Raw genomic sequence first — 56587 nt, 5'->3', positions numbered from 1 at the left:
AGTCCGGCAAGGTGGTGGGGGCCTACTACGTGGAGTGGGGGGTCTATGGTCGCAAGTTCACCGTGGACAAGATCCCGGCCCAGAACCTGACCCATATCCTCTACGGCTTCACCCCCATCTGCGGTGGCAACGGCATCAACGACAGCCTCAAAGAGATCTCCGGCAGCTTCGAGGCGTTGCAGCGCTCCTGTGCGGGCCGCGAAGACTTCAAGGTCTCCATCCATGATCCCTGGGCGGCGATCCAGATGTCCCAAGGCAACCTCAGCGCCTGGGATGAGCCCTACAAGGGCAACTTCGGCAACCTGATGGCTCTCAAACAGGCCCACCCGGACCTTAAGATCCTGCCGTCTGTCGGCGGATGGACCCTCTCCGATCCCTTCTATTTCCTGGGTGACAAGACCAAGCGCGATACCTTCGTCGCCTCGGTCAAAGAGTTCCTGCAGACCTGGAAATTCTTCGACGGCGTGGACATCGACTGGGAGTTCCCGGGCGGACAGGGGGCCAACCCCAGCCTGGGCGGCCCGAATGACGGTGCCACCTATGTGGTGCTGATGAAGGAGTTGCGAGCCATGCTCGATGAACTGGAAGCCGAGACCGGCCGCCAGTATGAGCTGACCTCGGCCATCAGCGCCGGCGGTGACAAGATTGCCAAGGTGGATTATCAGGCGGCCCAGCAGTACATGGACCACATCTTCCTGATGAGCTACGACTTCAGCGGCGCCTTCGACCTGACGAATCTGGCCCACCAGACCAACCTCTTTGCCTCCAGCTGGGATCCGGCCACCAAGTACACCACCGACAAGGGCGTCAAGGCGCTGCTGGGTCAGGGGGTGACACCGGGCAAGATTGTGGTGGGGGCGGCCATGTATGGCCGTGGCTGGACCGGAGTGAAGAACTACCAGGCCGGCAACCCCTTCACCGGCACCGCTACCGGACCGGTGAGCGGTACCTGGGAAAATGGCGTAGTGGATTACCGCGACATCGTCAACAACCGCATGGGCGCAGGCTGGGAGCAGGGCTATGACGAGTCGGCCGAGGCCCCCTATGTCTTCAAGGCCAGCAGTGGCGACCTCATTACCTTCGACAACGACCGCTCGGTCAAGGCCAAGGGGCAGTACGTGCTGGCGAACCAGCTCGGCGGTCTGTTCGCCTGGGAAATTGATGCGGACAACGGCGACATCCTCAACGCCATGCACGAGGGGCTGGGCCACGGCGAGGGTACGCTGCCGCCGGTCAACAAGCCGCCGGTTGCCAATGCCGGCAGCGATCTGAGTGCCACCGGCCCGGCCGAGGTGACCCTCAACGGCAGTGCCTCCCACGATCCGGAAAACGGGGCGCTGACCTACAGCTGGAAACAGGTCTCCGGACCCCAGGCCAGCCTGCTGGATGCCACCCAGGCCAAGGCCCGTGCGGTATTGGATGCCGTCAGCAGCGACATCAATCTGGTGTTCGAGCTGACCGTGACCGACGATCAGGGGCTCTCGGCCAAGGATCAGGTGGTGGTCACCAACAAGGCGCCGCAGCCGAACCTGCCCCCCGTGGTCAGCGTACCGGCCAGTGCGACCGTCGAGGCCGGCAAGCAGGTGAGCATCAAGGCCACCGCTTCCGACCCCAATGGTGATGCCCTGAGCTATCAGTGGACAGTGCCGGCCGGGCTCAGCGCCACCGGTCTGGACAGCGCGACCCTGGTGGTCACGGGCTCGAACGTGGCCAGTGACACGGCCTACGATCTGACCCTGGTGGTCACCGATGGGGCGCTGGATGCCACAGCCGTTACCCGCCTGACCGTCAAGCCGGCCAGTACAGGTGGTGGCTGCGAGGCCAGCGATCCGGATGCGGCCAACCACCCGGCCTGGAGTGCAGGTACCGTCTACAACACCAATGACAAGGTGAGCCACAAGCAACTGGTGTGGCAGGCCAAGTATTGGACCCAGGGCAACGAGCCGAGCCGCACCGCCGATCAGTGGAAACTGGTGAGCCAGGTGCAACTGGGTTGGGATGCCGGAGTGGTCTACAACGGCGGTGATGTCACCAGCCACAACGGCCGCAAGTGGAAGGCCCAGTACTGGACCAAGGGCGATGAGCCCGGCAAGGCCGCCGTCTGGGTCGATCAGGGCGCGGCGAGCTGCAACTGATCTGCCGTGATGAAAAATGGGGCCGAGGGCCCCATTTTTGTCTTGTTGCGTGGTCGGGTGTCTCTTCCCTGTCAGGGGAAAAGCGCACTCGCTTTGTCAAAAAGGCCCGTCAGGGCCTTTTTTCATGGTTTGTCACCGGTTTACAGCGTTTTTTGCCACAGGCTGAGCAGCAGATCCTGCTCGAGGGCGTCGGGCCCCTGGTGGGTGAAGGCGTGACGCTGCTCGCCGCTGGCACGCCAGCCGAGGCGACTGGTCTCCAGAATGTGCTCGCGCAGGCCCTGATCCAGCGCCGTACTGAACTGGGCGCGTTGCTGGGCAACATTGACAAGCCCGGTGAGGGCGGGCCAGCTCAGGGGATGTTCCATGCTCACCGGATTGAGGCTGACGCGCAATTGCCACTGATGGCGAGGGCCGGGCTGCACGTGGAGCAGATAGCCGCCCGGTGCCAGCCAGCTGACCAGGAGTTCCGTCTTGACCTTGAGGTCGTTGACCAGCAGCACCTGGGCCGTGCCAGGCAGCAGCGGGGCGCGCGCCGGGTCGGCGATGACGAACTGGCCTTCCGGTTGCGCCTTGTTGGCGGCGAAGATGGCATTCTTGGCCAGATCGAAACCGCCGACCTGCCACCCGGGCAGCCGCTCAGCCAGGGCGCGGCAGTAGTACCCCTCGCCGCAGCCGAGGTGGACAAGCTCGCGCTCGCCAAGAGGCGCGAGCAGGTTCGCCATGGCGTCCACCAGAGGCAGTTGGTGGCCTTGTTCCAGGAAGCGGCGCTTGGCGCGCAGCAGGGCCCGGCTGTCGCTGTCCTTGGGGTTCTTCTTGCCGGGGATGAGGTCCAGATAGCCTTCCGGTGCGGGATCGAAGTGGTGCTTGTTGTCGCAATAGACCCCGCGGGAGGCGGCATGAAGGTGCAGGGGGCTGCGGCAAAGGGGGCATTGAAGGTGCATAGGAGTTCTCTTGGCGAAGGCCATGACGGCGGGGCGCTCGGGATTATAGGGGAGAGGATCGGAAAAGGCTGCCATGGGCAGCCTTTTTATCCAACGGCGCTGTGCGGGCGCCGTCGGCGGAACCCGGTCAGCGGGTACCAAACACCACTATGGTCTTGCCGTGGGCGGAGATGAGCTCCTGCTCTTCCAGCATCTTGAGGATGCGGCCGACGGTTTCACGGGAGCAGCCGACGATCTGGCCGATCTCCTGGCGGGTGATCTTGATCTGCATGCCATCCGGGTGGGTCATGGCATCCGGCTGTTTGGCCAGGTTGAGCAGGGTCTGGGCAATGCGGCCGGTCACGTCCAGGAAGGCGAGGTTGCCGACCTTCTGGCTGGTGTGCTGCAGGCGCTTGGCCATTTGACCGGATAGACGCATCAGGATGTCCGGGTTGACCTGGATCAGCTGGCGGAACTTCTTGTAGGAGATCTCGGCGACTTCGCAGGCGCCTTTGGCACGTACCCAGGCGGAACGCTCCGGATTCTCGTTCTCTTCGAACATCCCCATCTCGCCCAGGAAATCCCCCTGATTCAGGTAGGAAAGGATCATCTCCTTGCCTTCGTCATCCTTGATCAGGACGGCGACGGTGCCCTTGACGATGTAGTAGAGGGTTTCCGCTTTTTCACCGGCGTGGATCAGGGTGCTCTTGGCGGGATACTTATGAATGTGGCAATGCGACAAGAACCACTCAAGGGTGGGATCGCTTTGCGGTTTGCCAATGATCATGAGACTTCCTCTGTAGTGTCATTTTTATGGACTGTGCGTCCAGGCAAGTTGCCAAGCTTGCCATTCCTTACTCTTTGGTCGCAGTAGAATAAGAGCCTTTGCCTGTGCTGACAAGGCTTTGGGGTTTTGCCGTCCACCGGTGAGCCGCCATCTGCTGCGTCGTCCGGGGCATTCTAGGCAAGAAGAGGAGGTCGGATGTTGATTTCGATCTATTTCCCTTTGGGTCGTCGTCCGTTTCGCAGGAGAGGCTGCTGTCGCCACAAACGGGGCTTTATCGTCGGGAACGGGCAAGATCCTGGCGTATGTGCCACTCGACCCCGGCTTGAGGTATGCTATGGGCGTTAGAACCGTTGTCATTGAGAGGAAAGTGAGAGATGAAAGCCAAGGTCAGCTGGGTGGAAGGCATGAAGTTTGTGGGGGAGAGCGAGTCCGGTCATCAGGTGACCCTGGATGGCGCCAACCCGGGTGAAGGTGCCAGCCCGATGGAGATGATCCTGCTGGCTGTCGGCGGTTGCAGCTCCATCGATGTGGTCTCCATCCTGGAGAAGGCCCGTCAGTCCGTGACCGCCTGCCATGTCGAACTGGAAGGGACCCGCGCCGATACCGTTCCCCGGGTATTTGAGCAGATCCACCTCAAGTTCGTGGTGACCGGCAAGGGTCTGGCGGAGAAGCAGGTCGCCCGTGCGGTGGATCTGTCCATGGAAAAATATTGTTCAGTTTCCCTGATGTTGGAAAAAGCGGTAGAAATTACCCATAGTTATCAAATTCTTGAGGGTTGACCGCTATAGTTTGTCCCGTCGATAACGCCATGACATAAGGAAAGTGCGATGAAAAAAATGATGATGTTGCTTCCCCTGTTCGGTCTGGCCGCCTGCAGCATGCCGCAGCCGACCCAGTATCAATACAGCCAGTATCAGTGCGGGGAAGAGTTGCTGGCCATCACCTATGATGCCCAGGCCGACATGGTGCAGTTCCCTTATGCCGGTGTCTATCACAAGCTGGGGCGCATCGAGTCGCCCAAAGAGACTGCCAGCTATTCCGACGGGGTGACTACCTTCTCCCGTCAGGACAAGCAGGCCACCCTGGTCAAGAGCGGTGTGACCCAGCTGACCTGCGAGTTGAAGTGACCCTGATGCCGTCACGGCGTGCATGGAAAACGGCCTGTGTGAAGCAGGCCGTTTTTGTTGAACGAGACATCAGTCTGACGGTATCGAGCCCAGCAGCTGGGCGGCCAGTTGCTGGCTAAGCTGGCCACGGGCTTCCTCTGCGACGGGTACGTCGCTGGCGAGCTGGATGGCGCTGCTCCACACCGCTTTCTGGCTATGCCCGTCGAGCAGCACGACGGCCAGGGTTCCCTTGCGGGCATTGGCGGCGGCGTTCAGGCCCGGTGTCATGCCGAGGCGGGAGAAGATCTCGCCATCGCTCATGTCCTGGCTGCCAGCTACCCCGATGGCGACCCAGACGTCGGCCTCATCCAGGGGAACGCTGCGCCAGCCTTTGCCGTCCAGTTGCCGGATGACGGCCTGCTGTACCGGTTCGAGCCAGGGCGCGGCGCTGTTGCCCGCATACTGGAATTGTTCGGCCAGCGCATAGCGTGGTGTCGCCCCGTAGGTCCAATGCTCCGCCGGGCGAACCACCATGGTGCCCGTTTCGACCGTGGGTGCGGCGGGGCCGGAGCTGCAACCGCCCAGCAGGGTTGCCAGCGTGAATGAGAGAAGTGCAGCGCGCATCGTTAAGCTCCTTGGCTCAGGTGATCTTGCCTGTTTCGATCAGTTGCTGGATCAGGGGGCGCAGGATCAGTTCCATTGCGAAGCCCATCTTGCCACCCGGCACGACGATGGTGTTCATCCTGGACATGAAGGCGCCGTCTATCATCGACAGCAGGTAGGGGAAGTCCACCTGCTTGATGCCCCGAAACCTGATCACCAGCATACTCTCGTCCAGGCTGGGTATCACCTTGGCGCTGAAAGGGTTGGAAGTATCGACGGTCGGCACCCGCTGGAAGTTGATGTGGGTGCGGGAGAACTGCGGCGTGATGAAGTTGATGTAGTCGTCCATGGAACGCACGATGGAGTCGGTCACCGCCTCGCGGGAGTGGCCGCGTTCCGAGGTGTCGCGAATGAGCTTCTGGATCCACTCCAGGTTGACGATGGGCACCACGCCGATGAGAAAGTCCACGTGCCGCGCCACGTTGTGCTCCCCCGTGACCACGCCGCCATGCAGTCCTTCGTAGAACAGCAGATCCGTCTCGCCGGGCAGATCCTGCCAGGGGGTGAAGGTGCCAGGCATCTGGTTGAAAGGCACCGCCTCGTCGAAGCTGTGCAGATAGCGCCGATACTGGCCGGTGCCGCTCTGGCCATACTCCTGGAAAAAGGACTCCAGCAGACCGAAGTCGTTGGCCTCCGGGCCGAAGTAGCTGATATGCCGCCCCTGCTCCCGGGCCTTGCGGATCGCCACGTCCATCTCGGGCCTGGTGTAGCGGTGAAAACTGTCCCCCTCGACCACGGCCGCCTTGTATCCAAGCTGGTGGAACATGGAGCGGAAGGCGTTGGTGGAGGTGGAAGTACCGGCACCGGACGAACCGGTGACCGCGATGATGGGATGCTTGGCCGACATAGAATTCTCTCTTCCTTGGGAGTTCCGTTATAAGGGGTGGCCCAAAGTGCGGTCAAGTGCGCCGTCATCCTCCCGCTGCCCCCACGCTTCCCGACAATAGCGGTGAACGAGGGCTGCCCTGTGCGCTGGGGACGCCGGAATAGGCGCTGCTGGGTGGCGAGCTGGCCATGCGGCCTGATGGTGCGAGTTGGATAGGGGGAGGGCGGGGTGAGCCGCCCGATAAGCCGTGACCGCGTTACGCTTGGGGGAAGTCGTCAGTGGGTGACTTGCTTAAATGAGTCTTTGGGACGACATTGACACTTTCGTGCAGCTCGCTATAGACAAGCACGGCGCTACCTTGTAGCAATTGTTGCCTGACTGCTTCGACCTTGTCGGTCAGGCTGACATCCTGTTCACCGTATTCGGTGCCTTCTTGCAGCACAAAGTGTTCGAGCAGGTTGGTGAGGGTGTCCGGCTCCAGTTCTTGCCAGGGGATAATCATGATTTCATCTTCACTCAGTGGGTTGCGGATATTGTCGGTGTCTGGTCGGCAAGCGCAAGGGATTTGTCTCGTTTTGGACGAGGGGTGCCATGCAATCCATTGACGCACGCCGACCCTCCAGTCAATTCGAACAGCACCTGTTCGATGCCCGCCGCCGCGCCCTGAGCGCCGGTTTGCGCTGGTACTGGGTCATCAATCTCATCGCCCTCGTATTTCTGCTGACCCGCTTTTACATCTATCGGGATGCACACCTGGTACTGGTCGGCAACCTGCCCTGGTCTTACAAATGGCAGCTGATCACCATGATAGGAGTCGGCCTGTTGCTGCCGTTCGGGTGGGGCTGGCTCTCCCGTCAACCCCATGTCATCTGGCAGGGCTCCCTGTACGTCTGCGTCCTTTCCTGGGGATTGGCCTGGGCCATGGTGGGTTACACCATCTCGATCGTCGACTTGAAGGGGGGCTTCAGCTTCATTTTCAACATGGTCAGCCTGCTGCTGACCGGTCTCGTCGCCGCGTATTGCGATGTGCGGCTGTTTTACGCCCTGGTGTCGGTCCCCCTGCTGTTCTTGCTGATGAGAGCCTCCTGGAGCCCTGATCCTTTTGTTCTGGTCAACACCATTGTGGTCGGGGTCTTGCTGGTGGTGCTGGAGACGGGGCGGCGCATGCTCAACGGCTGGTTCGAGCTTGCGGTGTCAAGGGAGCACGACAACCTGATGCTGGCAAACAAGATGAATGCCATGGCTCACCGGGATCCCCTTACCGGCATTGCCAACCGTCGCCACTTCGATCAGGCGTGCAAGCGTGCCATTGCGCAAGGCACGACCCTGGATGTGCCGCTCACCGTAATCCTGCTCGATGTGGATTTCTTCAAGCGCTACAACGATCGCTATGGTCATCAGGCGGGGGATGAGTGCCTGATCCTGGTGGCCGAGTGCCTGGAGGAGAGTGTGCGGGAACCCGGTGATCTGGTGGCGCGCTACGGGGGAGAGGAGTTCGTGGTGCTGCTGCAGGAGACGACGCTGGCCGGTGGCCAGGAGGTGGCGGAGCGCATTCGCACCACTCTGGCGGCCAGGGCTCTGCCCCATGAGGATTCCGACGTTTCCCCCCACCTCACCCTGAGCCAGGGGATAGCCCAGTGGCGAACCGGGGAGAGCCTCGTCATGCTGCTCGAGCGGGTCGATGGCGCCCTCTATCAGGCCAAGGAAGAGGGGCGCAACGGTTATCGGTTCGCGCCCTGAGTCTGTTCCCGCAACCACTGGCTGATGCGCTCATCCAGCCAGAAGCGGGGGCGCCAGGGAGAGCCGTGCAGGAAGCCCACGTGGCCGCCCTGGCTGCTCAGCTCGTAGCGCACCAGAGGGGAGAGCTGCTCTGCCGCCGGAATGACGGCATCGGTCATGAAGGGATCGTCGGCGGCGTGAATGACGAGGGTCGGGATGGGAATGCGGGCCAGCAGGCTCAGGCCGGAGCAGGTCTGGTAGTAGTGATCGGCGCTCTCGAAACCATGGAGCGGTGCCGTCACCAGCTCGTCGAACTCCCTCAGTGTGGCAATGCGGGTGATCTGGGCCGGCTGCCAGCGCGCCCGTGCCGCGCTCTGGCGCCGGATCTTGCTTTGCAGGTTGGTTCGCATGGTGCGCAGCAGGTAGTTCTGATAGACCCGTGAGAAGCCCTGATTGACCCGATCGGCGCAGCTGTCCAGTTGCAGCGGGGCCGACACTACCACCGCCGCTTTCAATTGTGCCGGGCAGGCCCGCGCCAGCAGATTGACCAGCATGTTGCCCCCCAGGGAATAGCCGATGGCGACCAGGGGCCGGCCTGGAAAACGCCGCCCCAGCTCGGCAATCACCGCCTGGGCGTCCTCAATGGCGCCTGAGTGATAGGCCTGCAGCAGCCGGTTAGGCTCGCCACTGCACCCCCGAAAGTGCATCAGCACCGCCTCGTTCCCTTGCCGCTGCAGGTGGGCAAAGAGTCCCTTGGCATAGTGGGAGTGAATGCTCCCCTCCAGTCCGTGGAACACCACCACCAGGGGGTGTTCATCCTGGCCGGGTTCGCCGCTCCAGGCCAGATCGACGAAATCGCCGTCCGGGAGTTCGAAGCGCTCCTGGATGAAGCGGGCAGGCGAGCGGCGCAGCCACTTGGGCAAAATGGTTTGCAGATGGGGGTTGCAGGCCCACCAGGGGGCGTGGAAGTGGCTTTCTGTCAACATGCAGCGACTCGGAAGAGCAAGGAGGAAAAGGGGGCGGCGAGCCCTTGGCTCGCCGCGACATCAGGCCAGCAGACGATCGTGGTGCTCGGCGCCGCGCAGCATGGCCTGGATCAGTTCGTTGGCTTCAAACTTGGTGAGCGCCTCGTGGGCGCCGACCTGATGGGCCCGCTCCACGCTGATCTCGCTGGAGAGGGAGGTGTGCAGGATGATGTAGGCTCCCGCCAGCTTGGCATCGCTCTGTACCTCGAAGGCCAGCTCGTAACCATCCAGCCCCGGCATCTCGATATCGCTCACCAGGATGTCGATCCGCGTGCCCTGGGAGACCCGGGTCTGCATCAGGGTGAGGGCGTCGCGTCCGTTGGTGCAGACCTCGTAGGGGATGTTGATGTAATCGAGCGCCGCCATGAGCTGGCGACGGGCAACGGAGGAGTCGTCCACCAGCAGGATCCGCATCGGCTTGAGCCGCTCGCGCTGCACGTCGGTCAGCACGGGGTAGAGATGGCTGGGATCGTCCGGATAGACCCGCGACAGGATGAGCTCCACATCCAGCAACTGGATCAACTGATCTCCCACCCGGGTCACGCCGGTGACGAAGACGTTCTGTCCCAAGGAGGGAGGGGGCGGCTCGATGTCACGCCAGTTGCACTCGGTGATCTTGTCGATGCCCCGCACCAGAAAGCCCACCAGGGTGCGGCGGCAATCGGTGATGATGATGAAGCAGTGGGGCATCTCCTCCCGGCTGATGGGGCGATAGCCCACGGCCATTGCCATGTCGATCACCGGGATGGTGGTGCCGCGCATGCTGGCGGCCCCGAGCACGGTGGGATGGGATTGTGGCAGGGCGGTGAGCTGGGTGTAGGGCACGATCTCCTTCACCTTGAGGGTACCGATGGCGAAGGATTGTCTGGCAGAGAGGTGGAACAGCAACATGCCCTGGGATTGGTTGGCCTTGCTCGTCATGGCGGATGTCCTGTTGATCTAGTCGGTGACGGTCAATCGGGTGTTCAGCATAAAGGATGGTGACATGAATGACTCCTTTGTTGTTAGCGGCGGTGAGCCGCAAAACTGGATTTCTTTTGCCATCCTTTTATGCCTCTCTTATCGGGTCGCGGACGGCTGAGGGGAGAGGGGCGCCCCGAGCCATTGCAGATGAGCCTCGGCCAGCGCGCTTTCATCCCGATAACCCAGCCTGCTCACCACCTGTGACGGCGTGCTGCCGCTTCGCAGCAGGCGAATCCCCTGCAACAGTTGCCACTGATCCTGCAGTGCCTGGGCGTCAGGGCCCTCGAGACCGCGAGTGCCCAGCAGGGTCTGCCAGGCAGTCACGCTATCCGGCTGCGCCCTGGCCAGGGCTTGCCAGGCATCTTGCAGTGCCTGATCCCCCAGTGACGAGATGGTGCAGCCATGCAACTCATCCCCCACCACTTGCAGCCGCTGCCCATAGGGGCCTTGCCAGTCGCGGGGGCGTGACCAGGCCGCCAGGCTGTCCAGCAGTGCGTCCATCAACGGGCTTGCCTGCAACCAGCCAGCCTGGGCGGGCTGGGGCACCCGCACGGAGCAGGCCAGCAGATCATGCTGGCAGTCAGCCAGAGGGGTGAAGGCGGCGAGGGCATCGGCACAGAGCCAGAAGTGGCTGCCAGGTGTCAGCAGCAGCTCATGGGCACCCAATTTCAGCAGCGCCGCCCCCTGGGTGACGCGCAGCAATTGGCCCATGGGGGAGCGCTTGCGGGGGCCGACCTGAAGAGTGGAAGTGGAAAAATGCTGATATTCGATGGCGTGATGCATGTAAAAACCCTGATATGATGCTGCCTGGAGGTAACAAAAATGGAAACCAGACGTAAAAAACGCTTCATTGCCGGGGCGGTTTGCCCGGCGTGCGGCAAGATGGACACCATGATGCTGTATATGGAGCATGGAGTCGAGAAGGTGACCTGTGTCGAGTGCGGGGATACCCAGGTGCAGACCCAGGTGCAGGTGGACAAGGCGACGCGTGAGGCGGAGCAGGTGATAGGGGTGTTTCGTCCCGAGTGAGTGCCATGCCTCAAGGTGATGGTACGCCGGTCAGGCTGGTCGCTGTTGATGACTTTTTCATCACACCGAAGCCGGGTCGACCATATGCTTGTCTGCCTTTTTGAGGTATTCTGAGCCCGTTTTTTTCTATCCGCAGGATCCCTGACATGAAAGTAGCTCCCCTGAGCGTGGTTACGCTGGAATACACGGTCACCGACGAACACGGTGAAGTCATCGACACCACTGTCGGTAAAGAGCCGCTGGTGTATCTGCACGGTACCCGTTACCTGGTCTCCGGCCTCGAAGCCGAGCTAGAAGGCCGCAGCGTGGGCGAGGCGTTCGACGTCACCCTGACGCCGAACCAGGCCTATGGCGAGTACGACGAGAATCTGGTGCAGGAAGTGCCCGGCGAGCTGTTCGACGGTATGGAAGTGTCTGAAGGGGATACTTTTGTGGCCGAGACCGACGACGGCCACCGCCCGGTGACCGTCATCGAGGTGTCCGAGGAGTTCATCAAGGTGGACGGCAATCATCCCCTGGCTGGCGTGACCCTGGGCTTCAAGGTCGAGATCAAGGACGTGCGTGCCGCGACCGCCGAAGAGCTGGCCCATGGCCATGTGCACGGCGCCGGTGGCTGCGGTCATGACCATGATCACGGCCATGATCACGATCATGACCACGGTGGCTGCTGTGGTGGCCATGGTCACAACCATGCACACGATCACGGCGACGATCACGGTCACGGTGGTTGCTGCGGTGGTGGCGGTTGTGGTGGCAAAGGCCATCAGCACTGATCACGGCCTGGCCGATGATAAAAGAACCCGCGCATGGCGCGGGTTTTTTTATGGCTGGCACGCATCAGTAGTGCGGTGGCGGCGTCTCTTCGGCCATGCTGGCGATCTGGCTCGGCTGTACGCTCTGCAATTTATCCACCAGTAGATGGATCTGGTGTTTGAGCCGGTCCAGCTCGCGACCCTGGGTGGTGACCTCGTCGTTGAGCTGCTCCACCGTGTATTCGGCAAAGGCGAGGCGGCTTTCCAGGGTTTCGAGGCGTTCGTTTAGTTGCTGACTCATGGGCCTTTTGGTCCTTACTTGATAGTCCAGATTTCAGCCAGGCCACTGGAGCTGGCACTGACGAGGTGGTCATTGTCGCGCAAAGCCACGCCATAGACCACAGCGCTAGGCGGTTTCACCTTGGGATGGGGCGAGACGCGCCAGCTCTGCAACGGCTGGCCGTCACCCACCTGCCACAGAGTGAGCTGGCGGGAGGGGGCGCCGGTGATGAGCCAGTTGCCGCCGTTGGCGAAGCGGGCGCTGGTGTAGACCTCGAAGCGGTGATCATATTGCAACCGGCTGTGCTCCTTGCCGGTTTTGAGATCCCAGATGCTGGCCTGGCGACTGTCTGCGGTGAAGGCGAAGCGTCCGGACGGATCCAGTCTCGCCATCACGACTCGCCCGGCGTGGTTGAAGCGCCACACCACCTGGCCCGTGCGGGTATCCCACAGATAGGCGCTGTAATCGTTGCCGCCGGTGAGGGCATAGCGACCATTGGGGGAGAGATCCACCGTGTTGACCTGTTCGGTGTGGCCGAGGAATTGCAGCCGGCGTCCGGTCTGGGTGTCGACCACTTCCGCCTTGCCGTCTTCACGGCCGATGAGCACCTGGCGGCCATCCGCCGAGATCGCCGCATCGCGCAGGGGGGATTCTGGCAGGGAGTAGTAGCCCTGGGAGCGGCCATCCAGCAAGCGCCAGATGGCGAAGGTGTGCTGGGTGGCGGTGATGGCATGGCTGTCATCGGGGGAGAAGCGGGTCAGGGTGACGAACTCCTCCTGGTCATCGCTCTGGCGCCAGCGCCAGCGCTCTTTGCCCTGTTCCAGATCCCACACCACAGTGCCCTGACCCAGGCTGGAGACCAGCGCGAGCTTGCCGGAACTGGCGAGATCCGCGCTCAGCAGACCCTGGTTGGCGAGGCGGATCTGCTGGCTGGGAAGTGAGCGTTGTTCGCACCCCGTCAGCATCAGGCAAATACCGATGAGATAAATGGCACTTTTGATCATTTTTCCTGTCTCATGCTTTCGTTACCTGCGATCACGGCGTTAGTATAAGGCGCTTATCACGATAAACCTCTCATTTCACGAAGGAACCGAGAGCGGTATTTAGAGTTTTGGAGAAACTGATGAACAATTTTCTGAAGGTGTCCCTGTTGGCTGCGGCGGTTGCCGTCGGTCTGACTGCTTGCCAAAAAGATGAGAAACCTGCTGCGACCAACACCGCAGAGGTCAAGGCAGAAGCCAGCAAGCCGGCAGAGGCCCCCAAGGCTGAGGCCAAGAGCTTTGAAGAGCAATCCGGCTATGCGATCGGCCTCTCCATGGGTCGTTATATCGCCAATACCCTGGAGCGCCAGCAAGAGCTCGGCATCAAGCTGGACAACACCGTGATCCTGAAGGGTGTCACCGACGGTCTGGGCAAAGAGGCCAAGATGACCGACGAGGAGATCCAGAAGGTTCTGCAGGAATACGACGCCAAGATCAACGAGCTGACCAAGGCTAAGGCCGACAAGGATGCCGTGGAAAACCTGAAGAAGGGTGAAGAGTTCCTGGCTGCCAACGCCAAGAAAGAGGGCGTGAAGAGCACTGAGTCCGGCCTGCAATATCAGGTCGAGAAGATGGGTGACGGCGCCAAGCCGAAGGCCACCGACATCGTCAAGGTGCACTACACCGGTACCCTGACCGATGGCACCAAGTTTGACAGCTCCGTCGATCGCGGTGAGCCGGCTACCTTCCCGCTCAACCAGGTGATCCCGGGCTGGACCGAAGGGGTGCAACTGATGCCGGTCGGCTCCAAGTTCAAGTTCTTCCTGCCGTCCAAGCTGGCCTATGGCGAGCACGGTGCAGGTTCCATCCCGGCCAACGCCGTGCTGGTATTTGACGTAGAGCTGCTGGCCATCGAAAAACCGGCTGCCGATGGCGACAACGCCAAGAAATAAGCTCAAAGCACCATAAAAACGGCTCCCCAGGGAGCCGTTTTTGCTTGTGTATTGTCGCAATCCCCCGGATAAAGCGATGAGGCCGTCTTGAGTGTGTGGCGGCTAGCCCCCAGAATAGACAACAAAATCAAGCGCAAGGATGGATCTCGTGGCTGAAAGCAAACCCCGTGTCCTGTTGGTGGAAGATACCCGCAGTCTGGCGGTCGTCTATGAGCAGTATCTGGCCCAGGATGGCTACGAGGTGCAGCTGGCAGATTGTGGCCAGCAGGCTTTGGCACAATTGCTGGCAAGCCCGCCCCCCGTGGTGCTGCTCGACCTGGAATTGCCCGACATGTCCGGCATGGACATCTTGCAGCAGATCACGGAGCGGCAACTGCCCTGCTCCGTGGTGGTGATCACTGCTCACGGCTCGGTGGATGTGGCGGTGGAGGCGATGCGGTTCGGGGCCTTCGATTTTCTCACCAAGCCGTTCGATGGCAAGCGCCTGTGCGCCACGGCGCGCAATGCCCTGAAGCACCAGCAGCTCAGCTCGCTGGTGGCCCAGTATCGGGAAAACTTCGAGCGCAGCTCCTTTGCCGGTTTCATCGGCGCCTCCATGGCGATGCAGGCGGTCTATCGCATCATCGAGAGCGCGGCGCCGAGCAAGGCCACCGTCTTCATCACTGGCGAGAGCGGCACCGGCAAGGAGGTGTGCGCCGAGGCCATCCACCAGTGCAGCCCGCGTCGGGATCAGCCCTTCATCGCCCTCAACTGCGCCGCCATTCCCCATGACCTGATGGAGAGCGAGATCTTCGGCCACGTGAAGGGGTCGTTTACCGGTGCCCAGGGGGATCGCAAGGGGGCGGCCAGTCTGGCGGACGGCGGTACCCTCTTCCTCGACGAGATCTGCGAGATGGATCTCGACCTGCAGAGCAAGCTGCTGCGTTTCATCCAGACCGGCACCCTGCAGCGGGTCGGCAGCGGCAAGCTGGAGACGGTGGATGTGCGCTTTGTCTGCGCCACCAACCGGGATCCCCTGGTGGAGGTCAAGGCCGGACGGTTTCGTGAAGACCTTTACTACCGCCTGCACGTGATCCCGCTGGCGCTGCCCCCCCTGAGGGAGCGGGGAGAGGACATCCTGCTGCTGGCCCGGGAGTTGCTGCTGCGTTATGCCGGTGAGGAGAACAAGCGGTTCAGGGACTTTGATGCGGACGCAGTGCAGGTGCTGCTCGACTACCCCTGGCCCGGCAACGTGCGCGAGCTGCAAAACGTGGTGCGCAACATAGTGGTGCTCAACGATGGCGAGCTGGTGAGCCCGGATATCCTGCCACCTCCCCTCAACGGGGGGCGAACCCTGGCCCCGGAGCCTGCGGTCGGGATCGCGGATCCCCAGTCAGAATCCGTCGTCGTTCGCAGGCAGGTCCGTCCGCTCTGGCAGGTGGAGAAGGAGGCCATCGAGCAGGCCATCGCCAGTTGTGACGGCAACATCCCCAAGGCGGCGGCCCTGCTGGAAATAAGCCCTTCCACGATTTATCGCAAGAAGCAGAGCTGGGAAGAGGCGAGTCCGGCCTGAGCCGTCACCTCTGCTCCCGGGCAGACATGCTGATGTGCGGGGCGGCCAATTGGTCGCCCCGCACGCTTATCAGAGTTTGGCGAGCAGCTTGAGCCTGGCCAGTCGTTCTGCCTCGTTGGCGGTGAACCAGCCATCCTGTGACAGCAGAAACCAGGCGCGGGCAAAGTACTCGGTCGCCGCGGGATCATTGAGCACGAGTGCATTCTCCCCCAGCTCCTCGAACACATAGCCATCCTCGGGGGCGCCTGCGGCAGTCATGTCGTCGCGCAACTGCGCCAGTTCGGCCATGGCCTGTTCATGGCGATCCTGGGCCCGGCTCAGGCGCGCCAGACTCCAGCGGGCGATAAAGGCTTTGCCCTGGTTGTTGTGCTGCTCGTGCCAGGCCAGGCACTTTTGCTGACAGGCGATGGCCTCGTCGAGGCGACCCAGCTCGAACAGGGTCCAGCCCTGATTGTTGTAGAGGGTGGCGAGCCAGCCTCGCGCCCGCTTGTCGTGACTGCGCTCGGCCAGGGTCATCGCCAGCTGGTGCCAGTGGCTCTGCTCCTCCAGGGGGGCGGCGATGGCCACCATGTGGGCCGCATCGATGGCCAGATAGTGCTCTTCGTGCTGTTCTCCCAGTTGCCAGGCCTGTTCAAACAGGGCTCTGGCGCTGGCCTTGTCACCGGCGGAGTTGAAGGTGCGGCCACGCTCCAGCAAGGCGCGCACGCGGGCCCGTGGAGTCGCCTCGGTGAGGCGGGGTTCTATCTCGTCGAGCAGCTGGTGCGCCTGTGCAAACTGGCGTTGCAGCGAATGGGTGCGGGCTATCTGGGTGAGGAGCTCCAGCTCCCATTGCAGGTTGGCGGCACGCGCCTCGGGCAGCAGTGCTTGAAAACGCTGGGCGCTGGCAACGGGATCCTGATAATCCCACAGTGCCATGAAATCGGGCGGATTGTTCATCTGGCCTCCATGCCGGTTATCCGCCCACCAAGATGCCTGAAGGCCATTCTTTGTACAAGAAGGGGGGCTGGCGCCATCGTGACGCCAGCGCTTGCCGATCAGTAGACCATGGCAAGGCTCATCAGCATCAGACCCAGGGCAGCAAAGGCTCCCTCCTTGATAGCCAGGCGCGGTACCAGTGCCTTGGGCAGGGCAGGGAACAGGCTCAGGGCAAAGCCGAACCCCGGCATCAGCCAGTGGAAAGCAGGGCTTCTCAGGGCGGGATCCGCAGCGCCATTGATGACGATGAGCAGGATAAAGAGAGTGAAGGCGGGCAGGATAAACCAGCGGGCATGGCCGGCGGCGACCGCCCGCAGTGGCGAGATGCGATAGAGCACCAGGGTCACGAGGAAGAGGGCGAGGGGTGCCAGCAGATAGAGCGGGGCCGGGTTCATGATGAGTGTCTCCTGACAAGGGGGGCAGAGTGTAGGCAGTCCGGGTGGGGAATGACCAGTCCCCCGCGCCCGGGCTGTGAAGCGGATCGCATGGTAAAGGTTTGCCTGGGCAGGATCAGCGGAACCAGAACCAGAGCACGGCAAATACCAGCCAGCTCAGCACCAGCAGGATCCAGGGCAGCGGGTGCTGGCGGGTGAGCTCGATGACCTCGGCTTCGCTCTCCTCTTCCGGCGTCTCTTGGGAAGAGTGCCTGGCTTTGGCTTGCAGTTTCTTCTGGCGGCTGGCCTCGCGGGCCTTCGCCTTCATCTGTTTCTTGTATTCGTCTATGCCCTTTTGGATCCCCTGGGCGATGAGCTGGGATTGCTCCTTGGTCTGCCCCGGCTTCTGGTTGGCACGGGCGATCTTCATCGCCTCCTGCTGGGTTTCGGGGGAAATTTTGTCGTACTTGGCCATTCCAGGCACTCCTTGGCATTGATTGGCGGGCAGTATGCCATAACCGTTACCGGCGGGCTGCCATCATGGGGGAAATTGCTCTGCGAGTGGGGTGCCTCTGTTCCAAATAGGGGAAACAGGTTGCGTGGATGATCACATTTGGCGGAATTTGTGAGTCGCCGATGAAAAACCGTCACATGTTGTTTGTTATATTACCACCCGATCCTGGATAGGGTCGTCCAATAACAAAATAACAAGGTGATATGGAAATGAATTATAAATTTGTCAAAGGAAGTATCGCACTGGCAGTGCTTGCCGCATTGAGCGGCTGCAATACCTCAAGCAACGACAGCGTCGCCCCCTGCACCGAAAATGTCTGCAAGCTGACCATTTTGCATACCAATGATACCCACGGTCGTTTCTGGCACAACGACAAGGGCGAATATGGCATGGCGGCCCAGAAGACCCTGGTCGAGCGGCTGCGTGCCGAGGCGAAAGCGGCGGGCAGCGAAGTGCTGGTGCTCTCCGGCGGTGACGTCAACACCGGGGTGCCAGAGTCGGATCTGCAGGATGCAGAGCCGGACTTCATGGCCATGAACAGCATCCGTTACGATGCCATGGCGGTGGGCAACCACGAGTTCGACAACCCCCTGACCATCCTCGAGAAACAGCGCCAGTGGGCCCAGTTCCCGATGATCTCCGCCAACATCTATGACAAGACGAGCGGCAAGCGCTACTTCGACCCCTACAAGGTGTTCAAGCTGGAGAGCGGCCTCAAGGTCGCCGTTCTGGGTCTGACCACAGAGGACACCGCCCAGCTGGTGGATCCCAACAACGTCCAGACCCTCGAGTTCCGCGATCCGACCACGGAAGCCGCCAATCTCGGCAAGCAAATCCGCGACAACAAAGAGGCGAACCTGGTTCTTGCCATCACCCACATGGGCCATTACGAGAATGGTCAGCACGGCAGCAACGCACCGGGTGACGTGGAGATGGCCCGTGCGCTGCCGGCAGGTACTCTGGACGCCATCATCGGTGGTCACTCCCAGAACCCGGTCTGCATGGAGCCGGGCACCCCGGACAAGTACGCTGACTTCAAGCCGGGCGACGACTGCCAGCCGGATCAGCAGAACGGCACCTGGATCATGCAGGCTCACGAGTGGGGCAAGTATGTGGGTCGTGCCCAGTTTGACTATCAGAATGGCAAGCTGACCCTGACCCAGTACGATCTGATCCCGGTCAACTTGAAGAATGCGGACGGTGATTTCATCCAAGAAGAGATCGTCAAGGATCCCGAGCTCTACAACACCCTGCTCACCTATCAGGAGAAGGGACAGCAGGAGCTGGGTGTGGTCATCGGTGCCACCGATGGCGTACTGGACGGTGAGCGCGCCAACGTGCGCAACAAGCAGACCAACCTGGGTCGTCTCATCACCACCGCGACTGCCGAGAAGCTGAGCACCGACTTTGGCATCGTCAACTCCGGCGGGGTGCGTGCCTCCATCGCGGCAGGGGACATCAGCTACCGTGACGTGCTGACCGTGCATCCGTTCGGCAACACCGTCAACAAGGCGACCATGAGCGGCAACGAGCTGCTGACCTACCTGGGTCAGGTCGCGACCAAGACCGCCAATACCGGTGGCTATGCCCAGTTCGGCGGCATCAAGATGACGGTGGATTGCCAGGCCAAGAGCGTGGACATCGCCACCATCGGCGGCAAGGCCTTCGATCCGGCAGCAACCTACAGCTTCTCCATCCCGAGCTTCAGCGCGGCCGGTGGTGACGGTTATCCGAAGATCGACACCATCAATGCCGGTCTGGTGGATGCCGGTGTGCTGAAGGATTATATCGCGGCGAAGAAGACCATTCAGGTCGCCGATTATCAGCCGGCCGGCGAGGTCAGCTATATCAACTCCACCTCGGTAGAGGGTTGCAAATAATCCCTGCACCCCGAGCCAATAAAAAAGAGAGGCAGCCATGGCTGCCTCTCTTTTTATTTTCAATGTCATCAGCAGTGTCTCTCGGGAAATATATCCGGCCACGGGAAGCTGCCCCGAAATAGGGCATGACACGATCTGATGGCAATAAAAAGGCGACCCTGAGGTCGCCTTGATGAAATGGGTCGGTTGAGCCTTAGAGCTGCTCGATGCCGACGATATGCCAAGGGGCATTGTCCTTGGCGAGATCACGCTCGAGGTGCCACACCTCCTTGATGTCCTCCTCGACCTGCTCCTGACGGTCCATGTAGCGGCCGCTGAAGCGCACGCTCACCTGGGCCCAGTCGCTGCCGTAGTCGGCACGGACCAGCTGGGTGTCCACGTACATCACCTCGGTGTGCTGCTCACCGGAGAGCTCGGCGCGTTCAGCCTTGAGGTGCTCGAACAGCTCGGGGCTCACGTACTCGCGGATCTTCTCCAGGTCGTTCTTGTTCCAGGCCTCTTGCAGGGTGCGGTAGTGATCGCGGGCACCGGCCAGGAAGCCGTTCATGTCAAAGCCCGGAGGCAGACGGAAGGGCACGTCGCTGTCGGCAAAACCGGTGGCCTGCGGGGCGCTGTGGCTCTGCTCGAACTGCTGGGGCGCCGCGCTCTGGGGCGGTTGATAACCCGCATAGGCCGTCTGTGGCTGGGCCGCTGCCGCCTTGTTCCTGCGCAGGGCTCGGAACAGGAAGACACCGCCCAGTGCCAGCAGGGCGATCAGCAGGAAGTCCATCCCTTGCAGACCTTCGAAGGCACCGCTGCCCAGCAGGTAGGCAAACAGGCCGCCGGCCAGCAGACCACCCAGCAGGCCGCCCATCATGCCGCCTTTCTTGGGTGCCTGGGCGCCCACGGTCGGGTTCTTGGTGTCGACCGGCTTGGCCGCAGGTTGGGCCGGAGCCGTCTTGTAGCTCTTGCCAAAGGATTTGCCGCCACCAAGTTTCTTGGCCTCGGCGATGGGTGCCCCAAGGCCAATGGCCAGGATCAGGGCAAACAGGGTCAGCATCTTTTTCATTTTGACTCTTTCACTCTCATGTAGGTGGGGGCATGCTCTGCTTGTGCAAGCTCAGCGAGGCGCATGGCAGGCTGCCAGTCCCTTTTTGTGTTGCAGCTTGCGGGTATGATTATCACGGATGGCATGAATTATTCATGAACAGATTGAGTCGTCCGACAGGGGAGGCGCCCATGAAACACAGACGGCCGAGTCGCTCGGTGCGCAGGCTGCGCAACAAACAAAGAGCAAGAACGAAAGATCAGACCCTGGTCTGGCCCTTTCTCGTACTGTGAGGCAGGTCTGCGGCGCAGAAGTGGATGATGCTGACGAGGCCTGGGTCCCGTCTTGTCGCCGGATGCGATGACGGGACGTATTAGCACTCGCGATGGCGGGGTTTCTTTTGTAAAATTCCCGTCCCCTTCCCGCTGCGGTTTTTATGTGTATGGCAGAGCAAGTGACGGCGAAAAAAGACGCCAAGACACAACAGCTGAAAGTACCTCCCCACTCTTTTGAGGCCGAACAGTCCGTACTGGGCGGCCTGATGCTGGACAACGAGGCCTGGGATCGGGTCGCTGAACGGGTGATCGACAAGGATTTCTACAGCCGTCCGCACCGCCTGATCTTCCAGGCCATGACCCGCCTCTCCAATGCGGGCAACCCCATCGATCTTATCACTCTGCAGGAGGAGCTCGAGCGCTCCGAGCAACTGGAAGAGGCCGGTGGCTTCGCCTATCTGGTGGAGATCGCCAAGAACACCCCGAGCGCCGCCAACATCAGTGCCTACGCCGAGATCGTGCGTGAGCGGGCGGTGGTGCGGGAGATGATCTCGGTCGCCAACGAGATAGTCGAAGCGGGCTACGAGCCCCAGGGGCGTACCTCCAACGATCTGCTGGACTTGGCCGAGAGCAAGGTGTTCCAGATCGCCGAGCAGCGCACCAGCGCCAACGAGGGCCCCCAGCCCCTGAAGCTCATCCTCGAGCAGACCGTCGACAAGATTGAAGAGCTGTTCAAGACCCCCCACAACGGGGTGACCGGCGTGTCGTCCGGCTACAACGATCTGGACAAGATGACCGCCGGCCTGCAGCGTTCGGATCTGGTCATCGTCGCCGCTCGTCCCTCCATGGGCAAGACCACCTTTGCCATGAACCTGTGCGAGCACGCGGCCCTCACCGCCGACAAGCCGGTGCTGATCTTCTCCCTCGAGATGCCCTCCGAGCAGATCATCATGCGTATGCTCGCTTCGGTGGGGCGCATCGACCAGACCAAGGTGCGGACCGGCCAGCTCGACGACGAGGATTGGGCGCGGCTCTCCTCCACCATGGGGCTGCTGCTGGAGAAGGGGAAGATGTACATCGACGACTCCTCCGGCCTCACCCCGACCGAAGTGCGCTCCCGTGCCCGCCGGGTGGCGCGGGACAACGGCGGCATCAGCATGATCATGGTGGACTACCTGCAACTGATGCGGGTGCCGGCCCTGTCTGACAACCGAACTCTGGAAATCGGTGAAATCTCCCGCTCCCTCAAGGCGCTGGCGAAAGAGCTGCAGTGTCCCGTGGTGGCGCTCTCCCAGCTGAACCGAAGCCTGGAACAGCGTGCCGACAAGCGCCCGGTCAACTCGGATCTGCGGGAATCCGGCTCCATCGAGCAGGATGCGGACTTGATCATGTTCATCTACCGCGACGAGGTCTATCACGACGACAGCCCCGACAAGGGGATCGCCGAGATCATCATCGGCAAGCAGCGTAATGGCCCCATAGGACGAGTGCGGCTCACCTTCCAGGGTCAGTTCTCGCGCTTTGACAACTACGCGGGCCCGGCGTTTGATGATGACTACTAAGTAAGCCGGGAGCCTGCTCCCGGCATCCATAAACAGTTTTCCCGGTTCGACAATTCTGCCGGTCCGGCCTTAGACGATGAGATTTGAGGGCTGACACCACCCGGTGCCTGATTATCATGCCCTCGTAAGGGAAAACAGATGAAAGCGGCTATCGCCCAGATCAATACAGCGGCCCTGCGCCACAACCTCGCTGTGGTCAAACGCCACGCCCCCCAATGCAAGATCATTGCCGTGGTCAAGGCCAACGCCTACGGCCACGGCCTGCTGCCGGTCGCCCGCACCCTGGTGGATGCGGATGCCTACGCAGTGGCCCGCATCGAAGAGGCGCTGATGCTGCGCTCCTGCGCCGTGGTCAAGCCCATCGTGCTGCTGGAGGGCTTCTTCAGCGCGGCCGACCTGCCGGTGCTGGCGGCCAACAACCTGCAGACCGCGGTGCACACCTGGGAGCAGCTCGAGGCGCTGGAGCAGGCCGAGCTGCCAGCCCCCGTGGTGGCCTGGCTCAAGCTCGATACCGGCATGCACCGCCTCGGGGTACGGGCCGAGGAGATGCCCGCCTTTATCGAGCGCCTCGCCAAGTGCAAGAACGTGGTGCAGCCGTTCAACGTCATGACCCACTTCAGCCGCTCCGATGAGCTGGAACAGCCCACCACCCGCGAGCAGATCGACTTGTTCAGCCAGCTGACTGCGCCGCTGTCGGGCGAGCGGGCCATGGCCAACTCGGCAGGCATCCTGGCGTGGCCGGATTCCCACTGCGACTGGGTGCGCCCCGGCGTCATCCTCTACGGCGTGTCGCCGTTCCCCAATACGGTGGCGGCGGATTATGACCTGCAGCCAGTGATGACCCTCAAGACCCAGCTCATCGCGGTGCGCGATCACAAGGCGGGCGAGCCGGTGGGTTATGGCGCCAACTGGGTGTCGGATCGCGATACCCGGCTCGGGGTGATTGCCATTGGTTATGGCGACGGTTATCCGCGCATGGCCCCCAATGGCACGCCAGTGCTGGTCAATGGCCGCATCGTGCCCCTGGTGGGGCGCGTCTCCATGGACATGACCACGGTGGATCTCGGCCCTGGCGCCACCGACAAGGCGGGTGACGAGGCGGTGCTCTGGGGGGAAGGGCTGCCGGTGGAGCGGGTGGCCGACCAGATCGGCACCATTCCCTATGAGCTCATCACCAAGCTCACCTCCCGCGTCTTTATGGAGTACGTGTAGGCGAGTCGCCCCTCATCCCCCACCCTTCTCCCGCGAGGGGAGAACAAAAAGGCCGCCCCGACAAGGGCGCAATGCTGTTCACTTAAGAGAATTTGAGTTCCAGTCCACGTAGTATCAGGACAAAAAATCGAGGGAGGCATGATGCCTCCCTCTTTCTATTGCAAGCCCCGCTGGATAAAGGCTGGAGGAAGATCGACTGGACACAGCCTTGCCCCCTCAACTCAAATCCAATTTATGAATAATCAGTCAAAAAAGTGCTTATCTGAACAGCATTGCGACAAGGGCGGCCTTTTTCATGGGCGTGTTCCAGAGACGAAAGAACAAGCCCCGCATCTGCGGCAATGCTGTTCACTTAAGAGAATTTGAGTTCCAGTCCACGTAGTATCAGGACAAAAAATCGAGGGAGGCATGATGCCTCCCTCTTTCTATTGCAAGCCCCGCTGGATAAAGGCTGGAGGAAGATCGACTGGACACAGCCTTGCCCCCTCAACTCAAATCCAATTTATGAATAATCAGTCAAAAAAGTGCTTATCTGAACAGCATTGCGCATCTGCGGGGCTTGAGTCTCCGTCACTATGCGGCGCTTAGCCTATGGTCATCAGGCTGGCGTTGCCACCGGCGGCGGCGGTGTTGACCGAGAGGGCGTGCTCGATGAGCAGGCGCTCCAGCGGGATGTCGGTCTCGCCGCGATGCAGGCCGTGCACACCGATGATGGCGCCGTTACGGGCTGCCTGGCGCGCGGCGGCGAGCTTGCTCACCTCCCGCAACTGATCCGAGTCGCCGTGGTGCAGCAGGGCATCGAAATCCGTCTCCCCCGTGGCCCAGTCCGCCACCAGCGCAATGGGATCCCGCACCTCGGTCGGCAGGGAAGAGAGCAGGGCGCGTGTCTGGGCATCGTCCGGCAGCAGCACCTGGCTGCCGACCGCCAGACAGGCGGCCAGCTGGGCCAGCAGGTCGGCCTTCTCCTGGGCAAGACAGAGCACCCGTTCCCGGGGCAGCAGGCTGTAGCTGTTGCGCTCGCCGGTGGGGCCGGTCAGCAGCTGGGTACGGCCGCTCTGGGAGAGCGCGGCGTAGTGATCGCACAGGGCGGCGAGGGCCGGATCCTGCTTGCTCGCCCAGTCGCGCAGGGCCACGAGGGGGGCTTTCGCCTCGGCATGCAGGGCACCGGACTCCTGGTGCAGCTGGTTGGCCACCGCTTCCTGGGGACGGGCGCCGAGCAGGCGATACATGTAGAGCGGGCCACCGGCCTTGGGACCGGTGCCGGAAAGCCCTTCCCCACCGAAGGGTTGCACCCCGACCACGGCGCCCACGATGTTGCGGTTGACGTAGAGGTTGCCCACCTTGGCCACGTTCACCACCTGGGCGATGGTCTCGTCGATGCGGGTATGAACACCCAGGGTCAGGCCGTAGCCGCTGCCGTTGATCTGCTCGAGCAACTCCCCGAGCCGGGTGCGCGGGTAGCGGACCAGGTGCAGCACAGGGCCGAACACTTCGCGTCCCAGTTCGTCCAGGCTGTCGAGCTCGATCAGGGTCGGCAGCACGAAGGTGCCGCGGCTGCAGGCATCCCCCTGGGTGCGGGCGATCTGGTGCACTTTGCGCCCCTTGTCGCCCATGGCCTTGATGTGGCGCTCGATGTTGGCCTTGGCCTCGGCGTCGATGACGGGACCGATGTCGGTGGAAAGGTGCTCGGGGCTGCCGACCTTGTACTCGGCCATGGCGCCCTTGAGCATCCGGATCACCCGATCCGCCACGTCATCCTGCACGCACAGCACTCGCAGGGCGGAGCAGCGCTGACCGGCGCTGTCGAACGCCGAGGAGATGACATCCATCACCACCTGTTCGGTCAAGGCGGAAGAGTCGACGATCATGGCGTTCTGGCCGCCGGTCTCGGCGATGAGGGGAATGGTGCGACCCTGGGCGTCGAGGCGACCGGCCAGGTTGCGGGAGATGATGCCCGCCACCTCGGTGGAGCCGGTGAACATGACGCCGCGCACCCGTTCGTCCGCGATGAGCGCCGCACCCACGATCTCACCACGGCCCGGCAGCAGTTGCACCGCACCGGCGGGAACCCCCGCTTCCAGCAGGATGCGCACCGCTTGTGCCGCGATGAGGGGGGTCTGCTCGGCAGGCTTGGCCAGCACCGTATTGCCGGCGGCCAGGGCCGCACACACCTGGCCGCTGAAGATGGCCAGCGGGAAGTTCCAGGGGCTGATGCAGACCACTGGGCCGAGCGGTCTGTGGGTGTCGTTGGCGAAGTGGTTGCGCGCCTGGGCGGCGTAGTAGCGCAGGAAGTCCACCGCTTCGCGCACCTCGGCGATGGCGTTGGCAAAGGTCTTGCCGGATTCGCGAACCAGCAGGCCCATCAGGGGTTGCAGTTCGGATTCCATCAGATCGGCAGCCCTGTCCAGCACGGCGGCCCGCTCGGCTGGCGGGGTGGACTGCCAGATCTGGCCGCTCGTGAGGGAGCAGGCGAGCGCCTTGTCCACCAGCGCTACCGTGGCTTCGCTCACCTGACCGACGACATCGCGGTGATCCGCCGGGTTGAGCACGGGCTGGAACTGGGTCGGCGCCTCGGTGTCGCAACCCAGCATGGGCACGGCCTGATAGGCGGTGTTGGTGCTGGCGAGCAGGGCGGCGGAGAGTGACCCCAGGCGGTGCTCGTTCGCGAGATCCAGACCTGCGGAGTTCGGGCGGGCCTCGCCGTAGAGATCCCGTGGCAGGGGGATGCGCGGATGGGGCAGACCCAAGGCCCCTTCACGGGCGGCCATCTGCTCGATCTGCTGCACCGGATCCTGCACCAGATCCGAGAGGGAGATGTTGTTGTCCGCGATGCGGTTGACGAAGGAGGTGTTGGCCCCGTTCTCCAGCAGGCGGCGCACCAGGTAGGCGAGCAGGGTCTCGTGGCTGCCCACCGGGGCATAGATGCGGCAGGGGCGACCCAGCTTGCCGTCGGCCACCTTGCCGACCACCTGTTCGTAGAGCGGTTCACCCATGCCGTGCAGGCACTGGAACTCGTACTGACCCGGGTAGTAGTTCTGACCCGCCAGCTGATAGATGGCAGACAGGGAGTGGGCGTTGTGGGTGGCGAACTGGGGATAGATGGCCTCGGGCACCGCCAGCAGCTTGCGGGCGCAGGCGAGGTAGGAGACGTCCGTGTAGGGCTTGCGAGTATAGACCGGGTAGCCTTCCAGCCCTTCCTGCTGGGCGCGCTTGATCTCGCTGTCCCAGTAGGCGCCCTTCACCAGACGGATCATCAGGCGGTGACGGCTGCGCTTGGCGAGATCGATGACGTAGTCGATCACATAGGGGCAGCGCTTCTGGTAGGCCTGGATGACGAAGCCGATGCCGTTCCAGTCGGCGAGGGACGGATCGAAGCAGAGCTTCTCCAGCAGATCGAGGGAGATCTCCAGCCGATCGGCCTCCTCGGCGTCGATGTTGATACCGATGTCATACTGCCTGGCGAGCTGGGTCAGGCCCAGCAAGGTGGGGTAGAGCTCCTCCATGACGCGATCGTACTGGGCGCGGCTGTAGCGCGGATGCAGGGCGGAGAGCTTGATGGAGATGCCCGGCCCCTCGTAGATGCCGCGACCATGGGAGGCCTTGCCGATGGCGTGGATGGCCTGCTCGTAGGAGGCCAGATAGCGTTTGGCGTCCTCCTCGGTCAGGGCCGCTTCCCCCAGCATGTCGTAGGAGTAGCGGAACCCTTTGCTCTCCATGCCGCCTGCGTTCGCCAGCGCCTCGGCGATGGTCTCGCCGGTGACGAACTGCTCACCCATCAGGCGCATCGCCATGTCGACGCCCTTGCGGATGAGCGGCTCACCCCCCTTGCCGATGAGTCCCTTGAGGGAGCTGTTCATGCCCGCCTCGTTGTGGGTGGCCACCAGCTTGCCGGTGATGAGCAGACCCCAGGAGGCCGCGTTGACGAACAATGAGGTGCTCTGGCCCAGGTGCTGGCTCCAGTTGCCGCCGCTTATCTTGTCGCGGATGAGGGCATCCCGGGTCGCCTTGTCGGGGATGCGCAGCAGCGCCTCCGCCAGGCACATCAGGGCCACCCCTTCCTGGGAGGAGAGGGAGAACTCCTGAAGCAGCCCCTGCACCAGGCCCTGACGGCCGCTGGCGCTCTTCTGGTTGCGCAGCTTCTCGGCGATGCCCATGGCCAGCTTCTGGGTCGCGTCAGCCTTCTCCTTGGGCAGACGGGCCTGCTCCAGCAGCATGGGGACGGCTTCGGTCTCGGGGCGGCGATAAGCCCCCGTGATGGCGGCCCGCAGCACGGACTGGGGCAGAATGCTCTCGGCAAACTCGAGGAAGACCTGGATGCCCTGCTCGGTCAGGGTCTCGACGGCCTCTTCCCCGGCGGCGGCAGCCAGCCCGGAGTGCTCGGGCGGGGTCAGACCGCGATCCAGTTGCTCCAGATAGGTGAAGATGGCTTGCTTGATCAGCCAGTGGGGAGTGCGATCCAGGGTCTGCGCAGCCTGTTTGAGGCGGTCGCGGGTCGCTTCATCGAGTTTGACGCCGAGGGTGGTAGTGGCCATGGGACTTCCTGTGTCTAGAAGGTAACAATATTACCGGACGGTTAAATTTCGCCGATGATGGTGCAACCAGGTGCAACCTTCAAGCAAGAAATTTTAATGTATTGGTTACATTGTTGAATTCTTCCATGAATCCGGTCTCTATCAGGCTCCTTTCAAGCCCGCCGCTTGTCCGCTTTTCACAGTATTATTAATGGGTTGGCAATGCATCTTATGAATGCTGATGTGAGGTGCAACCTCTTGTAAATGTGGTTGCACTTTTGGGGGTTAGACCGAGGCGGGGCGGTGATCACGGCTCCCCATGCGGGGAGGGGGACCGGATCGCCACCTGACGGTGCCCCGTGCTCTTCTATGCTGATAGCTGGCCAAAGGGGCCAGCTATCGGTGACAAGGAGAAACCCATGGCGCGTGTCAGTACCTATCTCAATTTTGCCCGGGAGACGGAGGCGGCCTTCCTCTTCTATCGCGAGGTGTTCGGCGGCGACTTCGCCGGTCCCATCCACCGCTTCAAGGATTCCCCCGGCTGCCCGGACCAGCCCCCCCTGTCGGAGGAAGACGGGGAGCTGGTGATGCACGTGGCGCTGCCCATCCTCGGCGGCCACGTGCTGATGGGCACAGATGCCCCGGCCAGCATGGGCTTCACCCTGGTGCAGGGCAACAACAGCTACCTCAACCTGGAGCCGGACAGTCGGGCCGAGACCGATCGCCTGTTTGCGGCCCTGGCCGAAGGGGGTAAGGTGGAGATGCCGCTGGCGGAGATGTTCTGGGGGGCCTATTTCGGATCCTTGGTGGACAAGTTCGGCACCCACTGGATGTTCAACTGCGAGAGCAAGAGCTGAGTCCCTGCCGGTGAATGGGAAGGAGCGCCGCGGCGCCCCTTCTGCTTATTCGTGCTCCCGCGAACCGTGCTCCCGAAATCGCGCCTTATTTGCCCTTCCCCACCATGTCGGCGGGCACCACCCAGGCGTCGAACTGCTGGGCCGTGAGGTGGCCGGAGGCGATGGCCGCCTCCCGCAGACTCACGCCTTCGTGGTGCGCCCGCTTGGCGATCTCCGCCGCCTTGTCGTAGCCGATGTGGGGGTTGAGGGCCGTCACCAGCATCAGGGAGCGGGTCAGCAGCTCGTCGATGCGCGCCCGGTTCGCCGTGATGCCGAGGGCGCAGTGCTCGTGGAAGCTCTGCATGCCGTCCGCCAGCAGCCGCACGCTCTGCAGGAAGTTGTGGGCGATGAGGGGCCTGAACACGTTGAGCTCGAAGTTGCCGCTGGCGCCGCCGAGGTTGATGGCCACGTCGTTGCCCATCACCTGGGCGCACAGCATGGTAAGGGCCTCGCACTGGGTCGGGTTGACCTTGCCGGGCATGATGGAGGAGCCGGGCTCGTTTTCCGGGATGATGAGTTCCCCCAGCCCGCTGCGGGGGCCGCTCGCGAGCCAGCGCACGTCGTTGGCGATCTTCATGAGGGAGGCCGCCAGCGTCTTGAGGGCGCCGTGGGCATGGACCTGGGCATCGCTCGCCGCCAGGGCCTCGAACTTGTTGGGAGCGCTCACCAGCGGCAGACCGGTCTGCTCGGCCAGGGTCCTGGCCACCGCGTCGGCGAAACCTGGGGGGCAGTTGAGGCCGGTACCCACCGCCGTGCCCCCCAGCGCCAGCTCGCACAGATGGGGCAGGGCGGCCCGGATGTGGCGCTCCCCCTGACTGAGCTGGGCGACCCAGCCGGAGATCTCCTGCCCCAGGGTGAGGGGCGTGGCGTCCTGCAGGTGGGTGCGGCCTATCTTGACGATGTCGTCGAAGGCGGCGGCCTTGCTCGCCAGGGTCTCTTTCAGGGGGACGAGTGCCGGCAGCAGCCGGCCCGTGATGGCGGTGACGGCGGCCAGGTTCATGGCGCTCGGGAAGACGTCGTTGCTGGACTGGCTCTTGTTCACCTCGTCGTTGGGGTGCACCAGCCGCCCCTCGCCACGGGGGCCACCGAGCAGCTCGCTGGCCCGGTTCGCCAGCACCTCGTTGAGGTTCATGTTGGTCTGGGTGCCGGAGCCGGTCTGCCACACCATCAGGGGAAACTCGGCGTCGTGCTGGCTGCACAGGACCTCGTCGGCGGCCGCCATGATGGCCTGGGCCTTGCGCGCGGGCAGCAGTCCCAGGGCGTGGTTGACCCGGGCGCAGGCGGACTTGATGCGGGCCAGGGCATGGATGATCTCCCTGGGCTGGCGCTCCCCCGAGATGTTGAAGTGGTGCAGGGAGCGCTGGGTCTGGGCGCCCCAGAGTCTGTCCGCCGGGACGGCTATCTCCCCCAGGCTGTCTCTTTCCATCCTGATGTTCATCTGCGCTCTCCTGCCGATTGGGTGTTCCCTAGCATGACCATAAAGCGTGGCCGAGGCCAGTATCCGTCCGACAAAGGGCATCAACCCGATCAATGACCAAAGGTTGCGCTCCGACATGAGATTCGCGGGCATAAGTGTGATGGTGCTTTCAATTATGCAACTCAGTTGTCTATTTAGGTTGATCTCCATTAGCCATGGGTTTTAAATGGTTACCATTGAGCGTTGTGAGCAGGGCATGGATTTTGGCAGCAACGCAGGTTGGCATCTCAAGGGACTCTGGCGGAAAGGGGCATATGAATATGATGATGCGATCAGGACCTTACCCATTGCTCTCGTTATCCCGCCTCTGGGCATTGTTGTTGATGACCTTGCTGCTCCTCCCCAGCCTGAGTCTCACCGCCAAAACGTACCCGGTCGAGCAGACCCGCATCGAGCAGTTCTTTCCGGGCGCCATTATTTCCAAGGCCAGCGGTCCCTATCAGGTGCGCACCCTGACCAAAGGGGGCAAGCCGACGGGCTATGCCTTCCAGACCATCGATGTCGTCAACATCCCCGCCTATTCGGGCAAGCCGATCAACATGCAGATACTGCTCGACCCCAAGGGTGTGATCGTCGATGCCTATGTGCTCGAGCACCATGAGCCGATCCTGCTGGTGGGGATCCCGGAAGCGAAGCTGCACGACTTCAGCGCCGGATACAAAGGTGTCGGCGTCGGGCAACGGGTGGTGGTCGGCCACTCCAGCGACCCGGATGCGGTCACAATCGATGCCATCACCGGTGCGACCGTCACCGCCATGGTGGTCAACGAGATCGTCATGCACGGGGCGCACAAGGTCGCGCTGTCCCTGGGGCTGGTCAAGGAGGAGGGGGGGGCGAGACCCAAGCCCGCCCTGGTGCGTAGCGACCTCTATGAGCCCCTCGATTGGACCGGTCTCACCGGCAATGGTGCCATCCGTCGGCTGCACCTGACCCGTGGTCAGGTCGACGAGGCGTTCAAGGGGACGGAGGCAGAAGGTGTCGGCACCGCCCCGGCCGAGCGGGCCAAGGATACCTTCATCGATCTCTACGTCACTCATCTGAACCCACCGACCATAGGTCGCAACCTGCTGGGTGAAAAACAGTACCGGGCACTGATGGAGGGGCTCAAAACCGGCGAGCAGGCCATCGCCGTGCTGGGCAGCGGGGAGTACTCCTTCAAGGGATCGGGCTATGTGCGTGGCGGCATCTTCGATCGGGTGCAACTGCGCCAGTTCGGCGACACCATCAGCTTCCGCGATCTGGACTTCCAGCGCCTCGATGATGTCTACGCCGGGGGGATGCCGACGTTTGGCGAGATGGCCATCTTCACCATCCGCGCCCATACCGCCTTCGATCCTGGTTCACCCTGGAGTCTGGAGTTGCTGGTGCGGCGTCAGACCGGCCCCATCAAGAGTGTCTTCAGCAGCTTCGAGCTCCCCTACCAGTTGCCCGAGTCCTATCTGACAAGGCCCCTGCCGAGTGCCGAGGAGCTGGCCGCCGCCGAAGAGGCCGCGCGACCGATGTGGGCGAAGATCTGGTACCAGAAGAGCGTGCAGATCGGCATCATCGGGCTCGCGCTGCTGCTGCTCACCGCCATCCTGTTCTTCCAGGATCGCTTCACCCGGCGACCCCATTTCCTGCACTGGCTGCGCCGTGGCTACCTGCTGTTCACCCTGATCTACATCGGCTGGTATGCGCTGGGACAGCTCTCGGTGGTCAATGTGCTGACCTTCGTCCATGCGCTGTTCCAGGATTTTCGCTGGGAGCTGTTCCTCACCGATCCCGTCATCTTCATCCTCTGGACCTTCGCCGCCGCCACTATCCTGCTCTGGGGCCGCGGCGTCTTCTGTGGCTGGCTCTGCCCGTTTGGTGCCCTGCAGGAGCTGATCAACGAAGGGGCCCGCAAGCTGAAGGTCCGCCAGTTCGAGCTGCCCTTCGCCGTGCATGAACGGCTCTGGGCCATCAAATACATCATCCTGCTGGTGCTGTTCGGCATCTCGCTGGAGTCGATGCAGATGGCCGAGCAGGCCGCCGAAGTGGAGCCCTTCAAGACGGCCATCATCCTCGGCTTCGATCGGCAGTGGTGGTTCGTGCTGTACGCCGTGCTGCTGCTGGTGATCAACCTCTTCACCCGCAAGCTCTACTGCCGTTACATCTGCCCGCTGGGGGCCGCGCTGGCGATCCCCACCAAGCTGCGCCAGTTCGACTGGCTCAAGCGTCGCAAGGAGTGTGGCAGCCCCTGCCAGCTCTGCGCCAAGGAGTGCGAGATCCAGGCCATCCACCCGGATGGGCGGATCAATGCCAACGAATGCCACTATTGCCTCGATTGCCAGATGACCTATCACAACGAGCGCAAGTGCCTGCCACTGGTGATGAAAAACAAGCAGGCCAAGCGTGGCGCCCAAGGACAGGTGGGCACTGAACGGATACCTGTCACCTCCATTGAAACCTGAATAACCAATAACCATCGCGAGGCGAGTCCGTTCGCCCCGTCTGAAAATGATAAAGGAGTCGGTTTATGAGTGATATGTATCCTGACAACACCGAGCAGGAGCTGAGTCAAGGCGGCCTCAGCCGTCGTAGCTTCTTCAAGGGGGCGAGTGCGCTGACGGGGGCCGCCTTGGCGACCACGGCCTTCGGTGGTGCTGTGATGAGCCGGGAGAGCTGGGCGGCGGCCGTCTCCGAGGCCAAGCAGAACATTCATGTCGCGCCGGGCGATCTGGATGACTACTACGGCTTCTGGAGTGGCGGTCACCAGGGCGAAGTGCGGGTCATGGGCATTCCCTCCATGCGCGAGCTGATGCGGATCCCGGTGTTCAACATCGATTCCGCCACCGGCTGGGGCCTGACCAACGAGAGCCGCCACATCATGGGGGAGAGCGCCAGGTTCCTGAATGGCGATTGCCATCACCCCCACATCTCCATGACCGACGGCAAGTACGACGGCAAGTACCTCTTCATCAACGACAAGGCCAATAGCCGGGTCGCCCGCATCCGGCTGGACATCATGAAGTGCGACAAGATGCTGACGGTGCCCAACGTCCAGGCCATTCACGGCCTGCGCCTGCAGAAGGTGCCCCACACCAAGTACGTGTTTGCCAACGCCGAATTCGTGATCCCCCATCCCAACGATGGCACCAGCTTCGATCTGCAGAGCAAGAACAGCTACACCCTGTTCAACGTCATCGACGCCGAGAAGATGGAGATGGCCTTCCAGGTGATTGTCGATGGCAACCTGGACAACACCGATGCCGACTACACCGGCACCTATGCGGCGTCCACCTGCTACAACTCGGAGAAGGCCTACGATCTGGGCGGCATGATGCGCAACGAGCGCGACTGGGTGGTGGTCTTCAACATCCCGCGCATCGAGGCGGCCGTCAAGGCGGGCAAGTTCGTGACGCTGGGTGACAGCAAGGTGCCGGTGGTGGATGGTCGGGAAGGTTCCGAGCTGACCCGCTACATCCCGGTGCCGAAAAACCCGCACGGCTGCAACACCTCGTCCGATGGCAAGTACTTCATCGCCAACGGCAAGCTGTCACCGACCGTGAGCATGATCGAGATCGCCAAGCTCGACGATCTGTTCGCCGGCAAGTTCAAGGATCCGCGCGAGGTGATCGCGGCCGAGCCGGAGCTGGGTCTGGGCCCGTTACACACCACCTTCGACGGTCGCGGCAACGCCTATACCACCCTGTTCATCGACAGTCAGGTCGTGAAGTGGAACATGGCCGACGCCGTGCGCGCCTACAACGGCGAGAAGGTGGACTACATCCGGCAGAAGCTCGACGTGCAGTACCAGCCCGGCCACATCCATGCGTCCCTGACCGAGACCAGCGAAGCCGATGGCAAGTGGCTGGTGGCGCTGTGCAAGTTCTCGAAGGATCGCTTCCTGCCCACCGGCCCGCTCCATCCGGAAAACGATCAGCTGATCGACATCTCCGGCGAGGAGATGAAGCTGGTGCATGACGGCCCCACCTTCGCCGAGCCCCACGACTGCATCCTGGCCCGCCGGGATCAGATCAAGACCCGCAAGCTGTGGGATCGCAAGGACCCCTTCTTCGCCCCGACCGTCGAGATGGCGACCAAGGACGGCATCAAGCTGGAGACCGACAACAAGGTGATCCGCGATGGCAACAAGGTGCGGGTCTATATGACCTCGTCGGCCCCGGCCTACGGCATCACCGAGTTCAAGGTCAAGCAGGGGGATGAGGTCACTGTGGTGATCACCAACATCGATCAGATCGAGGATGTCAGCCACGGCTTCGTCATGGTCAACCACGGCGTCAGCATGGAGATCAGCCCGCAGCAGACCTCCTCCATCACCTTCACCGCCGATAAGCCAGGCCTGCATTGGTACTATTGCAGCTGGTTCTGTCATGCGCTCCACATGGAGATGGTGGGTCGCATGCTGGTCGAACCGGCCTGACCATGGGTCAGGGTGGTGCCGAGCCGGCACCACCCGCATTTTCAGGATGTTGGACATGAACCCTCTCTCGGTCTTACCGGCTTTGCCAAGACGGCTTTGGCGCACCGTTGCGCTGTGGGTGCTGGGCTGTTCCTGCATCGGGGCCGCCTGTGCGGCACCTCAATCCATTCGCTCCCTGCCCCTGCAACCCGATGGTGAGGCGCACTGGCGTCTGCCTGCCGGCGAGTATCGGGGGCAGTTTCGTATCGAAGCATCCCTGACGCTCAGTTGCGAGGCGGGGGCGGTGCTCGATGCCGAGGGGGAGGGCAATGCCCTCACCATCGCCGCGCCGGACGTGACGGTGCAGGGTTGCACCCTGACGAACTGGGGTAACAACCTCACCCAACTCAATGCCGCCGTCTTCATCCAGCGGGAAGCCACCCGCGCCAGGGTGCAGGCGAACCGGATGCGGGGACCGGCCAGCGGGATCTGGGTGGATGGCACGAGCAACGTCAGCCTGCTGGAGAATGTCATCGAGGGAGATCCGCAGATCCGCTCCCAGGATCGCGGCAACGGCATCCATCTCTATGCGGTGCACGGGGCGCGGGTCATCGGCAATCGGGTACGCCACGCCCGCGATGGCATCTACATCGACACCTCCAACGGCAACAGCCTCGAAGGCAATCGGCTGGAAGATCTGCGCTACGGCATTCATTACATGTTTTCCAACGACAACAGGGTGGTGGGCAACCTGACCCGCCGTACCCGCACCGGTTACGCGCTCATGCAGAGTCGCAAGCTGACCGTGATCGGCAATCGCTCCGAGCAGGATCAAAATTACGGGATCCTGATGAATTACATCACTTATTCCACCCTCACGGACAACCTGGTCACGGGGGTGCGTGACGGCGGCTCGGGTGAGGACATGGCGATGACCGCGAGCTCCGGCTCCGAGGGCAAGGCACTGTTTATCTACAACTCGTTGTTCAACCGCATCGAGCGCAACCGGTTCGAGCACAGCACGCTCGGCATCCATCTCACGGCCGGGTCGGAGGATAACCGCATCAGCGACAACGCCTTCATCAACAACCGGCAGCAGGTCAAATATGTCGCCTCCCGGCGCCAGGAGTGGTCGGTGGAGGGGCGCGGCAACTACTGGAGCGATTATCTGGGCTGGGATCGCAACGACGATGGCCTGGGCGAGGTGGCCTACGAACCGAACGACAACGTGGACAGGCTGCTCTGGCTCTACCCGCAGGTTCGGCTGCTGATGAACAGCCCCGGCATCGAGGTGCTGCGTTGGGCCCAGCGCGCCTTCCCCATCATCAAGTCGCCCGGCGTGCAGGATAGCCACCCGCTGATGCGGCCTCCCGCCATCCAGGCGCATCAGAAACAGGAGGATCCCTCATGAAGGCGGTCGATATTCAGGGCGTGCACCAGCGCATCGCGGGCATGACCATATTGCAGGACTTGAACCTGAGTCTGCACGAAGGGGAGGTGCTGGGGCTGTTTGGCCATAACGGCGCGGGCAAGACCACCAGCATGAAGCTGATCCTCGGCCTGCTGACGCCCAGCGAGGGCAGGGTCGAGGTGCTCGGTGGCCAGCCGCAGGATCTCGAGGTGCGGCGTCAGCTCGGTTATCTGCCGGAGAACGTGACCTTCTATCCGCAGCTCACGGGGCGGGAAACCCTCGCCCATTTCGCCCGTCTGCGGGGGGCGGCCCCCCAACAGGTGGCGGTGTTGCTGGATCAGGTCGGGCTCGGCCACGCGGCGGATCGCCGGGTGAAGACCTATTCCAAGGGGATGCGCCAGCGGCTCGGCCTGGCCCAGGCACTGCTCGGCGAGCCGCGCCTGCTGTTGCTCGATGAACCCACGGTGGGGCTGGATCCCATCGCCACCCATGAGCTCTATCAGCTGATCGATCGCCTGCGCCAGGGGGGCACCAGCATCATCCTCTGCTCCCACGCGCTCGCCGGGGTGGAGGCCCACCTCAATCGCGTCGCCATTCTGGCCGGCGGCCGCTTGCAAGCCGTGGGCGACCTCGCCCAGCTGCGCGCCGACACCGGCTTGCCGGTACGGATGCGCGTTCACGGGCTGGCGGACGGCAACCATTGGCGTGACCGCTGGCAGGGGGCTGGCCACCAGACGCGCCTGCTCGATACACAGAGCCTGGAAGTGGTGGTGCACAACGGCCACAAGCTGGCGCTGCTGCGCGAGTTATTGCGTGAATGCGAACCGGGCGATATCGAGGTGCATCAACCCTCGCTGGAAGATCTCTATTGCCACTACATGGCGCGCGCCGATCAGGCGAACCGCAAGGAGGTTCAGCCATGAATCAGGTCTGGAACATTGCCCGCAAGGAGTTCAGCGATGGATTGCGCAACCGCTGGCTGCTGGCCATCACCCTGCTGTTTGCGGTGCTGGCGGTCGGCATCGCCTGGCTCGGCGCCGCTGCCTCCGGCCAGTTGGGCTTTACCTCCATCCCCGCCACCATTGCGAGTCTGGCGAGCCTCGCCACCTTCCTGATGCCCCTGATCGCCCTGCTGCTGGCCTATGATGCCATCGTCGGTGAGGAGGAGAGCGGCACCCTGATGCTACTGCTGACATACCCCCTCGGTCACGGCCAGATCCTGATGGGCAAATTTGTCGGCCATGGCCTGATCCTGGCGCTGGCGACGCTGCTCGGCTTTGGCTGCGCCGCCCTGGCCATCGCCGTGCTGGTGGAGGATATCTCCCTCTCCACCCTGGTCTGGGCGTTCGGCCGTTTCATGGTGTCGTCGACCCTGCTGGGCTGGGTCTTCCTCGCCATGGCCTATGTACTGAGCAGCAAGGTCAGCGAGAAGTCCCGGGCCGCCGGGCTGGCGCTGGGCGTCTGGTTCCTGTTCGTGCTGGTGTTCGATCTGCTGCTGCTGGCCTTGCTGGTGCTGAGCGAGGGGCACTTCAGCGCCACCCTCCTGCCCTGGCTGCTGTTGCTCAATCCGGCGGACATCTACCGGCTGATCAACCTCTCCGGCTTCGAGGGGGAGAGTGGCGGGCTGGGGGTTCTTTCTTTGGGGAGCGAATTGCCCTTTCCCAGCGAGCTGCTCGGGCTCTGCCTGCTGTTGTGGGTCGGCGTGTCGCTGTGGCTGGCTTATGCCGTGTTTCGTCGTCGCTCGCTCTGAGCCGGGTATGACAAGGATATTAATATGCTGAATTCAAATGGTTTTTATCTCAAAGGCAGCCTGATGGCCCTGCTGCTTGCGCTGGCCGGTTGCAACGATGCCGGCTCGGATCGACAGGTTTATGAGCCGGTCGCCTTTCACTCCGGCGACGAGTGTCACGTCTGCGGCATGGCGATCGGTGACTTTCCCGGCCCCAAGGGGGAGGCGGTGGGCAAACAGGGGGCGATGAAGTTCTGCTCCACGGCCGAGCTGTTCGGTTGGTGGTTGCAACCGGAAAACCGGGGACAAGATATCACCCTCTATGTGCACGACATGGCGCGCTCGACCTGGGAGAAACCTCATGATGACGCCCTGATCGACGCCCGCCAGGCCTTTTATGTCGTCGGCGCAAACCTGAAGGGGGCCATGGGGGCCGCACTGGCCTCGTTCGCCCGCGAAGAGGATGCCAAGGCGTTCGCCGCCAAACAGGGCGGCAGGCTGGTGCGATTCGGGCAGATAGATCTCGCCTTGCTGCAACCCGAGTCCCATCAGGCCGAGTCGCACGGCGGCCCGGCGGCCCATTGATCGGCTGGCATCGACCACATTTTTTCACCCTTATCACTCATTAGATCGCAAGAGGATGCTCCCATGATGGGGATCAGTGTTTGGAAGCTTTTGATCATTCTCGCCATTGTCATCATGTTGTTTGGCACTGGACGCCTGCGTGGCATCGGTTCGGATCTGGGCAATGCCGTGCGGGGATTTCGCAACATGCTGGGCGATAAAGAGAGCCAGTAAGAGAACATTATCCGCGCCCGATATCTGATGCCGTTGGTCGCGCCGGGCCGCCAGCGTGACCGGGATTGGGAGGCCGGATACCAAGCGGGGGCGTTGCCGCCTCCATCAACAAAAGGAAATACCAACATGAAAAAAAGCGTGCTTTCACTGTTAGTACTGGGTTCTGTGTTCGGCCTGCAACCGGCGATGGCGCAAGATGGCGAGGCGCTGTTCAGGAGCAAGCCTTGCGTGGGCTGCCACATGGTGGACTCCAAGCTGGTCGGCCCCGCCTTCACGGATGTAGCCGCCAAGTATGCAGGGCAGAAGGACGCCGCCACCCTGCTGGCCGGTCGCATCAAGAATGGCACCCAGGGCACCTGGGGTGCCGTGCCCATGCCGGCCAACGCCGTCACGGAAGACGAGGCCAAGACCTTGGCCGAATGGGTGCTCAGTCAGAAAAAATGAGTCGTGTCGGCTCGCACTTGGGCCGATGTTGAGTCAGGGGGGATCCGGGACCTTGCCGCTAGGATCACCCTCTGACCATCGGGTCCCGCTCTCTTTCCACCTCAAGAGACGATGCCGGTGCTCCACATGATGAGTGTCCGGCGCCCGTCATCTCTCCCGACGCGCACCCAGGTTCCCCGCCCCCTGTCTATGCCGATGCCCGGCAGTCCCGACGACCCTCTCGTGAACCAGGCCGCCGATGATCGTCGCCTCCCTGACTTCCTCTATGCGGAGGCCACACAGGGTGGGGTCTGTCGTTGGCGAGCCGAAGAAAACGGGAGGGATGGCGTGGGCCATCCCTCTTTTCATTGATGCATCAGATCTGGCGATGCCAGTCGCGTCAGATCCTGGGGGTGAAGGGGGTCAGCTTGGCCAGCGGGGCGGCGTCCATAAACTCCTGGGACGCTTCACCGTGTTTGAAGATCTTGAAGCCCTCGCCCCGAGCGCTCCAGTACTCGATGGTGTCGCCGCTGATCTGCAGCAGGCTGGCCTCGCGCAGGGCCACCACGTGCTCGCTCGGGTTGATGGCGCAGAACTCGGCGAGGCGCTCGTCCCGGGTCTCCCCCATGTGGCCGCTGATGCCGGCATCCAGGTAGTGGGGGTTGATCTGCAGGGGGAACAGGCCCAGCGCCGGTAGCACGGCGGCGCTGCACACCGGCATGTCGTTGGTGGTGCGGATGCTGGGGGTAGCCACGTTGCAGCCGGCGCTCCAGCCCACATAGGGCACGCCTCGCTCGCGCACGGCACGCTGGATGGGCACCACCAGGCCGTATTCGTGCAGCAGCTGGTTCAGGCGCCAGGTGTTGCCGCCGCTGATGAAGATGGCGTCGGCCCGCTGGATGGCATCCACCGGATCGTCGAACTGGTGGATGCTGATGGCCTTCACCCCCAGGCTCTCGCTGAGTTCGAAGGCGCGGGCGTCCCAGTCGCTGCGGATCACCGCGTAGGGGATGAGCAGGATGCGCTTGACCTGGTTGCGAGCGAGCAGGGTTTGCACCCGGTCGCGGGCCCAGCCGAGCAGGCCGGGGTGTTCTGTGGTTTTACCGTTGCTGAGCAGAAGCAGTTCCATGATGTGTCCTCGAAACAAGGCGCAGGACCCGAGCGATCCTGGTGAAGAGAAGAGGGCACTCTACCGCCATCGAAGCGCCAAATGTGTGATCCCTGCCCGTTTTGTACGGTTGCAGGCCACTCAGGGGTGTTCGTTCACCTGCGCGTAGCGCAGCAGCATCTCGGCGAGGGAGTTCACCGCCAGGCGTTTCATCAGGCTGGCGCGGCACACCTCGACGGTGCGCACCGAAATGCAGAGATCCTGCGCTATCTGCTGGTTCTTGTGGCCCCGGGCGATGAGCTGCAACAACTGGCGTTCGCGCGGGGTGAGGCGCTCAAAGGCGGCCAGCTGGGCGAGGCGGGTGGCCGCCGCCTGCGTCGCCTGCTCGGCCCGCTCGATGGCGGCGAGCAGGGGGACCAGCTGCACCGGCTTTTGCAAGAAATCCACCGCCCCCTGCTTGAGGGACTCCACCGCCAGGGGCACCTCGCCGTGGCCGGTGAGAAACAGGATGGCGATGGGGCTCTGGGCCGCCTTCAGCCGCTGCTGCACCTCGGGGCCAGAGAGCCCCGGCATGCGGCAGTCGAGGATGAGGCAGGCGGGCTGGTGCAGATCGACCTCTGCCAGAAAGCGCTCGCCATCGGAAAAGCTGAACAGCTGCCGCTCGTCGCAGCTCTCCAGCATGAAGCGCAGGGAGTCGAGCACGGCCTCGTCGTCATCGACCAGATAGAGCGGGGGGCGGGCAGGGGTCGGCATCTCAGTTCCTTGGCATGTCGGTGGATGAAGGGAGGGTTTCGGGGGGCGGCACAGGCAGAATGACCCGGGCCAGACAGCCGTGGGGGCTCAGGTTCTCCAGGGTGAACTGGCCGCGATGGCTCTCGACCACCTCCCGGCAGATGGCCAGCCCCAGCCCCATGCCATCCGCCTTGTCGCTGTAAAACGCCTGCTGCAGCAGGGCCGCAGGTTCCCTCAGGCCGGCGCCGTTGTCGCGGATCTCCAGCCGCAGGCTCTGTGCCTCGAAGGCGATCAGCAGCTCGGCCCGGGCAGGCTCCTGTGCCGCTGCTGGCGTAGGAAGGCGAGCCCTCTGCGCCGCACTCTCGGCGCCATTCTTGATGAGGTTGACCAGCAACTGCTCCATCCCGGTGCCGTCCAGAGGGAGCCGGCGCGGCTGGCCTCGCCAGTGCAGGGTGAAGGCGACGTCGAGGGGCGCCAGCATCTGCTCCAGCAGGGGGCACAGCTCCGCCACCAGGGTGGGGAGGTCGCAAGGCGCGAAGCGGGGAGGGCGCTTCTGCAGCCGGGCCCTGAGCCGGTTGACGGTCTGGGTGATGCGCTGGACCTGGAGCCCTATCTGCTCCAGGGCCTGACGCAGGGAGGCCTGGGCGGCAGACTGGGCCGGATCCTGTGCCAATCTGTCCAGTCGCAACAAGGCTCCCTGGCTGTAGTTGGCGATGGCGCTGAGGGGCTGATTGATCTCGTGGGCCACGTTGGCGCCCAGCTCGCCCAGTTCGGCGAGCCGTCTGGCCTGTGCCAGCTGGCGTCCCTTCTGCTCGAGCTGGTGGCGGGCTTTGAGCAACCGGCGCTGGCTGCGGTTGAACAGGTATTGCAGCAGCAGGTGGTGGCCCCCCAGCAGCAGCACCAGCGCCAGGGCGCCCCAGCCCCACTGCTGATGCTGGCGCAGCCAGTGCCAGGCCGCTTGCCACCAGGGGCCCTGCAGCGGGTGGCGATCCAGCGCCTGGAGCAGGCGGTCGATGGCGAGCTCGCTGGTGGGCACGGTCCAGCCCGCCGAATCGGCGGCGATGGCCGCCTCGCTATCTGCGGGCAGGTCGAACAGCGCACGGGTCACCGCCAGCGCCAGCGCGGGGGAGGCCCGCTCAGTCTTGGCGAAGGACCAGTTGGGGTAGAGCCGGGTCGAGCTCTGGCAACCAAAGCCGGTCGGCGCCTGATCATCCAGCACCCGATATGCCCCCCTGGCGACCTTGCCCTCCCGCTCCATGCGCTCCAGCTGGCACACCGGCACGATGGCGGCGGCTACCTCCCCTGCCGCCAGCCGTTCGATGAGCCGGTCCAGCGGAAAGCCGGTGAACTGCACGGTGGAGAAGAAGTGCTCCAGCCTGACCCCCTGTTCGCCTGCCTCGAAGCGATAGGCGAGGTAGCCGCCGAAGGCGTTCTCCGAGACGGCGGCGACCGCTTGCCCTTCGAGGTCACGCCAGTGTCGGTAGGGGGCCTGGGCGGGCACCACCAGGGCGGCGCCGATGGCGAGATTGTCCCCCCCGGCCGGGCTCTTGAGGGTGGCGAGCCAGGCCAGCGGGTACTGGCGAGCCAAGCTCACCGACTGGCCCGGGTTGGTGATGACGAAATCGAGGTGCTCGCGGGCGACGGCCTCGGCCAGCTCATCGAGCCCCAGCGGATGCAGCACGAAGCGATGGGCGGGCACGCGCTGTGCCAGCCAGCGCAGCAGCGGTTGCCACTGGGCTCTTGCCAGTGCCGGGCCGCGGGTCGCCAGCACGCCGATGCGTATCGGCTCGGCCAAGGCCTGCACCGGCATGGCCTGGGATGGTGCGGATTCCTGTCGGGCCGGCGCTGGCGAAGAGGGGGTCGGGGCGGCTTGCACCCGCAGCGGCAGGGCTGACAGCGCGAGCCAGAGCAGCAGGCTGAGCAGGGGCAAGGGAACTGGGGCGTGCAGGGGGCTCTCCTCTCGATGTAAAGGGGGCAGTCTATCACTGGGGCGCGCGCTTGCACGCGAACGGGGCCGGGAGGGGCGGCAAACGCCGCCCCGGTCACAGTTCAGCAGGGCTGGGCCATTTTTTATTGCGCTGGATCAACCCGGCTCCCGGTATGTGGAAAACCACAATAGAGGCGACTTCCTGCGTTGAGGACAATCGGCCCAACCCCTTTCAAGCCAGCTCAGCAGAAGGAAAGACGCCATGGAGCCCAGCAAGCGCCGATTGTTATCCGGGATCGCCGCCCTCACCGCAGGGGCGGCCCTGATCCCCGTCACCCAGGTTCAGGCGCAGTCCGTTCCCGCTCCCCGCAACGGGCGAGCGGCCATCAGCCGGGGGGACGGGCGCAAGCGTTACGGCATGCTGATCGACCTGCGCCGCTGCGTCGGCTGTCAGGCCTGCACCGTGGCCTGCACCATCGAAAACCAGCCCCCCCTCGGCCAGTTTCGCACCACGGTGAGCCAGTACGAGGTGAGCGACGTGGCCGCCCTCGAGGCTCCCGCCTCCCTCTTGATGCTGCCAAGGCTCTGCAACCACTGCGCCGAGCCCGCCTGCCTCGAGGTCTGCCCTACCGGTGCTACCTTCCAGCGCGATGACGGCATCGTCGTGGTCAACAACGACTGGTGCGTCGGCTGCGGCTACTGCGTGCAGGCCTGCCCCTACGACGCCCGCTTCATCAACCACGAGACCAACACCGCCGACAAGTGCACCTTCTGCGCCCATCGGCTGGAGGCGGGGCTCTTGCCCGCCTGCGTGGAGAGCTGTGTCGGCGAGGCGCGCATCATAGGCGATTTGAACGACCCCAAGAGCCGGATAAGCCGCTTGCTGCGCGAACACGAGCCGGCCCTCAAGGTGCTCAAGCCGGAGGCCAATACCCAGCCGCGGGTCTTTTATCTCGGCATGGACGAGGCCTTCGTCAGCAAGGTCGACGGCAACCCGGCCCTGCGCACCCTGCTCACCGACGATGGCAAGGAGATAGCCCATGGTCATTAACGAACTGCTGGCCCCGGCTCAGCCCATCACCTGGCTGCCCTGGGCGGTGCAATATTTCTTCCTCATCGGCCTCGCCTACGGGGCCCTCTGGCTCGGCGCGTTTGAGCTGTGGCGCAAGGCGCCGGATCCGCGGCTGCAGACCCTGGCGGCGGTGCTGATGGTGGCGGCCGGTCTGGTGGCCCCCATCGCCCTGACCGCGGATCTGCACCAGCCGGCCCGGGCCTGGCACTTCTACGCCCAGACGCGCTTTGGCTCCGTCATGTGGTATGGCGCCTATCTGCTGCCGCTGTTCAGCCTGCTCTCCATGCTGCTCGGCTGGCTGCTGCTAAGGCCTGCCCTGGCCCGGCGTGGCGCAGACGGGGACAAGATAGCCCGCCTTGCCCGGCTGCTCTGCCTGGGAAGCTGGTCGGGGCTCGTCTGGCAGCGGCCCCTCTCCCTGCTGGCGGCTGTGAGCGGGCTCAGCATCGCCCTCTACACCGGGCTTGAGACCATGGCGGTGGCGGCGCGCCCGCTCTGGCATACCCCCTGGTTGCCCTGGCTGCTGACCCTGAGCGCGGTGCTGGGGGCTCAGAGTGCCCTGCTGCTGCTCAATCGCTTGCTGGCGGGCTGGCATGCCCAGACCGAGTCGACCCTGCTGCACCAGAGCGGCTGGACGTTAGGCCTGCTGGCGCTCTCCCTGCTGGGCTGGGCCCTGTTTGGCGGCGCCTCGGCGGCAGAGGCTGCAGCCCTCTATCGGCTCGACCCGAGCTGGCGGCTGGCGGCCCACTGGCTGTTGCTGATCCTGGGGCTGGCCAGCCTGCTGATGCTGCTGCGGCCCAGGATCTCTGCCCGCCTGTCACTCTGGGGGTTGGCGCTGCTGGGGCTGCACCTGGTGTGGGGCCTGCGCTGGCTGGTGCTGATCCAGGGGCAGCTCGCGCCCAAGTACGGGGCCGGCGTCTATCTCTATGAAATCGCCTGGGGCCCGGCCGGTGTGCTCGGCATTCTCGGCACCTTCGGTCTGTTGCTGGCCCTGCTGGTGGCCCTCTCGGAGCTGGTGCGCCCCTCTGTTTCCCCCGCCATCAAGGCACCCACTCCTTTTGCACGCGAGGCACTCTGATGGATCACAGCAAGCGCAAGTTTCTCAAGGGCGCCGCCATCGCCGGCGGCACCGGATTGTTCGTCGCCGGTTACAGCGACACCCTCAAGCAGGTGGCGACTGGCCTTGCCACCGGCAGTTCGGGCCAGCCGACCCGGGATCCCATCCATGGCAACTCGCTGGCCGTGGAGTACCGGGTTGACGAGCAGGGAGCGTTGCACCCCAACCCGGCCCAGCGGGTTGCCAACACCATGTGCCTCGGCTGCTGGACCCTGTGCGGAGTGCGGGCACGCATCGACAACGAGCGCGACCAGATAGTGCGGATCCTGGGCAACCCCTATCACCCCCTCTCCGCCCGCCATCACATCGACTTCAAGATCCCGGTCAAGCAGGCGCTGCTCGCTACCAGCGGCTACCAGGAAGGGGGGCTGGACGGGCGCTCCACCGCCTGCGCGCGGGGCAACGCCATGCTGGAGCAGCTCGACAGCCCGCAGCGGGTCACCCGCTGTCTCAAGCGGGTGGGGCCCCGTGGCAGTGGCCGCTGGCAGAGCATCCCCTTCGAGCAGCTGGTGGCCGAGGTGGTGGAGGGGGGGGATCTGTTTGGCGAGGGCCTGGTTGAGGGGCTGCGGGCCATTCGCAACCTCGCCGAGCCCCTCGACCCGGCCAACCCGGAGTACGGCCCCAGGGCCAACCAGCTGCTGGTGAGCAACGCCTCGGACGAGGGGCGGGATCACTTCATCAAGCGCTTCACCTTCAACAGCTTCGGCACCCGCAACTTCGCCAACCACGGTGCTTATTGCGGCTTGTCGTTCCGGGTCGGGGCCGGCGCCCTGCTGGACGATCTGGAGAAGAACGCCCACCTCAAGCCGGACTGGGACGAGAGCGACTTCCTGCTGTTCATGGGCACCTCGCCCCAGCAATCGGGCAATCCCTTCAAGCGCCAGTCTCGTCAGCTGGCGGCAAACCGGGCGCGACCGGGCAAGCCGTTCTCCTACGTGGTGGTGGCTCCCAGCCTGCCCAACACGGTGAACATGCCGTCCGCCCCCGCCAACCGCTGGCTGCCCATCCGTCCCGCCACCGACTCGGCGCTGGCCATGGCCATGCTGCGCTGGATCATCGACAACCAACGCTATGCCGAGCCCTTCCTGACGGCACCCAATGCCGCCGCCGCCGAGCGGGCCGGCTATCGCGGTTTTTGCAACGCCAGCCACCTGGTGCTCTGTGATGAGACCCACCCGCGCTTCGGTCAGATGCTGCGGGTCAGCGATCTTGGTTTGCCCTTTGAGGGGGAAGCCTATGGAGAGGGGGATGCCATGCTGGTAGAGGAAGCGGGCAGCGGCGAGCCGAGACCCGCCGGCCAGTGTGAGCGGGCCAACCTCTGGGTGGATCGCACCATTCAGGGCCTCAAGGGGGAGCTGATGGTGAAGAGTAGCTTCCAGCTGCTGGCCGAGGCGTGCCGGGAGCACACTCTCGCGCAATACAGCGCCGAGTGCGTCGTGCCGGTGGCCGATATCGAGGCGCTGGCGCGGGAATTCACCAGCCACGGCACCCGGGCGGCGGTGGTCTCCCACGGCGGCACCATGAGCGCCAACGGCTTCTACTCGGCCTGGGCCATCATGATGCTCAACGTCATGATTGGGAACCTCAACGCCCGGGGCGGCGCCGTGGCGAGCGGCGGCAAGTTCGATCCCTTCGGGGCGGGGCCGCGCTACGATCTGGCGAGCTTCCCCGGCATGGTCAAGCCCGCCGGGGTCTTCTTGTCGCGATCCAAGTTCCCCTACGAGAAGACCTCCGAATATCGCCGCAAGCGCGAGGCGGGCCAGAACCCCTATCCGGCGCAAGAGCCCTGGTTCCCGATCTCGGGCCCATTGCTCGGCGAACACCTGACTGCGGCGGTGAACGGCTATCCCTACCGGCTCAAGGCCTGGATCAACCACATGGGCAACCCCCTCTACGGTCAGGCCGGGCTCAGCAAGGCCATAGGCGAGCAGCTCAAAGACCCTGCCGTGCTGCCCCTTGTGGTCAGCATCGACAGCTTCATCAACGAGTCGTCGGCGCTGTCGGATTACATAGTGCCTGATACCCTCACCTACGAATCCTGGGGCTGGGCCACCGCCTGGCACGGGGTGATGACCAAGGTCTCCACCGGTCGCTGGCCTATCGTGGAGCCAAGAGTCGCCAAGACTGCCGAGGGGGATCCGGTCTGCATGGAGTCCTTTTTTACCGCGGTGGCCAAACGGCTGGGGCTGCCGGGCTTTGGCGAGGGGGCGCTCAAAGGGGCGGACGGCAAGTTGCATGGCATGAACAGGGCGGCGGACTTCTCCCTCTACGGGGCGGCCAACGTCGCCTATCTCGGCGAGCCGGTGCCTCCTATCGGGCCTGAGGATCTCGCCTGGTCCGGGGTGGAGCGGATCCTGCCGGTGCTGAATGCCACCCTGAGTGCGGAGGAGGCGGGCCGCGCCGCCTATCTCTTCGCCCGTGGCGGGCGCTTCGAGCCGGCGGCCAAGGGGCGCGATGACGCGGGTCAGCCAAGCAAGCGCTGGCCCAAGCCGCTGATGGTGTGGAACCCCGAGGTGGGCAGCCGCCGCCACAGCCAGAGCGGGCAATACTTGAGCGGTACCCCGCGCTTCTTCCGCCCCCAGCTGGCGGACGGCACGCCGCTCAATGAGGCGTTCAAACCGGCCCAGTGGCCGCTGCTGCTCACCAGCTACAAGTCCCACACCATAAGCTCCATGAGCATCGGCTCGGATCGCCTGCGCCAGGTGAACCCCAGCAACCGGGTGCGGCTCAATGAACAGACGGCGGCGCAGCTGGGCATCGAGAGCGGGGACAGGGTGCGGGTCAGTACCCCGGATGGCAGCGTGATTGGGGTGGCCGAGTGCGTGGCCGGGGTGCAGGCCGATGCCATCGCCATCGAGCACGGCTTCGGCCACAAGGAGCTGGGGGCGCGGGAACACTGGATAGACGGCCAGAAAGTGGTCGCCAATCCGCTGCGCGGAGCCGGGGTCAATCTGAATGACTTGGCGGTGCTGGATCCCAGCCGCCATGGCCGCTACCCCCTGGTGGACTGGGCCATCGGCTCGTCGGCCCGTCAGGGGCTGCCGGCCCGGGTGGAGAAGCTGGTATGACAAACCAATGAAAACGGGGCCTGCGGGCCCCGTTGCTTGTCTGCTCTGCGTCACAGTTACAGTCACAGTGTGACGTCGACCCACACCAGGCGGTGATCCGAGCTGACGCCCTTGGCGATGCCCAGCTTGGCGTCATACACCAGGTGGTAGCCAGGTTCGAAGCTGGCCGGCCAGAACACGCCGGAGGCGACCGCGTTCAGGTTGGCGGAGGGCAGCACGTGGTCAAGCTGCAGGCCGCTGCTGCTGGTGATGCGCTCCGGGGTGGGGCGGTTGTTGTTGCGCTTGCACTGATCCGGCTGGCTGGCGAGGCACTCGGGGCCGCCCTGGCTGACCGGGATCAGGGCGCCGTTGGTGACGACCTGGTTGACCAGCGCATGGTTGTGCAGATCCTGAATGGCGGTGAGATCCCCGTCGCCAATCTGGGGATCGGCGTTGAGATCCCCGGCGATGACGAACTTGGCGCCCTCGGCCAAGCCACCCGCCTTGCCTGCGTCATCCACCATGTAGCCTGCCCCTGCCACATAGTCCTGCCAGAAGGCTATCTCCGCACGGTTGCGTTTGACGTTGTGGCGCGCCGCGTTGCCGAAGATGGGCGGGGTCGGGTGGGAGATAAGGAAGTGGAGCACCTCCTCCCTGTCTCCCTGCCTGATGCGCACCGGCACGTCGGCGTGGTTCTTTGAGGAGAGGGGGAGCGCCTGCCAGGCGGCGTCGTCATACCAGGCATCGCCACACTGGCGGCCGCTCGGGATCGGTGCCCTGGGGTTGTGGCAGTCGTCGATGACGGGGTTCGCTTCGCCCGGCATCTCCTTCCACTTGAAGGTCTGGAAGGTGCGGATCTGCCTGGTATCGATGGGATACCGGGACATCACGGCGAAGGCGTACTGGCCGTGATAGCTGCCAAAGCCCCAGGCGTCGTCCGGCCTGCTCACTCGGCCATCCAGGTTGAGGTCATGGCCGCTCATCAGGCCGGTGTTGGTGGCGAAGTTCTGCAGCACCGGATAGCTGATGGCGGTCACCTCGTCGTGCTGGGCATGGGCCAGGTAGTTGTCGTTGAAGGCGTGGAGGTCCGTGGTGTCGCTGCCCTTGCCGTCATTGTCGAATTCGCTCAGCAGCAACACGTCCGGCCGGGTGCGCTGGATGATTTCGGCGATGTTGCGGATCTGCTGCACGTCGAGGGCCTTGGTCTTCTCGGCGCCGCTCAAGGTGCCGTCGGCGAGGCGGGCCAGCAGGGCATCCTGCTCGGTGCGGGTCAGGGCGAGCTCTTCCCCCAGCATGCCGGGTGCAGTGCGATCGAAGGCGAGATTGAAGGTGGCAAAGCGAACCATGTCGGGCCTCGGCGTCAGTGTGGCCGGGACAGCCTGCCATCTTTGGCAGGAAAATGGCAGCACCCTGCCGAATTTCATGGGAAAGGTGCCCGGGTTTCCCCCGTGACACGCAAGCGCTCGGCTCAGGCCCAGCGGGAGAGAGGGGAGGGAATGGCGTAGGCGTAGCCCTGTTGGTAGTCGCAGCCCAGCCGGTTCGCCACCTCGATATGGGCCTGGGTCTCCACTCCCTCGCACACCACGGCCATGCCGAGTCGTTGCAGGTATTTCACCAGCCCCGTCAGCATGTTGAGGGCATGGGTGCTGCGTACAGCCTGGAGCAGCAGGGAACGATCCAGTTTCACGATCTCGTAGGGGAGCATCATCAGGCGCTGGAAGTTGCATGCCAGGGAGCCGAAGTCGTCACAGGCGATGTGGGCGCCATGGGCTCGCAACACCTCGATCATCTCCCTGTGCTGGTGCTTGATCCTGACGTGTTCCAGCACCTCGAACCAGATGGCGATCCCCAGCTTGCGGGCCTGGAGCAGCACCAGCAACAGCAGATTGCGGTAGGTGGGGCTGGAGAGCGCCGGATTGAGGTTGATGGAGAGCGCATAGGGGCCTTTTTGGGCGAGCACGGGCAGATCGCGCATGATGGCCCTGAGCATGACGATATCCAGGTGCAGAGCGTCATTTTCGCCGAGGGCGGCAAAATCGATGCCCTGATAACCCTGGCTGCCGGCATCCCAGCGTCTGGCCAGCACCTCATACCCCTTGACCTGACGATCCTGGCCGATGATGGGCTGGTAAAAGGGGACGACGATATCCGCCATGCTGACCATGGCACTCACGGGATACTCTTCTTTGAACGCAAACATGGCTCTCACCTGACGGGAACATGGCTGCGCATCATACAGGGAGGGTCTAAAGGGAGGCTGTAGGAAGAGTCTGATAATGGGCCCTGCTTGGGCGTGGGCAGGAAGGGATCAGGGAAGGGCATGGCCCTGTGCAGGTGCGGTGCCAGCCAGGGGGGCTGCGTGCATGGCCTGGGCAAGCCAGGACCAGTCGAGCATGGGGGAACCCGCCTTGAAGCGCTGATAGGCGCATCCCTGACGGATGGTCAGGAAGAGGGTGCTCGGCAGGCCGAGGCGGTTGAGGTAGCGCACCATCACGTCTCCCTGGTAATCCCGCAGCCGCAGTTGCAGCTCGGGCAGTGTCAGCCCGTGCTCGCGACCCGTTTCATCCCAGATTTCAAACATCTGTGTGCACTCCTTGCGACATGAGGCTCCACTGTTTCTAAAAAGTGCGGGGAGGGCAATTGTCAGATCTGACAGCGCCATATGGATTCTATCCAGAAAAGCGAAAACCCGGCGCGAGGCCGGGTTGTCTGAAGGATGGTGGAGGGAGAAGGATTCGAACCTTCGAAGGCAGAGCCGTCAGATTTACAGTCTGATCCCTTTGGCCGCTCGGGAACCCCTCCACAGGGGCATTGCATATTGTGTTCAGGAAGATGGTGGAGGGAGAAGGATTCGAACCTTCGAAGGCAGAGCCGTCAGATTTACAGTCTGATCCCTTTGGCCGCTCGGGAACCCCTCCACGGGGTATTTTCCTGATTTTTACTTACTTGACGCACTTGAATGGTGGAGGGAGAAGGATTCGAACCTTCGAAGGCAGAGCCGTCAGATTTACAGTCTGATCCCTTTGGCCGCTCGGGAACCCCTCCCCAAGTGCGAGGCCGCATACTACCAGATCCGGCAAGGTTGTGAACCCCTTGGCCGCATTCTGACGACAAAAAAGTGTCAAGTGGTCATTTTTTGATATGTTTCGCTCAAAATTCACACTTTTCAATGACTTTTATGTCGCTGCCGAAACGGCGAGGGGACGTAGGGGGGCTGGCTGCCAGGAGCCACGGGGCTCCTGGGGAGCTGGCGCTCGCTCAGGCGTCGGCGGGGCGGGCCTGCTGGCAACCCTGCACCGCATGGGCGATGAGTTCGAGGGCGCTCTGCTCGCAGGGGGGCAGCACCTCGTCGCAACTCGCGATCGGGGTGACGCGATCCCCCCACTTGATGAGGGCGGCGCCCCAGGTCAGCCCGGCCCCGAAGGCGGCGGTCAGCAGGTAGCTGTTCGGCTTGACCCGACCCTGCTCCAGCGCCTCGCACAGGGCGATGGGCACGGTGGCGGCGGAGGTGTTGCCGTACTGCTCTATGTTGACCATCACCTTCTCCATGGGGGCGTTCATCCGCTTGGCCAGGGTCTCGATGATGCGAACGTTCGCCTGGTGCGGCACGATGAGGTCGATCTGCTCGGGGGCGATGCCGGCCTGGGCCAGTACGGTGCCGGTGGCTTCGCCCATGCCGCGCACGGCGCGCTTGAAGATCTCCTGCCCCTCGAAGTTGAAGGTGAAGAGGCCGTCAATGTCGGCGAAACGCACCCGATCCGTACCGAAGTTCGGCACGTGCAGTATCTCCCGCGCTTCGCTGTCACAACCGAGCTTGCTGGCAATCAGGCCGCTCTCCTGCTCGCTCGCCTCGATGATGACGGCGCCTGCGCCATCCCCGAACAGCACGGCGGTGTCGCGCTTGGCCCAGTCCAGCAACTGGGTCAGCCGCTCGGCACCGATCACCAGCACCCTTTGCATCATGCCGGTCTGCACCAGGGAGGTGGCGACCGAGAGGGCATAGACGAAGCCGGTGCAGGCGGCGTTGAGGTCGAACACCGCCGCCTTGTGGGCGCCGAGGGCCTGCTGCACGGCGGAGGCGCCATTGGGGACCAGCGTGCCCGGTGTGGCGGTCGCCAGGATGATGCCATCGAGGGCGGCGGCGTCCAGACCTGCGCACGCCAGGGCGCGACGGGCGGCCAGGGTGGCGAGCGTCTGGGTGCTGACATGGGAGACCCGGCGGGCCTTGATGCCGGTGCGCGGGTAGATCCACTCGTCCGAGGTATCCATGATGGTGCCGAGGTCATCGTTGGTCAGCGAGGCGGGGGGCAGGCATTTTCCCCACCCGGTGATAGTGGCGTATGTCATCTTGTCGTCGCTTGTCGTGATGGCCGCCCTGGGGCGGAAAGTGGCGAAATTATGCCGCACGGGGCGTTCACTGTCATCCTGCGGTCCCCCCAGTGTAAGGGGAGTGGCGGGAGCAAGACCGTGATTTTGCTTAAATTTCCGCTTCTCCTTGCCGTAAGATGAAGGCCCGACCCAGGCTCTCCCTTCCCGAGGTGTTGTCAGTGCACAAAGCGAATCTCAACCTGTTGCCCACCCTCAAGGTGTTGCTGGAGACCCGCAACATCAGCCGGGCGGCGGAGCTGCTGCACCTGAGTCAGCCCTCTATCAGCAAGCAGCTCGGCCAGCTTCGCAGCGAGTTTGGTGACGAGCTGCTGGTGCGGGAGGGGCAGCGCTGGCTGCTGACGCCGCGGGCCGAGAGTCTGGCGGCGGCGCTTGCCGACTCCCTCGGTGCCCTGGAGCGGCTCTACGCGGCGCCGGAGTTTGTCCCCGAGCGCTGCGAGCGGGTGTTCCGGCTCGCCTCCTCCGACTACGTGGCCCAGCACATCCTGCCGGACATCTGCGCGGCGCTGGCAAGGGCCGCGCCCCAGGCGGCGCTGGAGTACAGCCTGTGGGACAAGCGCCTGCTGCCGCAGCTGTGGCAGTCCGAGCTGGATCTGGTCTCCACCATCACCGAGCTGGTGCCGGATCAGATCCGCGGTCTGCATCAGGGGGAGGACAGGCTGGTGATGCTGATGGGGCGCCATCACCCGCTCTCGGGCACGGCGCCCAGCCTGGAGGAGTACCTCGCCTGGCCCCACCTGCAGGTGAGCGGCGGCGGCGACAAGGACAGCCCGGTGGAGCAGGTGCTGGCGCCCCTGGGGCTCTCCCGTCGCTGGTTTGCCCGTGTGCCCTTCTTCCAGGCCGCAGTGGAGGTGCTGCTGCGCACCGATTGCCTGATGACCACCCCGGCCCACATCGCCTGGCAGCTGTCCAGGGAGCATGCCCTGAGTTTTTGCGACCTCCCCTTCGCCACCCGGGTGCAGCAGTATCATCTGCTGTGGCACCAGCGCCACCACCTGGATCCGGCCCACCGCTGGTTTCGCGAGCTGGCCTACCCCTTCCTGCGGGATCACCTGCAATTCACCCTGGGGGAGAGCCGCAAACAGCTGGAGCGGAAGGCAGACCCGCTCCGCTAGGGCAGTCCGTTATGCCAGCCTATAGCCGTTGGCTATGGGCTCTATTCATAACTTTCACTTCTGGCATAGCTGGCCGACCCCTACCCTGATTCCGGGTAGCAACATTCGGCTTGAAAGAAGGACAGAGTATGGAAATGACGAGTTGGCTGGCGCTCGCCGCCATCTGCGTGATGGGGGCCATCAGTCCGGGGCCCAGCTTGGCGCTGATCATCCGCAACACTGTGCAGGGGGGGCAGGGCCACGGGGTGGCGACGGCGCTCGGCCACGGCCTGGGGGTGGGGATCTACGCCCTCATCACGGCGCTGGGGCTCTCGGTACTGATCACCCAGACCCCGCTGCTGTTTGATCTGATCCGCTACGGCGGCGCGGCCTTTCTCGCCTGGCTCGGGCTCAAGGCGCTGCTGGCCAAGCCCGCCAGTGGCGACGCTGCCGACGAGACGGTGCACGGTGCGCGTGGCCGTCAGGGGGCGTTCGAAGGCTTTATGGTGGCCTTCTTGAACCCCCAGCTCGCCATCTTCTTCATCGCCCTGTTCAGCCAGTTCGTGCATGCCGACACCGGCTGGCGTGAGGGGGGCATCATGATGCTGACCGCAGGCGGCATCGATGCGCTCTGGTATGTGCTGGTGGCCCTGGTGCTCTCTCGCGGGCCCGTACTCGCCTGGCTCAAGGCCAAATCCACCGTGATCGACAAGGTGAGCGGCCTGGTGCTGCTGGGGCTGGCCCTCAAGGTCGTGATCTAGCTCCGCGTCGGGTGCCAGCGTAGTCGGCACTCTCTCAGGGCCAGGGGATGAGGGGGGCAGCCAGATGTCCTTGTACCGGGTCAATCCTGCATTCTGCGGTGATCTTAAGCGGGATCAAGGCGGGGGGCGGGGAGTCTGGCTAGAGTGGCGGCCATTTGCAGCCCTTCGAACCGGACGTTATGCGCGATCAGAACCATCACAACCGCCTGGAGTTGCTGGCCCCGGCCAAGAACCTCGCCTATGGCATCGAGGCCATCAACCACGGCGCCGATGCCGTCTACATGGGGGGCCCCGCCTTCGGTGCCCGCAGCGCGGTGGGCAACAGCCTCGAGGACATCGAGGCCCTGGCCCGCCATGCCCACCGCTTCGGCGCCCAGGTCTTCGTCGCCTTCAATACCCTGCTGCACGACCACGAGCTGGAGCAGGCCCGGCGCCTGACCCATCAGATCTACGAGGCAGGGGCCGATGGGCTGATCGTGCAGGACATGGGGCTGCTGGCGCTCGATTTGCCCCCCATCGCGCTGCACGCCAGCACCCAGACCGACAACCGAACCCCGGAAAAGGTGAAGTTTCTGCAGGACGTGGGCTTCTCCCAGGTGGTGCTGGCCCGCGAGCTCTCCCTTGCGCAGATCCGCGAGATAAGCGCCGCCACCAGCGTGCAGCTGGAGTTCTTCATCCACGGCGCCCTGTGCGTCTCCTACAGCGGCCAGTGCAACATCAGCCACGCCCGCACCGGGCGCAGCGCGAATCGCGGCGAGTGCGCCCAGCTCTGTCGACTGCCCTGTTCCCTGCAAACGCCAGCGGGGGAGGTGCTGGTGGAAAACAGCCACCTGCTCTCCTTGAAAGACATGGATCAGACCGACAACCTGGAGGCGCTGATCGCCGCAGGGATCCGCTCCTTCAAGATTGAAGGGCGCCTCAAGGGGCTCGACTACGTCAAGAACGTCACCGCCTGGTATCGCCAGAAGCTGGACTCCATCCTGGCGAGCCGCCCCGATCTGGTGGCCGCTTCCGCCGGTCGTTGCAGCTACACCTTTACGCCGGATCCCAAGAAGAGTTTCAACCGGGGCAGCACCGACTACTTCCTCCATGGCCGACAGCCAGGCATCGACTCGCCGCGCAGCCCGAAATACGTCGGGGAGCCGCTCGGGCGCGTCACCAGCGTGACCCGCGATGGCATCGAGATCGACGGCCAGGCCGTTGCCCTCAACAACGGCGATGGCCTCGGCTTCTTCAAGCCGGGGGGCGAGCTGGTGGGGATGCGCCTCAATAAGGTGGAAGAGAAGGCACAGAGCAAGCGGTTACTCCTGTCGGAACCCATGCCCGGTCTCAAGGTAGGCACCGAGATCTTTCGCAACCACGATCAGGCCTTCAGCAAGCAGCTCGAAAAGGGGAGCGCGGATCGCCGCATCCGGGTCGATATGCGGCTATCGGAGTGCGACGAGGGACTGCGGCTCACGCTTACCGACGAGCAGGGCATTGGCGCCGCCGTCACGCTCCCCTGCGACCAGCAGCTGGCCGACAACCCGGAACGGGCGCTGCAGCAGGCCAGGGATCAGCTCGGCAAACTCGGCAACACCCTGTTTGTGGCTCGCCAGATTGAGTTGGCATTCACTCGCCCGCTATTTATTGCGGCTTCACAGCTTAACGGCTTGCGCCGGGACGGCATTGCCGCCCTGGAGGCGGCCCGTCTGGCTGCCTACCGGCGACCCGAGCGGCGCATTCCCCTGCGAGGCGCCGTTTATCCCCAACATCGGCTCTCCTACCTCGGCAACGTGCTGAACAGCGCGGCGGAGCAGTTCTTTCGCGAACACGGGGTGGGGAGCATCGCCCCCGCGTATGAGGCGAACAAGGAGGAGCGGGAAGTGGTGCTGATGACAACGAAGCACTGCATCCGCTACAGCCAGCAGCTCTGCCCCAAGGAGGTGCCCGGTCTCAAGGCCGAGCCCCTGGAGCTCAAGATGGGCAAGGAGAGTTTCCGCCTGCGTTTTGACTGCCACCGCTGCGAGATGCAGGTGATGGGCAGCCTCAAGGGGTGATGGCCTAGTCCTGTCCCCTTTCCTGGGTTCTTCGCGGGATCTTGGGGAAGTGGAAGTTGACAGACAGGGTGCTGGTAAACTGGCTGTCTCCAAACACACCACCACCATCACCCTGCTGTCGCCGTGCATCATATTGATATTGCCTCCTTCTGGCCAGGTTATACCGTCA

The 56587-nt window shown here is 63.5% G+C and carries 48 protein-coding genes, 3 tRNA genes and 1 pseudogene (1 of these 52 cut by a window edge); 26 read left to right on the top strand and 26 right to left on the bottom strand.

Annotated elements, in window-relative coordinates:
- Window positions 1–2135, top strand: partial view of a glycosyl hydrolase family 18 protein gene (locus J9892_RS23055; protein ID WP_201871810.1) — the 3' portion only. It extends 463 nt beyond the left edge of the window; the window shows 2135 of its 2598 coding nt (coding positions 464–2598); its start codon lies beyond the left edge, outside the window; it ends in the stop codon at window positions 2133–2135.
- Window positions 2136–2275: 140 nt separating this feature from the next.
- Here J9892_RS23055 and J9892_RS23050 read toward each other — a convergent pair whose 3' ends face one another.
- Together J9892_RS23050 and crp are read right to left on the bottom strand one after the other, a co-directional pair.
- Entirely contained in the window at window positions 2276–3076 is an 801-nt protein-coding gene (locus tag J9892_RS23050) for a putative RNA methyltransferase (RefSeq protein ID WP_124813077.1), read from the bottom strand.
- A 127-nt stretch (window positions 3077–3203) separates the two neighbouring features.
- Window positions 3204–3842, bottom strand: coding sequence for a cAMP-activated global transcriptional regulator CRP (gene crp / locus J9892_RS23045; RefSeq protein WP_010673237.1), 639 nt, complete (start codon window positions 3840–3842; stop codon window positions 3204–3206).
- 374 nt (window positions 3843–4216) lie between these two features.
- Between crp and J9892_RS23040 the strand changes: the two genes are divergently transcribed.
- A complete protein-coding gene (locus tag J9892_RS23040) occupies window positions 4217–4621 on the top strand; it encodes an OsmC family protein (protein WP_010673238.1) in 405 nt (134 codons plus the stop codon).
- A 48-nt stretch (window positions 4622–4669) separates the two neighbouring features.
- Window positions 4670–4969 (top strand): hypothetical protein, encoded by a 300-nt coding sequence (locus J9892_RS23035; protein ID WP_010673239.1) that lies wholly within the window; start codon window positions 4670–4672, stop codon window positions 4967–4969.
- Between the two features lie 69 nt (window positions 4970–5038).
- Here the strand turns inward: J9892_RS23035 and J9892_RS23030 are convergent, their stop codons facing one another.
- The 3 genes from J9892_RS23030 to J9892_RS23020 all read right to left on the bottom strand — a co-directional run bounded on the left by J9892_RS23030 (window position 5039) and on the right by J9892_RS23020 (window position 6939).
- Window positions 5039–5572, bottom strand: coding sequence for a DUF4136 domain-containing protein (locus J9892_RS23030; RefSeq protein ID WP_161470753.1), 534 nt, complete (start codon window positions 5570–5572; stop codon window positions 5039–5041).
- Between the two features lie 16 nt (window positions 5573–5588).
- On the bottom strand, window positions 5589–6458 hold the full coding sequence (locus tag J9892_RS23025) for a phosphoribulokinase (protein ID WP_010673241.1): 870 nt from the start codon (window positions 6456–6458) through the stop codon (window positions 5589–5591).
- A gap of 235 nt (window positions 6459–6693) precedes the next feature.
- Complete coding sequence (locus tag J9892_RS23020) at window positions 6694–6939, bottom strand: YheU family protein (RefSeq protein ID WP_010673242.1); 246 nt, start codon at window positions 6937–6939, stop codon at window positions 6694–6696.
- 89 nt (window positions 6940–7028) lie between these two features.
- On the opposite strand from J9892_RS23020, the gene J9892_RS23015 reads away from it, so the two are divergent.
- Window positions 7029–8177 (top strand): GGDEF domain-containing protein, encoded by a 1149-nt coding sequence (locus J9892_RS23015; protein WP_210539111.1) that lies wholly within the window; start codon window positions 7029–7031, stop codon window positions 8175–8177.
- Here the strand turns inward: J9892_RS23015 and J9892_RS23010 are convergent.
- The 3 genes from J9892_RS23010 to J9892_RS23000 all read right to left on the bottom strand — a co-directional run bounded on the left by J9892_RS23010 (window position 8159) and on the right by J9892_RS23000 (window position 10927).
- On the bottom strand, window positions 8159–9142 hold the full coding sequence (locus J9892_RS23010) for a hydrolase (protein ID WP_210539110.1): 984 nt from the start codon (window positions 9140–9142) through the stop codon (window positions 8159–8161). The genes J9892_RS23015 and J9892_RS23010 overlap by 19 nt on opposite strands.
- 60 nt (window positions 9143–9202) lie before the next feature.
- The gene (locus J9892_RS23005) at window positions 9203–10102 is read right to left on the bottom strand and encodes a chemotaxis protein (RefSeq protein ID WP_045523724.1); all 900 of its coding nucleotides are present in this window, start codon (window positions 10100–10102) and stop codon (window positions 9203–9205) included.
- A gap of 138 nt (window positions 10103–10240) precedes the next feature.
- Window positions 10241–10927: a hypothetical protein gene (locus J9892_RS23000; RefSeq protein ID WP_113979084.1), complete on the bottom strand. Its 687-nt coding sequence runs from the start codon at window positions 10925–10927 to the stop codon at window positions 10241–10243.
- A 39-nt stretch (window positions 10928–10966) separates the two neighbouring features.
- Here J9892_RS23000 and J9892_RS22995 point away from each other — a divergent pair, with 39 nt between their 5' ends.
- A complete protein-coding gene (locus J9892_RS22995; protein ID WP_113979085.1) occupies window positions 10967–11173 on the top strand; it encodes a YheV family putative zinc ribbon protein in 207 nt (68 codons plus the stop codon).
- Between the two features lie 146 nt (window positions 11174–11319).
- Window positions 11320–11946 carry a peptidylprolyl isomerase gene (gene slyD / locus J9892_RS22990; RefSeq protein ID WP_052815183.1) on the top strand — a complete coding sequence of 209 codons (627 nt, stop codon included), beginning with the start codon at window positions 11320–11322 and terminating at the stop codon, window positions 11944–11946.
- Window positions 11947–12010: 64 nt separating this feature from the next.
- Here the strand turns inward: slyD and J9892_RS22985 are convergent, their stop codons facing one another.
- Window positions 12011–12226, bottom strand: a complete 216-nt coding sequence (locus J9892_RS22985; protein WP_010673249.1) for a SlyX family protein — start codon at window positions 12224–12226, stop codon at window positions 12011–12013.
- 14 nt (window positions 12227–12240) lie between these two features.
- Window positions 12241–13209, bottom strand: coding sequence for a hypothetical protein (locus J9892_RS22980; protein ID WP_113979087.1), 969 nt, complete (start codon window positions 13207–13209; stop codon window positions 12241–12243).
- Window positions 13210–13328: 119 nt separating this feature from the next.
- On the opposite strand from J9892_RS22980, the gene fkpA reads away from it, so the two are divergent.
- Together fkpA and J9892_RS22970 are read left to right on the top strand one after the other, a co-directional pair.
- The gene (fkpA, locus tag J9892_RS22975) at window positions 13329–14138 is read left to right on the top strand and encodes an FKBP-type peptidyl-prolyl cis-trans isomerase (RefSeq protein WP_029313875.1); all 810 of its coding nucleotides are present in this window, start codon (window positions 13329–13331) and stop codon (window positions 14136–14138) included.
- Between the two features lie 148 nt (window positions 14139–14286).
- Window positions 14287–15690, top strand: coding sequence for a sigma-54 dependent transcriptional regulator (locus J9892_RS22970; RefSeq protein ID WP_042881314.1), 1404 nt, complete (start codon window positions 14287–14289; stop codon window positions 15688–15690).
- A gap of 69 nt (window positions 15691–15759) precedes the next feature.
- On the opposite strand, the gene J9892_RS22965 is transcribed toward J9892_RS22970, so the two are convergent.
- The 3 genes from J9892_RS22965 to J9892_RS22955 all read right to left on the bottom strand — a co-directional run bounded on the left by J9892_RS22965 (window position 15760) and on the right by J9892_RS22955 (window position 17514).
- Complete coding sequence (locus tag J9892_RS22965; RefSeq protein ID WP_113979088.1) at window positions 15760–16626, bottom strand: tetratricopeptide repeat protein; 867 nt, start codon at window positions 16624–16626, stop codon at window positions 15760–15762.
- A 98-nt stretch (window positions 16627–16724) separates the two neighbouring features.
- Window positions 16725–17060, bottom strand: coding sequence for a hypothetical protein (locus J9892_RS22960; RefSeq protein ID WP_010673254.1), 336 nt, complete (start codon window positions 17058–17060; stop codon window positions 16725–16727).
- A gap of 115 nt (window positions 17061–17175) precedes the next feature.
- Window positions 17176–17514: a DUF2956 domain-containing protein gene (locus J9892_RS22955; RefSeq protein WP_111896414.1), complete on the bottom strand. Its 339-nt coding sequence runs from the start codon at window positions 17512–17514 to the stop codon at window positions 17176–17178.
- Between the two features lie 248 nt (window positions 17515–17762).
- Between J9892_RS22955 and ushA the strand changes: the two genes are divergently transcribed.
- Window positions 17763–19433 (top strand): bifunctional UDP-sugar hydrolase/5'-nucleotidase UshA, encoded by a 1671-nt coding sequence (gene ushA, locus J9892_RS22950; RefSeq protein ID WP_041211202.1) that lies wholly within the window; start codon window positions 17763–17765, stop codon window positions 19431–19433.
- Window positions 19434–19626: 193 nt separating this feature from the next.
- Here ushA and J9892_RS22945 read toward each other — a convergent pair whose 3' ends face one another.
- A complete protein-coding gene (locus J9892_RS22945) occupies window positions 19627–20481 on the bottom strand; it encodes a Tim44-like domain-containing protein (RefSeq protein WP_010673257.1) in 855 nt (284 codons plus the stop codon).
- Between the two features lie 421 nt (window positions 20482–20902).
- On the opposite strand from J9892_RS22945, the gene dnaB reads away from it, so the two are divergent.
- Complete coding sequence (gene dnaB, locus J9892_RS22940; RefSeq protein WP_039040054.1) at window positions 20903–22297, top strand: replicative DNA helicase; 1395 nt, start codon at window positions 20903–20905, stop codon at window positions 22295–22297.
- Window positions 22298–22435: 138 nt separating this feature from the next.
- Window positions 22436–23509: an alanine racemase gene (gene alr / locus J9892_RS22935; RefSeq protein ID WP_069784533.1), complete on the top strand. Its 1074-nt coding sequence runs from the start codon at window positions 22436–22438 to the stop codon at window positions 23507–23509.
- A gap of 584 nt (window positions 23510–24093) precedes the next feature.
- On the opposite strand, the gene putA is transcribed toward alr, so the two are convergent.
- Window positions 24094–28041, bottom strand: coding sequence for a trifunctional transcriptional regulator/proline dehydrogenase/L-glutamate gamma-semialdehyde dehydrogenase (putA, locus tag J9892_RS22930; RefSeq protein ID WP_103858718.1), 3948 nt, complete (start codon window positions 28039–28041; stop codon window positions 24094–24096).
- Window positions 28042–28439: 398 nt separating this feature from the next.
- Here putA and J9892_RS22925 point away from each other — a divergent pair, with 398 nt between their 5' ends.
- A complete protein-coding gene (locus tag J9892_RS22925; RefSeq protein WP_111896412.1) occupies window positions 28440–28877 on the top strand; it encodes a VOC family protein in 438 nt (145 codons plus the stop codon).
- An 85-nt stretch (window positions 28878–28962) separates the two neighbouring features.
- Here J9892_RS22925 and fumC read toward each other — a convergent pair whose 3' ends face one another.
- Window positions 28963–30354, bottom strand: coding sequence for a class II fumarate hydratase (gene fumC / locus J9892_RS22920; RefSeq protein WP_111896411.1), 1392 nt, complete (start codon window positions 30352–30354; stop codon window positions 28963–28965).
- 326 nt (window positions 30355–30680) lie between these two features.
- Here fumC and J9892_RS22915 point away from each other — a divergent pair, with 326 nt between their 5' ends.
- From J9892_RS22915 to J9892_RS22880, 8 genes are all read left to right on the top strand, one after another.
- Window positions 30681–32825 (top strand): NosR/NirI family protein, encoded by a 2145-nt coding sequence (locus tag J9892_RS22915; RefSeq protein WP_223930493.1) that lies wholly within the window; start codon window positions 30681–30683, stop codon window positions 32823–32825.
- A gap of 65 nt (window positions 32826–32890) precedes the next feature.
- Entirely contained in the window at window positions 32891–34798 is a 1908-nt protein-coding gene (gene nosZ / locus J9892_RS22910) for a TAT-dependent nitrous-oxide reductase (protein ID WP_111896410.1), read from the top strand.
- A 55-nt stretch (window positions 34799–34853) separates the two neighbouring features.
- Window positions 34854–36188, top strand: a complete 1335-nt coding sequence (locus J9892_RS22905) for a nitrous oxide reductase family maturation protein NosD (RefSeq protein ID WP_223930485.1) — start codon at window positions 34854–34856, stop codon at window positions 36186–36188.
- A complete protein-coding gene (locus J9892_RS22900) occupies window positions 36185–37111 on the top strand; it encodes an ABC transporter ATP-binding protein (protein ID WP_111896409.1) in 927 nt (308 codons plus the stop codon). Before J9892_RS22905 ends, J9892_RS22900 begins: the two co-directional genes overlap by 4 nt.
- Entirely contained in the window at window positions 37108–37938 is an 831-nt protein-coding gene (locus tag J9892_RS22895) for an ABC transporter permease subunit (RefSeq protein WP_111896408.1), read from the top strand. The genes J9892_RS22900 and J9892_RS22895 overlap by 4 nt, the downstream gene beginning before the upstream one ends.
- Window positions 37939–37962: 24 nt before the next feature.
- Window positions 37963–38502 carry a nitrous oxide reductase accessory protein NosL gene (locus tag J9892_RS22890; RefSeq protein WP_111896407.1) on the top strand — a complete coding sequence of 180 codons (540 nt, stop codon included), beginning with the start codon at window positions 37963–37965 and terminating at the stop codon, window positions 38500–38502.
- Between the two features lie 63 nt (window positions 38503–38565).
- Entirely contained in the window at window positions 38566–38715 is a 150-nt protein-coding gene (gene tatA, locus J9892_RS22885) for a twin-arginine translocase TatA/TatE family subunit (RefSeq protein WP_042074916.1), read from the top strand.
- A 126-nt stretch (window positions 38716–38841) separates the two neighbouring features.
- Entirely contained in the window at window positions 38842–39159 is a 318-nt protein-coding gene (locus J9892_RS22880; protein ID WP_042074913.1) for a c-type cytochrome, read from the top strand.
- 379 nt (window positions 39160–39538) lie between these two features.
- Here J9892_RS22880 and pepE read toward each other — a convergent pair whose 3' ends face one another.
- The 3 genes from pepE to J9892_RS22865 all read right to left on the bottom strand — a co-directional run bounded on the left by pepE (window position 39539) and on the right by J9892_RS22865 (window position 42908).
- A complete protein-coding gene (pepE, locus tag J9892_RS22875) occupies window positions 39539–40267 on the bottom strand; it encodes a dipeptidase PepE (RefSeq protein ID WP_113978710.1) in 729 nt (242 codons plus the stop codon).
- Window positions 40268–40387: 120 nt separating this feature from the next.
- A complete protein-coding gene (locus J9892_RS22870) occupies window positions 40388–40999 on the bottom strand; it encodes a response regulator (protein WP_052815175.1) in 612 nt (203 codons plus the stop codon).
- Between the two features lies 1 nt (window position 41000).
- Window positions 41001–42908 (bottom strand): PhnD/SsuA/transferrin family substrate-binding protein, encoded by a 1908-nt coding sequence (locus J9892_RS22865; protein ID WP_161957729.1) that lies wholly within the window; start codon window positions 42906–42908, stop codon window positions 41001–41003.
- A gap of 259 nt (window positions 42909–43167) precedes the next feature.
- On the opposite strand from J9892_RS22865, the gene dsrO reads away from it, so the two are divergent.
- The 3 genes from dsrO to J9892_RS22850 are packed head-to-tail and all read left to right on the top strand — an operon-like array spanning window position 43168 to window position 48159.
- Window positions 43168–43956: a sulfate reduction electron transfer complex DsrMKJOP subunit DsrO gene (gene dsrO, locus J9892_RS22860; RefSeq protein WP_039215890.1), complete on the top strand. Its 789-nt coding sequence runs from the start codon at window positions 43168–43170 to the stop codon at window positions 43954–43956.
- Window positions 43946–45052: an NrfD/PsrC family molybdoenzyme membrane anchor subunit gene (gene nrfD / locus J9892_RS22855; protein WP_210539109.1), complete on the top strand. Its 1107-nt coding sequence runs from the start codon at window positions 43946–43948 to the stop codon at window positions 45050–45052. The genes dsrO and nrfD overlap by 11 nt, the downstream gene beginning before the upstream one ends.
- Window positions 45052–48159, top strand: coding sequence for a tetrathionate reductase subunit A (locus tag J9892_RS22850; protein WP_210539108.1), 3108 nt, complete (start codon window positions 45052–45054; stop codon window positions 48157–48159). The genes nrfD and J9892_RS22850 overlap by 1 nt, the downstream gene beginning before the upstream one ends.
- 62 nt (window positions 48160–48221) lie before the next feature.
- Here the strand turns inward: J9892_RS22850 and J9892_RS22845 are convergent.
- The 7 genes and pseudogenes from J9892_RS22845 to J9892_RS22815 all read right to left on the bottom strand — a co-directional run bounded on the left by J9892_RS22845 (window position 48222) and on the right by J9892_RS22815 (window position 52485).
- Window positions 48222–49524 (bottom strand): annotated as a pseudogene (locus tag J9892_RS22845) (endonuclease/exonuclease/phosphatase family protein).
- Window positions 49525–49606: 82 nt separating this feature from the next.
- Complete coding sequence (locus tag J9892_RS22840; RefSeq protein WP_113724961.1) at window positions 49607–50338, bottom strand: EAL domain-containing protein; 732 nt, start codon at window positions 50336–50338, stop codon at window positions 49607–49609.
- A 108-nt stretch (window positions 50339–50446) separates the two neighbouring features.
- A complete protein-coding gene (locus J9892_RS22835; RefSeq protein ID WP_049636154.1) occupies window positions 50447–50719 on the bottom strand; it encodes a hypothetical protein in 273 nt (90 codons plus the stop codon).
- A gap of 136 nt (window positions 50720–50855) precedes the next feature.
- A tRNA-Tyr gene (locus J9892_RS22830) sits at window positions 50856–50940 on the bottom strand.
- A gap of 31 nt (window positions 50941–50971) precedes the next feature.
- A tRNA-Tyr gene (locus tag J9892_RS22825) sits at window positions 50972–51056 on the bottom strand.
- 42 nt (window positions 51057–51098) lie between these two features.
- Window positions 51099–51183, bottom strand: a tRNA-Tyr gene (locus J9892_RS22820).
- A gap of 213 nt (window positions 51184–51396) precedes the next feature.
- Window positions 51397–52485 carry a ketoacyl-ACP synthase III gene (locus J9892_RS22815; protein ID WP_069651795.1) on the bottom strand — a complete coding sequence of 363 codons (1089 nt, stop codon included), beginning with the start codon at window positions 52483–52485 and terminating at the stop codon, window positions 51397–51399.
- 200 nt (window positions 52486–52685) lie between these two features.
- Between J9892_RS22815 and J9892_RS22810 the strand changes: the two genes are divergently transcribed.
- From J9892_RS22810 to J9892_RS22800, 3 genes are all read left to right on the top strand, one after another.
- The gene (locus J9892_RS22810) at window positions 52686–53639 is read left to right on the top strand and encodes a LysR family transcriptional regulator (protein ID WP_103244386.1); all 954 of its coding nucleotides are present in this window, start codon (window positions 52686–52688) and stop codon (window positions 53637–53639) included.
- Window positions 53640–53767: 128 nt separating this feature from the next.
- Window positions 53768–54379: a LysE family translocator gene (locus J9892_RS22805; protein ID WP_103244387.1), complete on the top strand. Its 612-nt coding sequence runs from the start codon at window positions 53768–53770 to the stop codon at window positions 54377–54379.
- 179 nt (window positions 54380–54558) lie between these two features.
- Entirely contained in the window at window positions 54559–56418 is a 1860-nt protein-coding gene (locus J9892_RS22800; protein WP_113978567.1) for a U32 family peptidase, read from the top strand.
- Window positions 56419–56587 lie beyond the last annotated feature (169 nt).

This window comes from Aeromonas sp. Prich7-2 (genome assembly GCF_017939255.1).
GTDB lineage: Bacteria > Pseudomonadota > Gammaproteobacteria > Enterobacterales > Aeromonadaceae > Aeromonas > Aeromonas caviae.
The sequence above is the reverse complement of the archived record's forward strand: the minus strand, read 5'-3'. Positions and strand labels throughout refer to the sequence as shown.

Excerpts from the sequence above, each read along its gene's own strand:
- J9892_RS22800 (WP_113978567.1), top strand. The coding sequence starts at position 54,559 with ATGCGCGATCAGAACCATCACAACCGCCTGGAGTTGCTGGCCCCGGCC.
- J9892_RS22835 (WP_049636154.1), bottom strand. The coding sequence starts at position 50,719 with ATGTTTGAAATCTGGGATGAAACGGGTCGCGAGCACGGGCTGACACTG.
- J9892_RS23000 (WP_113979084.1), bottom strand. The coding sequence starts at position 10,927 with ATGCATCACGCCATCGAATATCAGCATTTTTCCACTTCCACTCTTCAG.
- slyD (WP_052815183.1), top strand. The coding sequence starts at position 11,320 with ATGAAAGTAGCTCCCCTGAGCGTGGTTACGCTGGAATACACGGTCACC.
- J9892_RS23010 (WP_210539110.1), bottom strand. The coding sequence starts at position 9,142 with ATGTTGACAGAAAGCCACTTCCACGCCCCCTGGTGGGCCTGCAACCCC.
- J9892_RS22955 (WP_111896414.1), bottom strand. The coding sequence starts at position 17,514 with ATGGCCAAGTACGACAAAATTTCCCCCGAAACCCAGCAGGAGGCGATG.
- J9892_RS22965 (WP_113979088.1), bottom strand. The coding sequence starts at position 16,626 with ATGAACAATCCGCCCGATTTCATGGCACTGTGGGATTATCAGGATCCC.
- putA (WP_103858718.1), bottom strand. The coding sequence starts at position 28,041 with ATGGCCACTACCACCCTCGGCGTCAAACTCGATGAAGCGACCCGCGAC.
- J9892_RS22850 (WP_210539108.1), top strand. The coding sequence starts at position 45,052 with ATGGATCACAGCAAGCGCAAGTTTCTCAAGGGCGCCGCCATCGCCGGC.
- J9892_RS22960 (WP_010673254.1), bottom strand. The coding sequence starts at position 17,060 with ATGAACCCGGCCCCGCTCTATCTGCTGGCACCCCTCGCCCTCTTCCTC.
- J9892_RS22805 (WP_103244387.1), top strand. The coding sequence starts at position 53,768 with ATGGAAATGACGAGTTGGCTGGCGCTCGCCGCCATCTGCGTGATGGGG.
- J9892_RS23030 (WP_161470753.1), bottom strand. The coding sequence starts at position 5,572 with ATGCGCGCTGCACTTCTCTCATTCACGCTGGCAACCCTGCTGGGCGGT.
- pepE (WP_113978710.1), bottom strand. The coding sequence starts at position 40,267 with ATGGAACTGCTTCTGCTCAGCAACGGTAAAACCACAGAACACCCCGGC.
- J9892_RS22905 (WP_223930485.1), top strand. The coding sequence starts at position 34,854 with ATGAACCCTCTCTCGGTCTTACCGGCTTTGCCAAGACGGCTTTGGCGC.
- J9892_RS22980 (WP_113979087.1), bottom strand. The coding sequence starts at position 13,209 with ATGATCAAAAGTGCCATTTATCTCATCGGTATTTGCCTGATGCTGACG.
- nosZ (WP_111896410.1), top strand. The coding sequence starts at position 32,891 with ATGAGTGATATGTATCCTGACAACACCGAGCAGGAGCTGAGTCAAGGC.
- dsrO (WP_039215890.1), top strand. The coding sequence starts at position 43,168 with ATGGAGCCCAGCAAGCGCCGATTGTTATCCGGGATCGCCGCCCTCACC.
- J9892_RS23005 (WP_045523724.1), bottom strand. The coding sequence starts at position 10,102 with ATGACGAGCAAGGCCAACCAATCCCAGGGCATGTTGCTGTTCCACCTC.
- dnaB (WP_039040054.1), top strand. The coding sequence starts at position 20,903 with ATGGCAGAGCAAGTGACGGCGAAAAAAGACGCCAAGACACAACAGCTG.
- J9892_RS23035 (WP_010673239.1), top strand. The coding sequence starts at position 4,670 with ATGAAAAAAATGATGATGTTGCTTCCCCTGTTCGGTCTGGCCGCCTGC.
- J9892_RS22840 (WP_113724961.1), bottom strand. The coding sequence starts at position 50,338 with ATGTTTGCGTTCAAAGAAGAGTATCCCGTGAGTGCCATGGTCAGCATG.
- J9892_RS22925 (WP_111896412.1), top strand. The coding sequence starts at position 28,440 with ATGGCGCGTGTCAGTACCTATCTCAATTTTGCCCGGGAGACGGAGGCG.
- fkpA (WP_029313875.1), top strand. The coding sequence starts at position 13,329 with ATGAACAATTTTCTGAAGGTGTCCCTGTTGGCTGCGGCGGTTGCCGTC.
- nrfD (WP_210539109.1), top strand. The coding sequence starts at position 43,946 with ATGGTCATTAACGAACTGCTGGCCCCGGCTCAGCCCATCACCTGGCTG.
- J9892_RS22895 (WP_111896408.1), top strand. The coding sequence starts at position 37,108 with ATGAATCAGGTCTGGAACATTGCCCGCAAGGAGTTCAGCGATGGATTG.
- J9892_RS22880 (WP_042074913.1), top strand. The coding sequence starts at position 38,842 with ATGAAAAAAAGCGTGCTTTCACTGTTAGTACTGGGTTCTGTGTTCGGC.
- J9892_RS22870 (WP_052815175.1), bottom strand. The coding sequence starts at position 40,999 with ATGCCGACCCCTGCCCGCCCCCCGCTCTATCTGGTCGATGACGACGAG.
- J9892_RS22815 (WP_069651795.1), bottom strand. The coding sequence starts at position 52,485 with ATGACATACGCCACTATCACCGGGTGGGGAAAATGCCTGCCCCCCGCC.
- J9892_RS23020 (WP_010673242.1), bottom strand. The coding sequence starts at position 6,939 with ATGATTATCCCCTGGCAAGAACTGGAGCCGGACACCCTCACCAACCTG.
- tatA (WP_042074916.1), top strand. The coding sequence starts at position 38,566 with ATGATGGGGATCAGTGTTTGGAAGCTTTTGATCATTCTCGCCATTGTC.
- J9892_RS22890 (WP_111896407.1), top strand. The coding sequence starts at position 37,963 with ATGCTGAATTCAAATGGTTTTTATCTCAAAGGCAGCCTGATGGCCCTG.
- fumC (WP_111896411.1), bottom strand. The coding sequence starts at position 30,354 with ATGAACATCAGGATGGAAAGAGACAGCCTGGGGGAGATAGCCGTCCCG.
- J9892_RS23050 (WP_124813077.1), bottom strand. The coding sequence starts at position 3,076 with ATGCACCTTCAATGCCCCCTTTGCCGCAGCCCCCTGCACCTTCATGCC.
- crp (WP_010673237.1), bottom strand. The coding sequence starts at position 3,842 with ATGATCATTGGCAAACCGCAAAGCGATCCCACCCTTGAGTGGTTCTTG.
- J9892_RS22995 (WP_113979085.1), top strand. The coding sequence starts at position 10,967 with ATGGAAACCAGACGTAAAAAACGCTTCATTGCCGGGGCGGTTTGCCCG.
- J9892_RS23040 (WP_010673238.1), top strand. The coding sequence starts at position 4,217 with ATGAAAGCCAAGGTCAGCTGGGTGGAAGGCATGAAGTTTGTGGGGGAG.
- alr (WP_069784533.1), top strand. The coding sequence starts at position 22,436 with ATGAAAGCGGCTATCGCCCAGATCAATACAGCGGCCCTGCGCCACAAC.
- J9892_RS22985 (WP_010673249.1), bottom strand. The coding sequence starts at position 12,226 with ATGAGTCAGCAACTAAACGAACGCCTCGAAACCCTGGAAAGCCGCCTC.
- ushA (WP_041211202.1), top strand. The coding sequence starts at position 17,763 with ATGAATTATAAATTTGTCAAAGGAAGTATCGCACTGGCAGTGCTTGCC.
- J9892_RS23025 (WP_010673241.1), bottom strand. The coding sequence starts at position 6,458 with ATGTCGGCCAAGCATCCCATCATCGCGGTCACCGGTTCGTCCGGTGCC.
- J9892_RS22900 (WP_111896409.1), top strand. The coding sequence starts at position 36,185 with ATGAAGGCGGTCGATATTCAGGGCGTGCACCAGCGCATCGCGGGCATG.
- J9892_RS22945 (WP_010673257.1), bottom strand. The coding sequence starts at position 20,481 with ATGAAAAAGATGCTGACCCTGTTTGCCCTGATCCTGGCCATTGGCCTT.
- J9892_RS23015 (WP_210539111.1), top strand. The coding sequence starts at position 7,029 with ATGCAATCCATTGACGCACGCCGACCCTCCAGTCAATTCGAACAGCAC.